Below are 57,671 nucleotides of genomic sequence, written 5' to 3' on the forward strand. Positions count from 1 at the left end.
GGGTCAGTGCCCCTTTCCGCCCGCCGCCGACGGCCGGTGGTCCTTGGCCGTCAGGGCGAACCCGACCGTGTACATCCGGGTGACCGAGCCGTTCGCCGACGTCACCGTGATCGTCCGCGTGGTGAGCTTGGACCCGGTCGAACTGAGCACCTGGCTCCCGTCGGTGACCTTCACCCGCTCGCCGGCCTCCGCGGGCACCGCGGTGACGGTCGGGATCTTGGCGTTCTTCGGCCAGTCGACGACGTAGGTCGCGGTGTCCTTGTCGAACCCGTCGATCGCGGTGCCGCCGACCTTGATGCCGGTGGCGTCCGCGACGCTCGCCTTGGTGGCGTCCGCGACGTTCGTCACGGTGACCGACCCGTCGGCGTTGACCACGACGTCCGCCGTCATCGCCGCCGCCAGGTTGATCCGCTCCCAGCTCGCCTGGCCGTCCGCGGTGAGGTCCAGCGGGTAGCCGGAGTCCGTCGCGGTCTGCTCCAGGACCTGCGTGCGCTGTTCGGTGGTGAGGTTCGGGAACGCCGTGACCAGCAGCGCCGCCGCGTCGGACGGCACCTGCAGGGTCTGGCCGGCCTTGCCGGTGCGGGAGAACCCGTAGCTGAGCCGCTGCGTGTACAGGTCGACGTCCTGCGCGGTGGTCAGCCCGTCGTAGGTGTCGCCCTCGCAGGCTGCGAGCGTGTCGTACCCCTCCTTCTGGCACTGCGCGAGCAGCACGTTCTCGATCTCGGTGTGGGCCTGCGTCAGCAGGGCCGCGAAGTCGGGGTCCGCCCACCGGTGCGCCACGGTGGCCTGGCCGGTGATGCGGCCGCCCATCACGTCGAGCGGGTAGTGGAACCCGAGCACGATGCGGTTGTTGCCGTACTCCGAGGTCCGCGCCAGGATCGACGGCGCCAGCTCCGGCAGCAGCGTGGCGAGGATGGTGCCCGCCTCGTAGCCGCCGTAGGTGTGGCCGCTGGGGTACGAGCCGCTGGTGGCGAGGCTGCTGTACGAGCCGTCCTGCGACTCGTAGATGTCGCCGCCGTCACCGACGAACCCGAGCCGCACGTACGGGCGCAGGTAGTCGTAGTAGTTCTTCGCCGCGTCGTGGGTGTCGATGTCCTGGGTGACCCGGCCGAACAGGGCGTTGGTCTTCGGCAGGTCGCCGCTGCTCAGGGCGTCGCTGTAGATCTTGCCGAGCCTGGAGCCGAGTCCGTCGGCCATCGTGACGGTGGCGCTGTTGTTCGCGTCGATCTCGGCCCGGTCCACCTGGGCCTGCGTGGCGGCGTTGTTGATGCCGACCGCGATCTTGTCGTTCTCCGCGGTCAGCGTGGTGCCGTTCGCCACGGTGGAGTTGGCGCCGAGGGTGCCGGTGCCCAGGTCCTTGATGCCGCTGAGCAGGTCGTTGAAGTAGTCGCTCCCGTCGTCGGTCTTGGGCCACGCGTCGGACGCGTAGTCGGCGTTCAGGGTGTCGGAGGGGAAGGGCGAGGGCGTGTACGACGACGGGTCGGAGCCGTCGTCGTCCGTGGTCGCGGCGTCCGCGGCCGAGGAGGCAGCCGGCGTCGCGGTGGCGGAGGTGGACGTGGCCGAGGTGGCCGCGCTGTCCGCGGAGGTCCCGGCCAGGGTGACCGCGGTCACCGTCGCCGTGTGGGCCTTGGCCGCCTTCTTGGTGGTCAGCAGCGCCGTCGTCGCCGTGCCGGGCACGTGCGCCGTGGTGCCGTCGTCCAGGGTCACGACGTAGCCGAGGACGGGGAACCCGCCGTCGCCGGCCGGCAGCCAGCTCACGCGGACCTGCTTGCCGTGGGTGACGACGCTCGTGACGGTCGGCTGCTGCGGCTTGGCGGTGCCGGTGACCACCGGCGCTGTGGCGGCGCTCTTGGCCGAGGCGCCGACCGCGTTCACCGCCTGGACCTGCGCCCGGTACGACCGGTCGGCCGTCAGCCAGGTGAAGGTGGTGCTGCGGCTGTCCGCGTCCTTGACGGTGGCCTCGTGGCCGTCGTCGAGGCTGATCCGGTACCCGGTGACCGGCGAACCGCCGTCGTCCTCGGGTGCGGACCACACGACGGTCACGCTCGTGCCGGACGCCGTCGCCGACACCGCGCCGGGCACCGCCGGCACCGTCTTCGGCTTGGTGACGAGCGCGGCCTGAGCCTTTTGCAGTGCCGTGTAGCGGGCGGTGAGCGTCGCGTCGGTGGCCTGGCCGTCCGCGACCGCGGTCTTGGCCGCGGTCAGGGCCGTGGTGAACGCCTGCCACGACGCGTCGGTGTAGCGCGCGTCGGTGAGCGCCGACGCGGTCGTGACCAGGGCCTCCAGCTTCAGCCGCGGCAGCGGCACCAGCTGGTCGGCGGCGAGCGTCAACGTACGCGTCTGCGTGTCGACTTCGAGCTGGGTCGCGCCGTCGGCGGCCAGCAGGGCCCGGGCGGCGGCCAGTTCACGCTGGTACACGGCGAAGTCGATCGCGTCGTAGCGCGACGTGTCGTCCGCCAGCCCGGCGTACTGGTCGACCGCCTTGCTCAGCGCGGAGGTGTCCGTCGCCGCCGGGGTGTCCGTATGGCTGAAGGTGACCCGGCCCAGGTTCGCGACGTAGGGGTGCGAGGAGTCCGGGGTCGTGGTCAGCCGCAGGTACACCGCGTGCTTGCCGGTGAGGGACTTCGGCAGCGTGACGCTGGTGGTGCCGCCCGAGGACCACGCGCTTCCGGTGACCGGCAGCGCGATGGTCGCGTACGGCGTGCCCGGGTCGGCGGAGTCGAAGGAGTCGAGGTAGAGCTCGACGGCCGAACCGGTGCCGCAGCGCGCGGAGTTGTTGACGTAGGTGAGGGTGACGGTGTTCTTCTCGGAGGTACCGAAGTCGATGTCCCCGTACGCGAGCCAGGCGCCGTCGTAGGTGCCGCCGAGGTCGGTGGCCGAACCCGCGTCGCTCCAGCCGGCCGCCTCGCTCTTGAGGGTGCCGCCGCTGCTGGTGGTGAACGCGGTCGCGTCGAAGCCCACCGGGGTGTCGGCGCTGCGGGTCAGGGTCAGCCCGTAGACGTTGGCGACGTACGGCTGGTCGGAGGTCTGGGTGCTGGAGACGAAGTCCGCGTACACGTCCTGGACGCCGGTGAAGACGCTCGGGTCGAGCTGCACGGACGTGGTGGCCACGGTGCCCCAGCCCGAACCGGTGTAGGCCAGCGGGATGTCGACCTTCTTCTCGCCGTCCTTCGCGGCGAGGTGCAGTTCGATGTGGGAGTCCGACGCGGCCCGCGACTGGGGCTTGTCGTAGCTGACGGTCACGGTGTCGGCGCCGTCGCCGAGGTCCGTGCCCTTCCACTCCGCCCACGCGCCGTTCGACACGTTCTCGAAGATGCCGTCCGACAGCTTCAGCGCGAGCGAGCCGTCACCGGTGGCGGTGGCGGTCGGCGCGGTCAGCGAGGCGACCGTGGTGGTGGGCGAGGAGGTGACCGGGTTCGGCGAGAACTGGTACCAGTCGAAGTTCGACACCCAGTCCTGGCCGGCCGGGGCGTGGAAGACGAACGTCGCCTTCGCCGCGCTGAGCAGCACGTCGGGGGCGGTGATCGTGGCCTGGACGGTGGAGTAGTACTGCCAGCCGCCGGTACCCGGCAGCGAGACGGTGCCGACGACCGGCCCGTCGGCGTCGCCGGCGTGGATGTCGACGCTGCTCGGCGCGGCGTCGGTGGCCTGCGAGTTGGCGTACCGGACCGAGATGCTCTGCGGCGCGACGCCGCCGAAGTCCAGCTTGCCGTACTGCTCCCAGGCGCCGTCGGTGACACCGCCGAGGTCGCCGTCGGAGTAGTACGCCTCGGCCTTGAGGCTGGGCCCGTCCTTGCTGTCGGGGCTCTCGGCCTGGAGGACGGCGTAGCCGCCCTCGTCGATGGTGAGCGAGGAGGCCGCGGAGTTCAGGGCGTCCTGCGCGGCCATCAGCGTGCCGGTGCCCGAGGAGGTGTCCGCCAGCACCGAGCGGGCGTGCTCCAGCGCGGTCTGGAACTGGTTCCAGGCGCCCTCCGCGTAGTTGCCGGTGCGGACCAGGGACGCCTGGTCGATGAGCGCGGCGAGCGAGGTGCGGTACACCGCGGCGGCGGAGATGATCAGCGGGTCGGTCGGGGAGACCCCGGTGCCGGTGACCGTCGAGGCCGAGGTGCCGTGGGCGAAGGCCGCGTCGGCGAAGGAGATGCTGTAGCGGGCGTCGACGGTCGCGGTGCCGTTCAGCGTCACCGTCGCCGTCCGGTTGCCGCTGACGGTCAGGTCGGCGGTGACGCCCTTGGGCAGCCCGGTGACGGTGGCCGCGCCGGACTTCGTCAGGCTGGTCCCCTTGCGGGCGGCGAAGACCGCCGGCCCGGACAGGGTCAACTGCACGCTGCCCTTGACGCTGCCGTCCGCGGCGGTGGCCACGGTCGCCGGCTTCGCCGAGACGGTGGTGCCGCCCAGCTGGGTGCCGGTGCTGCCGGTGTCGGTGTCCAGCGAGTACGCGGGCTTGGTGTCGGTGCCCCACTTGGACGGCTTGGCGCCCATCGTGAAGTCCAGCGTGCCGCCCGCGATGATCTGCGAGTAGTCCAGCCACGTGTTGTCGAACTTCGCGCCGTTGAGCTTGGCGGACTGCACGTAGTAGTTGCTCGACGAGACGCCGTCGGCCTTCACGGTGAACTTGCTGCCGTTGGCGTAGGTGATCGTGGTGGAGTCGAAGAACGGGCTGCCGATCTGGAACTGGCTGGAGCCCGCGGTCACCGGGAACAGGCCGAGCGCGGCGGCCACGAACATCGTCGACATGGTGCCGGCGTCGTTGTCCATGGTCGGCAGGAAGCCGTTCGGGGACAGCTTGTACACCTGCGTGTCGATCGGCGGGGTGAACTCACCGCCCGCGCTGGGCGCTTCGTTGGTGGAGCCCGTCGCGATGTACCGGTTCCAGGTGGTGCCGGTGTAGATCGCGCGCACCCACTTCTGCGTCAGGCTCGGCTCGCCGACGTAGTTGAACAGGTACGGGGCCTGGAGGTCGATCTCGTTGGCGTTGGAGTGCAGCATCGTGGAGCCGTCGTCGGCGCTGGAGTCCTCGCCGAACATGTGCTCCACCGCGGCCTTGCCGGCCTTGCTGCCGCCCATCGCCTTGATCAGGCCGCCCATGTCGTAGGCGTCGTACCAGTTGTACTGCCACAGCGTGCCCTGGTAGAGCCCGGCGTCCTCGAACTTCTCGTAGTCCGTGCTCTGCCAGTCGCCGCCGGTGGCACGCGGGGTGAGCAGGCCCACCTTCGTGCCGTCGGAGGCGGTCCAGGCGTCGGACTTCATGAGGTTGTCGATCGCCATCGTGGACTGGGTCCGCAGCTTCTTCGCGTCCGCGTCCTTGCCGAGCGCGGTGGCGATGATGGACAGCGCCCACTGGTCGTAGCCGCGCTGCACAGTGCTGCCGGGGTCACCGCTGATGTACCCCTGGCGCAGCTGCGCGCCGGTGTAGTAGCCGGCGAGCGACTCCAGCGCGGGGTACGCCTCGTCGAGCCGGTCGAAGTTCTTGTAGCCCTTCGACAGCGCGTCGGCGATCACCACCTCCGAGCGCTCCCAGCGCACCGACGGCACCGACTGGGTGAGGCTGCTCAGGCTCTTGCCGGAGGTGTGCGCGTCGGCGAACAGCTCGATCAGCGACTGCACCATGTCCCGGTAGGTGGCCGGGTCGACGTACGCCTCCACGGAGTACTTCCGGAAGTCGTCCCAGGTGGACCAGCCGTCGTAGTACGTGAAGCCGTTCGTCTTGTGCACCGCGCCGTCCACGCCGCGGTAGGTGCCGCTGGTGCTGGTGGCGTTCACCGGCAGCCCGTACATCCGGTACAGGTGCGTGTAGAACTCCTTCGTCAGCGTCGACTTGGGGTCCGACGCCGCCGAGGCGTGCACGTCGACCGCGCCGAGGGTGCTGTTCCAGTCCGCCTTGGTCTGCGCGCGGGCCTGGTCGAAGGTGAGGCCGCCGACCTCGTTCTGCTGGTCGGTGACGGCCTGGTCGGTGCTGATCGGCGAGAGCGTGATGCGCAGTTCGACGTCGCCGCCCGCGGACGGGTCGAAGCCGAGCACGGCGCCGGTGTCGGTGCCGTCCTGCGTCGTCGCGTCGCCCAGCGTGCCGTCGCCACCCCAGCTCTTCAGCGAGGTGACGGGCACGTTCGTGGTGGCCGCGTAGTACATCTGGTAGGCGGCGCCGTTGAAGGAGCCGGCGATCAGCCCGGTGATGCGGGTGGTGCCGTCGGCGAGGGTGGTCGCCTTCATCGTCGCGCGGGTGCGGCTGGTGTAGTTGTTCGCCAGGTCCAGGACGAGTTCGGGCTTCGACCCGGCCGGGAAGCTGTAGCGCTCCAGCGCGGTGCGCGTCGTCGCGGTCATCTCCGCGTCGATCGTCCCGCTGTCCTGCGTCACCGAGGAGTCGGTGCCCGACACCGAGCCCAGCCCGACCTGGTAGTAGCCGGGCGTCGCGGTCTCGTCGTCATGGCTGAACGGGTGCGCGTACGTGCTGGTCGCCGGGCGCTTGCTGTACTGCACGGACGTGGGGACGACCAGCAGGTCGCCGCCGCCGCCCGAGCCGCCGACGCCGTCGAGGTCCGTCGCGGTGAACCCGGCGATGTGGCTCTGGTTGTAGTCGTAGCCGGAGTGGTTGCGGTCCGGCGTGGTCATCGGGTTGACCTTGGCGAGGCTGTGCGGCGCCTCCGCGCCCGGCAGGTCGTTGCCGTCGTCGCCGGCGGTCGACACGAACGGGTCGACGAGCTTGGTGTAGTCCGTGCCGGACGAGCCGGTCGACGTGGTGGAGGCCGCGGGGGACGCCGCGGCGGTGCCGGCGCCCGCGAGGGCGGCGACGCCGAGCGTGCCGGCGACCAGCGCGGCGAGGGCCGCGCGTATCGGCCGTCTGCCGCGGCGGTCGCTTCTCGCGAACGCCACCGCGGGCAAGGGTGGTTGGGATCTGGCGTGCATGTCGCCTCTCCGGAGTGCGGCCCGTCCGCATGCCCCGGCGACGGCGGGGACAGCAGACATCGTTGTCAGCCACCAACTCCGGGGCGTGCGGAACGAGACGGATAGGGACGTGCGGGAGCGCCCCGCACGGTTGTGGACGTGTGTCATCACACACCCGGCAGGAGTACAGCGTCTAAACGGAATCCGCACAAGCGGTTTCGCACAACGCTGTGACCTCATCTTTTGCTGTCGGGGCGGTGAGGGGGTGGGCCCGGTGGGTTTGCTGGGCCGGGTGCGGTGGACGGTGCGCGGGGGTGCGGTCCCCGGGGGCGGGGCGGGGGTGCCGTGCCCGGGGGCGGGGCGGGGCGGGGGTGCCGTGCCCGGGGGCGGGGCGGGGGCCGCCGCCCACGTCAGGGAAGGGCCCGCACCATGGCGGTCAGGACCGGCGAGTCGGGCGATGGCCGGCTCACCCCGAGGTCCTGGTACCCCCAGGAGACGTACAGGTCGTGGACCTTGCCGTCCCCCGCCTCGGGGTTGACCATCAAGGTCGCCTGCGGCTCACCGCGTGCGGACAGGAGGCTGTCGTGAATCGCCTTGGACACCCCGGTCTTGCGCCAGGGGACGCGTACGCCTAGTTCCTTGAGGGCCAGCGTCGGAACGGAGGTGACCGACTCGGCGAGGGGCGAGGTGATCCTCTTCCAGTACCGGTCGTCCTGCTCGACGGTGTTGGCGTACGCGTATCCGACGGCTTCGTCCCCGTCGTATCCGATGACGGCCTCCCAGCCCGGCTCGTGCGCGTGACGGGCAAGGCGTTCGGCGTAGCGCTCCACCGAGTAGTGCGGGTCGTGCAACCGGTCCGCCCGCACGTCGGCGTAGAGCTCGATCAATGTGTCCCAGGCCGGTTCGATGTCGTGGAAGTGGCGCAGTTCAAAAGTCCTTGCCGTCACGAGGTGTCCCTTCGCGTCGAGGTGCGGTCGTTCCAGTCCTTCGCCGCCCGGCTGTGCGGTGCCTGGACGGACAACTTGTTGCCGAACTCTTGGAGCATGCGCGCGACGCGCGGGTGTGTGCTCGGTGTGCTGACGGCAGTGGCAACGGCTGCGTCGATGTCGCCCTGGCCCAGTTGGGCGTGCGCGAGGCGGGCGGTCGCAATGGCACGGCTGCGTCTCATGTGCGGGCGGAGACGGGCGATCCCGCGGTGGGCGTGGGCCTCGGCTTGCTCGAAGTCGCCGAGTGCCAGGCACGCGGTGAGAGCGAGGCTTTCGATCTCCGCCTGGTCGTAGAACGCTGTGATCCACGTCGGCCGCTGGGCCTCCGGGTCGGCGCGGCTGTACGCACTCTGCGCACAGCCAATGGCGCGCTCGACGGCCACCGCGTCCTTCGTGAGTCCGAGGATCGCCGCGTGCCGCGCATGCCCGAGGGAGGTGAACATCGGGTCGCGGCGCGCGATGGGCAGTCCCCTGGCCACATCGTTCGCCGCCAATGCATCGACGGGGCGTCCGAGGTGGCGGTAGAGGGTCCCGGCGTGGGACCAGATCCGGAACGTGATCGTCGTGTCCCCGGACATCGCGGCCAAAGTGGAGGCGCGGTCCAGGTAGCGCTGCGCCTCATTGAAGCGGCGGCCGTCGATCGCCGCCCACATCGCACTGGACATGAAGCCCGCCGCGGAGGCATAGAGGTTGTTGCGGACCCGCTGGCCGGCCGAGCCGCGTTGGAGGAGCGACAGGGCTTCACCAGCCAGCGCGCAAGCGCGCGTTTCGGTGCTCACCAGGCCGCCGTACTTGTGGTCTTCGGCAATGATCGACGCGAACTTCGCTTCCAGCCGGGCGACATCGCCGGCACCGACCCTCTTGGGGGCGCCGAGCGAAGGAGCGAGCCCGGCGGTTGCCGTACCGGCGGCCGAGGCGATGAACGTGCGACGCCTCACAGGGTCCTCCTGCCGTGCTGCGGAGCGTGGTGGCTCGAACCCTAAGTCCTCGACGGGGCAACCGAAAACCGCCTCCAGCGCTGCGCATGTGCGGGCGATCGGGCGCACCGTACTGCCGCTCAACAGGTTGCGGATCGTACGGTCGGACACCTCTCCCGGACGCCCTGTGATCTTCAGGATGGCGTCGTTCATCCGGTTCGCGAGCTCTTCCTGCGTCAGGCCCAGATCGGCCATGCGCTTCTTCAGGGTGGCGTTCGCTGCCATGCGCCGAAAGTAACGACACCATTGCGTTCCGCACCAGCGCACGGGTAACGGGACCGCAAAGTTTTCCGGCAGGGCGCACTCAAGGTCAGCGCGTCCTTCCTGCCGCCCGTGCGTCAGCCCCCCGTTCACTGGACACAGCCGTCGTCTGTGGCGATCACAGCGCCCGGAAGGAACGAACGATGAACACCAGCACGGCCACCGAGCCGCCCGAGGCAACGCGTCTGCGTGACAACTGCGTGGACCAGTTAATGGCTGACGGGGTGATCGTGTCGCCTGGCGTCGAGAAAGTAATGCGACGTGTGCCCCGGCACGTGTTCGCGCCGCACGCCTCGCTGGACGACGCGTACTCCCCCTACGCCGCCGTGATCACCAAAGTCGGTGAAAACGGCGTGCAGCTCAGTTCGGTCTCCGCGCCGCAGATCCAGGCCATGATGCTGGAGCAGGCCCGGATCGAGGTCGGCGACCGGGTCCTGGAGATCGGTTCCGGAGGCCTGAACTCCGCCTACCTGGCCGAACTTGTGGGCGAGGAAGGGAATGTCACCAGCGTCGACATCGACCCTGATGTCACCAGCCGCGCCCGCCGGCTCCTCGACGCCCACGGCTACGCCCGGGTCCGCGTGGTCACCGCCGACGCCGCCGAGCCCATCCCCGGCCTCGGCGAGGTCGACGTCATCATGGTGACCGTCGGCGCCTGGGACATCCCGCCCGCGTGGATCGACCGACTCACACCCGATGGCCGACTGGTAGTGCCGCTCCGCCTGCGCGGCCTGACCCGCTCCGTCGCGTTCCGGCGGGTCCCCGACTCCCACGGGGGCCACCTCGAAAGCACCTCCGCACTGGTCTGCGGCTTCGTTGCCATGCAGGGCTCGGACCAGCACGACGAGACACAGATCCTCGTCAACGGCACCCCCGAGATCGCCCTCCGCTTCGACGACGGAGCCCCCGCCGACCCGCATCTGCTCGACAACGCCGTGCGGACGCCGCGCGTCGAGCAGTGGACCGGTGTCACCGTCGCGCTCGGCGAGCCGTTCTCCGGCCTCCAGATGCATCTGGCCATCGACCTGCCCGGGTTCTGCGTCATGTCCGTCGATCCGCAGCTCGACACCGGGACCGTCTCCCCCCGCCACAAGGGCTTCTCGGCCGCCGCCGTAAGCGGCGGCACCTTCGCCTACGTCACCACGCGCCGCACCCCCGACGGTGAACGCTTCGAGTTCGGCGTACACGCCCTCGGTCCGGACGCCCCTACCTTCGCGGACACCGTCGCCGGCAGCGTCCGCGCGTGGGACCGCGAGCACCGTTGCGGCCCCGACCCCCTCATCAGGGTCTACCCGGCCGACACGCCCGACGAGGCGGTTCCGGGTGACCGCGTCATCGGGAAGCGGCACAGCCGGATCTCCCTCTCCTGGCCCCCGGCGTAGTCAGCGGGCGCTCTGCGCGCACTGCCGGAGTTCCGCCGCGATGCCTCAACGGCCAGGTCGTCACAGCACCCACCGACAAGGAAGGACAACAACCATGCCCCCTGCCACCCTGCTGCCGATGGCCCCACCACTGCTGGACGAGGATGACGACTTCGCGCCCCTGGACATCACGGTCGTCGTCAGCACGAAGCTCAACGGCGCGCTGATGTGCGACACCGGCGACGGCTGCGGCAGCACCTGCGCGGACGGCGCGTCCGCATGCGACTCCGCCGTGGGCGACCCCGCCTGATCCGGGCGCTCAGCCGGTGGGCCGCTCGTGCCGTCGGCCCGGCCCACCGGCACCGCCGCCGTTCACCGAAGGAGCCGCCCATGAGATCCCGAGCGAGCGCATACACCTGGCAAGGTCTCGCTCTCCTGCGTGCAAGCACCATGCCGGGCGTGGCTGACGTGCCCCGATCTCTGGACCTCGACGACCCGACGGGCACCCGCCGCTGGTTGGAGCGTATCTGGGGGAATCCCGGGTTCCGCCGCGCGCTGGGCCTCGCATCCCCTGGGCTGAGCACCGCCGTCCGCGAGCTGCTCGGTGATCCGACCCGCAGTGCGAGGGAGGTCCGGCGGGCCGCCTTGTCCACGACCGCATACCTCCTGCGCTGGCACCACCGGTCCACACCGCTCGGTCTCTTCTCCGGTGTGGCCCCGGCGGCTGTCGGGCCGCAACCCGGCGCGCGGTGGCGGGACCAGCACTCCGTGACTGTCCGGGCCGACGGCGAGTGGACCGCCGCGGTGATCAAGCGCCTTCACCGCAGCCCGGAACTTCTGCGACGCCTCCCGCTGTACGCCAACGACGCGGCCCGTCTGCGAGGGGACCGTCTCATCGCCCCGGGGCAGCCTTCCCTTGCATTCGACCGCGTGCTCGGCCCAATCGAGGTGTCGACCCGGAACAGGCCGCCGGTGGCGACTGCGATGGAAGCCGCCCGCACCCCGATCTTCTATGCCGCTCTGCACGCCCATCTGCGAGCCCGGTTCCCGATGGCGCAGAGCGAGCAGATCCACGCCCTGCTCGCCGACCTGGTCGAGCAGCAGTTCCTGCTGACCTCGCTGCCGGCACCGATGACCACGACCGACGCCCTCGGTCATCTGTGCCGGGCGCTGGACACCGTGCACGCCGACGAAGTGGCCGATGTCCAGGAGACCGTCCGAGCCCTGCACGCGATCCGCGAGGACCTGTCTGGGTGCCGGTCGACCCTCGTGACGGAAGGGCTGGCCTCCATCGCCTCCCGCATGACGGCGGTCACCGACGTCACCAACCGGCCTCTGTACGTAAACACGGCCCTGGACTGCGACGTGCAGATCCCACCCGCCGTGATCGAGGATGTCACGGCTGCCGTCACCGCCGTCTACCGGACCACCCCACAGCCGTACGGCCGCTGGGCCTGGCTCGACTACCACAACCGCTTCCGCGAGCGCTACGGCCCCGGCGCCGTCGTGCCGGTGGAAGACCTGGTCGCCGACAGCGGGCTCGGCTTACCGACCGGATACGACGGTGTGGCGCGCGGGAACGTCCCGAAGGCGCGCACAGCACGCGACGACGTCCTACTCGCCCTGGTACAGCGGACTCTCATGGAAGCCCGGGGCGAACTGCTGCTCACCAAGGAGACGGTCGCCGCACTGGAGACCGCAGCCGGTCATGACGAGCGGATACCGGTTCCCCGCGTGGAAGTCGGCTTCGAAGTCCACGCCCCCAGCACCGCTGCCCTTGCACACGGCGACTTCCGAGCGGTGCTTACCGCAATGCCACGGCCGGCCAGCAGTCTGGCAGGGCGATTCGCCCACGCCCTGCCCCCGGACGTGCGCGAGGCACTCTCCACCACATACCCGAGCGCCCCGGAAGGGCTCGACGCACAACTGGCGTTCACCCCTCGGCGAGCCCGCAGCACCAACGTGGCCCGCACCCCGCGCCTGCTGCCCCACGTACTGGAGGTCTCCGGATGGAAGCACGCAGACGACAGCTCCGAGGGGCCCTGCGGGTCGGCTCTTCCCCTTGCGGAGATCGGTGTGACAGCCGATGCCCGCGCACTCCGGCTGGTCCACCTCCCCACCGGCCGGACGATCCACCTTCACGTGATGCACGCCCTCGAAGCCGGTCTCCAGACCCCCGTACTGGCCCGCTTTCTCGCCGAAGTCGGCACGGCCCGCAGCGCCGTCTACGGTCCCTTCGACTTCGGCGCCGCCTCGCGGTTGCCCTACCTGCCACGCGTCCGCCACGGCCGCACCGTCCTCAGACCGGCCCGCTGGCTCCTCACGACTACAGACCTCGCCGGCCGCCGTCAGGCCACCGGAGCGCAGTGGGACACGGCCTTCGACTCGTGGCGGGCACGCATGGCTGTCCCGGACCAGGTAGCCGTCGTCAAGCACGACCAGGTCCTTCCCGTCGACCTGACCCACCCCGTGCACCGCCAACTGGTCCGCGCCCAACTCGGCGGCGCTCACGAGCTGGAGCTGCGGGAGACCCCCGACGGCGATGCCGCCCACGGATGGACAGGCCGTGCCACCGAGTTCTGGATCTCCCTCGCGCTGCCTCATACCCCGCCACCCCGCCTGCCCGTCCCCGTGCGCACGGTCGTCCCCAGCGACCGCCGACTACCGGGCGGGGAAGTGCTCCACGCCCGTGTTCACGCTGACCCGCTGCGTTTCGCAGACATCCTCACCCGCTACGTTCCGCGCCTTCTCACCGCGCTCGACGGCCGCGCCCCGACGTGGTGGTTCAGCCGCCACCGCGACCTCTCCCGTGCCGACGCCGACCAACATCTGGCCTTCACCCTGCATGCCCGACCCGGTGCTCACCGCGAGGTCACAGAAGCCTTCAGCGCCTGGGCCGCAGAGCTGTACGACTTCGGCCTGTCGTCGGGATTCGTCCTGCTCCCCTACCAGCCCCAGACGGGACGGTGGGGCCACGGCGAGGCCATGGATGCCGCGCACCGGCTGTTCGCCAAGGACTCCACCGCCGCGCTCGCGCAACTCGCCGTCGCCGATCGCAATCACCTCCTGCCTCAGGCCCTCGCCGCCGTGAGCGCTCTCCATCTCGCCAGTCGACTTGCTCCCGCCCCGGAGGACGGCTTCCCGCGCCTCGTCGCCGCCCTGCCCCGCGCCACCGGCCCTCTCGACCGGAAGCTGCGCGACCAGACCATGCGCCTGGCCGGTTCCACCACCACAGGCAATCTCACTGAACTCTCCGGCGGGGCACAGCTGGTCGCAGTCTGGCGGTCGCGCGCCGACGCCGCCGACGCCTACCGCCAGGCCCTGGCCAGACAACGGGACCCGTTCACCACCGCCCGGTCCCTGATCCACCAGCACCACCTGCGGGCCTTGAACACCGACCCCGCGAGCGAGGCGGTCACGGTCCGACTGGTGCGATCGGCGGCCCTGCACAATTGGAAGACGACACCATGACGCTTCCTGCGTCCTCCCCCTCCGCCACTGCACTGTTCAGGCAGTTCACCGCCCTGGCACAGGAGAGCGGATCGCACCCGCCAAGCCCCTCCGATGCGGGACAGTCCCTCGCCGCTGGCGCCGCCGGAAGGGCCCTGTTGTTCGTCGAAAGGGCCTGGCACGACCGATCCTGGTGCCGCGCCCATCAGTTGATCGGTGAAGCCGCCGCCGGAGAGATCAACGCAGGCGACACCGGCGGCCTGTTCCTCGGGGCCACCGCCGTCGCGTTTCTCCTGAGCACGACCCCACCCGGCAGGGACCACCTCTACGCCGACGCCCGCACCGCCCTCCACCACCGGGTCACCGCACTCGCCCATCGCCGCGCCGATGCGGCCCACCAACGACTTCGGTGCGGCCTCCCCTTGGCCTTCGCCGACTACGACCTCTTCTACGGCCTCACCGGCATCGGCGCCTATCTCCTGCGCACCGACCCGGGCAGCAGCGCGCTGGGCCACGTCCTGGAATATCTGGTCGCCCTCACGCAGCCTCACACCCTCCACGGGTCCGACCGGCCCGGCTGGTGGGTCCGCCACGATCCCCTCCGCACCCACAGCGACCGCTTCCCCGGGGGGCACGCCAATCTCGGAACCGCCCACGGAATCGCCGGTCCGCTCCTCCTCCTGGCGAAAGCCCTCCGCGCCGGGAACGAGGTCGCAGGCCACCGCACCGCGAACGCGTCATCTGCGACTTCTTGGGCACCTGGCGCCAGGAAGCCCCCGAAGGCCCCTGGTGGCCCACCTACCTGTCTGATGACGACCTTCGGACATGCCGCACTGGGCAGGAAGGTCCCGGCAGGCCGAGCTGGTGCTACGGCACCACCGGCATCGCCCGTGCCGGACAACTCGCTGGAATCGCCCTCCATGACACCGGCCTCCAAGCCTTCTACGAGGACACCCTGTACCGGGCACTGACCGACCAGCACCAGCTCCGCGCCGTGACCGACGCGGGAATCTGCCACGGATGGGCCGGGATCTACCAAACCGCCGTCCGCGCCGCACAGGACGCCAATGACCCCCGCCTGCCGCGCCTGTGCCACCAAGTCGCCGCCTCCCTCGTGACCCACGCCCGCCCCCACAGCAGCAACGGCACCGGGCTCCTGGACGGAGCTACCGGCACGGCTCTCGCCCTGTCGACCCTCGTCGACGGCGAACCCCCAGCCAACGGATGGGACGCATGCCTGCTGATCGACTGAACACCGCACCCGCAAGCATGACCGAACGTGCCGTCCTCGACGTCCTTGCCGGAAACCCGGTGGACGAGGCCGCCGGGTGCCACGGCCTCGCCCCCGACCGTCTCTCCCAGGCCGTGTCCCTCTTCATGGCTGCCGGCCGAGAAGCCCTGGTGCAGCATGCTTCCGCCGACAACTGGTGGCAGATCAACCTCGCCTTCACGGACTCGGCTGCCGGCGACGGTGACTTCGCCACCTATCTCCTCCCCCTCTTGCACGCCACAGCCCCCGCTGACTGGTGGTTCATGCGCAAGCACCCTGGCTACCGGGTGCGTCTCCTGGCCGGACCGTCAGCGAAATCGAGGACGAAGGCGGCCTTGGACCAACTCGTCACCGACGGACGCGTCCGGGAGTGGCGTACCGTCGTGTACGAGCCCGAAACCGTTGCTTTCGGCGGCGAGACGAGCATGCGGATCGCCCACGCTCTCTTCGCGGCCGACAGCCGCCAGATCCAGTTGCTCTCCGGCCAAGGCAGCCGCCCTTCCATCGGCCTCCGTGAGCTGTCCGTCCTCCTGTGCACCGCTTTGATGCGCAGCGCCGGCCTGGAGTGGTACGAGACCGGCGACGTCTGGAACCGCGTCATCACGGTCGAACACCGCACCGCCCGCCCTGACCTGGACCCGACGGTCCTGACCGATCGAGCTCAGCAGATCCGCACACTGCTCCTGGCCGACACCGAGGCGCTCTTCGGACGCGGCGGCCCACTGGGCCGGTTCGAAGACTGGGTGGCAGCCTTCAAAAGCGCTGGGCGTCGCCTGCGCCAGGCCGCCGACCACGGAACACTCGGCCGCGGCCTCCGAAGCATCCTCAGCCTCCATGTGATCTTCCACTGGAACCGTCTCGGCTTCTCCCTCGCTACACAGAGCCACCTCGCCTCCGCGGCTCGAAGCGTGATCTTTGCAGGGTCCGTGCCAGGACCGGGGTGACCCAGTGGGCTCGAACGTGCCGCCGCTCACCCGATTGTGACGACCCGGGCCCACTCCGGAGGCGCCGGAACGTACCCGGGGTCCTCCTCGTCGTCGGCCCGCGGCGGCCGCGGGAAAAGGCCCACCACGGTGCGGCAGGACGGCGCTTCGGCCGGCCACGGCGTCTGCGCGTCGGTGAAGACGACGATCGCGTCCGGCCGCGGCGCCGTCCGCAGCGCCCGCGCGAACCCCGCCCGCAGGTCGGTCCCGCCACCGCCGACCAGCTCGATGCCCTCCGCCCGGCAGATCGGTACCGCGACCCGCGCCGCGGCGTCACAGGAGATCACCGACACCAGGTCCCGCAGCCCGCCCACCGCCCGCACGATCGCCGCCACCTCCAGCAGCGCGCTGCCCAGTTCGGCGTCGCTGACCGAAGCGGAGGTGTCGATGACGACGCAGACCCGCGGCGGCGTACGGCGCAGGCTCGGCAGCAGCACCCCCGGCAGGCTCGCCGAACGCCGCGACGGACGGCGGTAGGTGTGGTCGCCACCGGTGCCGGGGACGCTGACGGCCGAGCGGACCGCCGCCCCCAGCAACTGCCGCCAGGGCTGCGGCGGGTGGAACGCCTGCTCCGCCCAGCGCCGCCACCCCTGCGGCGCGCTGCCCGGCCGGCCCCTGATCGCCTCGGCGACCCGGAAGCGGACCGCGTCCCGCTGCTGCCGGCTCAGACCGTCCGCCCCGCCGGACCCGAGCTCCCACGGCCGCGCGTACCCGTCGGCGCCGCTGCCGCAGTCCAGCCAGGACAGGTCGGCGGCGCCCGACAACGACGCCAGGCCGAGGTACTCCTCCATGAGCAGGCCGTCCCTCAGCCCCAGCATCGCGGGCACCGCGGCGCCCGCGGGCCGCGGCAGGCCGTCGCCGTAGATGTCGTCGTTGATCTCGAAGTCGGCGGCGATGTTCTGCCGCAGCCGCTCCCCCGGGCCGTACGCCTCGTGCTCGTGCGCGTACCGCTCGCCGCGCCCGTGGTGGTCGCGCAGCAGGTGCGCGACCTCGTGCACCCACACGCCCGCCAACTCCTCCACCGGCATGCGCGCGACGAAGCCGGGCGAGACGTAGCAGCGCCAGTGCGCGTCCACCGCCATCGTGGGCACCGACCGGTCCTCGACGATGTGCAGCGCGAACAGCGCGTCGGCCAGATACGGGCGGACCCGCACCGCGTGCAGCCGCGCGGCGAGCAACTTCTCCCGGTCCAGGGGCAGTACGGGCCCGGGCGCGGGCCGCGAACGCGTCGCCGGGCCGGCATGCGGGCGCGGCCCCGGCTTGGGCGTCGGCTTGGGCCCCGGCCCCGGCCCCGTACGCTTCCCGGCCCCCGTCACCACCCCACCCCCGCCGGTCCGGCGTCCCGCTTCGCCTCTTCCGCCCGCTGCCGCCGCACCGACCGGTCCGCCCGGCGGGCGAGGCCGACCACCCCGGCCAGCCGCTCCACCCCTTCGGGCACCTCCCAGTCGTCGTGGCGCAGCGCGGCCAGCGCCGTCGCCGGGCCGACCAGCAGGTCGGGCGCGCCCGTCTCCAGGGCCCGGGCCAGCACCGCCCAACCCGCCTCCCACCGCGCCCGCTCCGGCCGCGCGCCGACCGCGGCCACCACCGACTCCAGGGCCGCCTGCCGCAGGTCACCCCGCTCGGGCAGGTCGGCGCCCGGCGGGTCGGCCAGCAGCAGTTCGGGGTCCGGCAGTTCCATCCGGTCCAGGTGGGCGAGGAGTTCGAGGCCGGGACCGTCGCCGACCGCGCCGCGCACCAGCAGCGCCAGCACGTCCCGGGAGACCCCGGCGGCGGTGCCGAAGGCGAGCAGCGTCAGCGCGGCCTCCCAACTGCGGGGCGACGGCCAGGCGCCGCCGCGCCGTGTCTCGGTGCTCGGCAGGCGGTGGATCAGCGTCGGCCGGGCCTGGAGGAAGCCGCAGACCGCGCGGCGGGCGAACTCCGCCGCTTCCGGCAGCCGTTCGGGCGCCAGCCGGGGCAACTCGGCCCGGGGCCACACGCCGCCGAGGCCGCGCACCACCACCTCGCGGTCGTGCACCCAGTACAGGTGCACGAACCGGTTGGCCAGCGGCGGGCTCAACTCCCAGCCGTCGGCGGCGGACGCGCGCGGGTTGGCGGCGGCCACGATCCGCACTCCCGGAGGCAGCCGGAGGGCGCCGACCCGGCGTTCCAGGACGACCCGCAGCAGGGCGGCCTGGACGGCCGGGGTGGCGGTGGACAGTTCGTCGAGGAAGAGCAGGCCCCGGCCGGCCCGCACCAGGTCGACCGCCCAGCGCGGCGGCGCCATCGGGACCCCGCGCGCCTCGGGGTCCTCTCCCACGATGGGCAGCCCCGCGAAGTCGGACGGCTCGTGGACACTCGCGATCACCGTCGTCAGCGGCAGGTCGAGGCACTCCGCGAGCTGCGTCAGCGCCGCGGTCTTCCCGATGCCGGGCTCGCCCCACAGCAGTACCGGCAGGTCGGCCGCGACCGCCAGCATCAGCGCTTCCAGCTGCTCGTCGGGCCGCGGCTCGGTGGTGGTCGTGCGCAGGAGTCCCAACAACTGCTCGGCAACGTCGAGTTGGGCGTCGGTGTGGCCAGCCGCGCCGGGTACGGACGCGGGTACGGGTACGGACGCGGGTACGGGTACGGGTACGGGTACGGGTACGGGCATGAGGGTGCTGGACGTCATGGGCATCACCTGAGGTCGTGTACGGGGACGGGTCGGCCCGTCCCGGCGGTCGTGGACGTGAGCAGGGCGGCGCACAACGCGCGCCGGAAAACGTGTGATTGGGCGTACGAGGCGGTCGCGGCAGCCCGAATCAGCCGAACTGGCCGATCCGGGGCCGGTCGCGCCGCATCCGCTTGCTGCGCAGGAGGGGAGGAGCCGTACGGTCGAGCCGGAACCGCCGGTCGCCCTCGGCTCCGGGATGCCCGGCCACCAGGCCCGCGCGGAAGAGCCCGTGGTCGACCCGGCGGGCCGCGGCCCGCGCCAACTCCGCCCGTAGCGGCCCGTCCCGCAGCACCGCACCGGGCCCGAGCAGCCCCTCGACCACGGCCAGCGCACCGGCGACGTCGCCGTGGCCGAGCCGCTCGCGGACGGCTGGCAGCGCCTCCGGGTCGCGGTGCGCCGCGTCGATCGCGCGGAGGCACGGCAGGGCGGGCCCGCCGAGCGCCACCAGCAGTTCCTCCCGGCGTACTTCGCCCGGGTCGTGGTCGACGGCCGTCAGCACACCGTCGCGCAGCGCGATCCGGTGCACCTCGCCCCGGCATTCCACCCGGTGCGGATCACCGGGTGACGCGACGGGTGGGGCGTCGCCGGCGACCGCCGGGTGCGGGACGTACGGTGCCAGCGCCGCGCCGACCAGCGGATGCAGTGCGCCGGCTGGCACCAACTCCGCCCGCAGCAGCTCCAGATCGGGCAGCACCCGCGCCGCCGCTTCCGGCAGCACCGGCAGTGCGGCGATCTCGTGGGCGGCCAACTCAGCGGGCAACACACGGAATTGGGGTGCATGGCTGTCGTCGGGGCCGAAGAGTTCCAGCACCGCCCGGCGGCGGGCGCCGAGCCGTACCGTGAAGGGCCCGCGCGGGCGGCCCGCGGCGCGCAGCAGCAGTTCCGCCTCATCGGCCCAGGTCGGTACCGCCCAGGGCGAGTCGGGGTCGTACGGCCGGTCGGCACCGCTGCGCCGGGCGAGTTCGCCGCTGCGGGTGGCGTCCCACAGGTGCCGGTGCAGGTCGAGCCGGAACCGGCGGTCCGGGTGCGGATGCGGGTACGGGTACGGGTGCCCGTAGCGGTACCGGCTGGGGTGCCGCCGCAGTGCGGGCCGTACGGCGGCGCCGCTCGGGCCCTCCCACAGCGCCAGCGACACCCGCTGGCCGGCGTCGGCCCACGCCGGAGGGGTGCGGACCACCAGGTCCAGGGGCACGCCCGAACTGCCGTAGCGGGCAAGGAGAATGGTCAGGTCCGGCCGCAGCCGGCCGTCGGGGGCGGTCCTGGGCAGGTGCCAGCGCAGCAGGTCCGGCGCGAGGCGGCGCAGGTCGGCCCGGAGCCGGGCGAGGACATCGGTGCCGTGGCGGTGGCGCACGGCGCACAGATCGAGGTCGACATCGACGCGGGCGGCGGCGCAGGCCCCGGCCCAGTCACCGGCCGCACGCCGTGCGGTCGCGGTCTCGATCATGGACGGCGGCACGGCGTACTCGCGTACGCGCTGCCACATCAGCAGGCGGGGCGGAATCCCGTTCGCGAAGTGAGCTGTCATCAGCAGTCACCTTGAGCGAGCGAGTCCCCCAATCCGTACGAGGAAGTGTTCATCCCGCGCATCATAGGCACAGCCGCGCGCATCTGTCAGGCCTCTCCGGCCCGCCGTGTCGAGGCGGCGGCGCCCGGCCGGAGCGGGCCGGGCGCCGCCGCCCGCGTCAGGCCGTCACGGCAGCCGCCGCGCCGACGGGCTCGCCGAGGTGCCGGGCGAGGAACCGCACCGCGCTGTCGATCTCGAACCGGGGCAGTTCGAGGTGCCGACCCGCGTTGACGTGCAGCGACTTCTCCTTCGAGGCGAAGGCGTCGAACAGCGCGAGGCTGCCCGCGCGCGAGATGCGCTCGTTGTCCCACTGCATGCCGAACTCGACGGGGACGGTGATCCGCCGCGCGTGCTCGATCAGGGCGTCCGGCCAGTGCGGGCTGAAGACCGCGGCGGCGATGCGGGGTTCGGCCGCCACCAGCGGCATCCCGATCGCGGTGCCGAGGCCGATGCCGACGTACCCGACCGGCCCGCCGGGGCCGATCTCCGGGAGTTCCTGGAGGGCGTCCAGGGTCGCCTGCCACTCGGGTACGGCCTGCACCGCCAGGCGGGCGTTGTACGGGACGACGACCGGGGCCTCCGGCGCGCCCGCCGCCTGTGCCCGGCGCAGCGCGGCGACGGATTCCTGGTCCTGCGCGCTGCGCGGCCGGTCGCCGTGGCCGGGCGCGTCGATGACGGCGACGTGGTAGCCGCAGCCGGTGACGAGGAGCCGGGCCCGGCCCAGCATCGCCGGGTGCTTCTTGTGGGCGCCGCCGCCGTGGCCGATCAGCACCAGCGGGGCGGGGCGGCCGGTGGCAGGGGCCGGCGACCACAGGACGCCGGGGATGCCGGAGGTACCGGACTCGTCGGGAGTACCGGGGCCGGCGGGGACGCCGGTCAGGACGAAGTCCCGCTGGGTGACGCCGTCTTCGGACGTCTCTGCGGTGAAGTGCAACGTATGCATGGTGGTGCCTTTCCGGGAGTGCCTTGGTGGGGAGGCGCTCCCGGCGGCGCCTGTGTCAGCCGCCGGCCGTGACGGGAAGGGGGAGCACCCACGTCGCTACAGCGTTCACGGGTCTCACCTCCTCCGGGCGGTGTCACGGTCGGCCACAAGCTAACAGCGCCTGCTGGTGCGGCTCCACCGGTTTTCCCGGCCAGGGCCTCCGCGACCGCCAAGCGGTAGGCGAGTAGGCGAGTAGGCGAGTAGGCGAGTAGGCGAGTAGGCGAGTAGGCGAGTAGGCGGCGAACAGCCGTGCAACCGGAGGGGAACCGTCCGCGAAGTGGGACATGTCTCAGATCGTGCACAACTTCTCCATAGAACCGTCCCAGAATCGTCATACCTGCCAGAATCCGACCGCCACCGCCCCATCCACGGAAGGACTTTCGCCCACATGGGCATACACAGACTGCTCTGGCCCGCGGCGGCCGCCACCGCCGCGCTGCTGGCCGTCACCCTCCAGGGTGCGCCGTCTCCCACCGCCGTGCCGGTCGCCTCGGTGACCTGCGCCTCGGGGGTCTGGAAGGGCGACTACTACGCCAACCTGAAGTTCAGCGGCACGCCGAAGAAGTCGCTCTGCGAGACCTCGATCAACAAGAACTGGGGCAGCGGCCACCCCGCCGGCATCTCGCTGCCGAACAACAACTTCTCCGTCCGCTGGACCATGAAGCGCGCCTTCGGCGGCGGCGGCCCGTTCAACCTCTCCATCGCGGGCCAGGACGGGATGCGGGTCTGGATCGACAGCAAGGAGTACATCAACCTCTGGCACGACTACTCCTCGACCCACTCGAAGACCGTCCGGGTCACCGTCCCCGCCGGCACCCACACCGTCCGGGTCGACTACGGCGCCGCCACCGGCAAGGCCAACGTGAAGGTCGGGCTCACCCCGGCCACCAGCGGCGACCGGACCGCACCCGCCGCGCCGACCTCCGTCAAGGCCACCCGCGGTGACAGCAAGGCGACGCTGAGCTGGGCCCGCAACGTCGAGGCCGACCTCGCCGGCTACCGCGTCTACCGCAACACCTCCCTGCCGGTCCCGCTGGACACCGCCCACCGGATCAGCGGCAGCACGCTGCGCACCACCACCTCCTACACGGCAAGCGGGCTGCACAACGGCACCAAGTACTACTTCGAGGTCACCGGCGTCGACCGCAGCGGCAACCAGTCGCACGCCTCGTCCGCGGTCAGCGTCATCCCCGCCGACACCACGCCGCCGCGGCCGGCGACCGACCTGGGCGTGGACGCCTACGCGGACGAGAACGTCCTGACCTGGGCGCCCAGCCTGGACGATCTCGGCTTCGGCGACGTCGTCGGGTACCACGTCTACCGGGCGACGGCCTCCGCCGGCCCCTGGACCCGGCTCACCACCACGCCGGTGACCACCAACGTGTACCACGACCCGAAGGCGCCGATCGGCATCCGGGCGTACTACCGGGTGATCGCCCTGGACGAGGCCGGCAACCAGTCCACGCCCGCCTCCGCCAGCGCCGTCCGCCCCGACGACGGCAGCGTCACACCGCCGGTGCCCACCGGGCTGAAGGCCACCGCGAGCACCGACGGCATCAGCCTCGACTGGGCCGACAACCCCGACGGCAGCGGCACCCACGGCTACAACGTCTACCGCGCCGGCGCGGCCGGGACGTACACCAAGCTCACCGCGGCGCCGATCACCGGCTCGCAGTACCAGGACAGCCAGGCACCCGTCGGCAGCGCCTCCTCCTACCGCGTCACCGCGGTGAGCAAGGCGGACATCTACGGCGACGTCCACGAGTCGGCGCCCGCGCAGACCTCGGCCACCCGCCCGGTGCCGCCGGACACCACGCCGCCGCCGGCGCCCAGCGGCGCCAAGGCCACCCTCGACTACGCCAAGACGCAGATCCTGGTGTACTGGAACGCGCCCACCGACACGGACACCGCGCGGTTCGAGCTGCGCCGCTACCTCGACGACGGCACGTCCCAGCAGATCCCGCTCGACCCGCCGCTGTACCCGCACTACCTGGACACCACCGCGCAGGCCGCCTCCGTCAACGCCTACGTGATCAGCGCGTTCGACGCGGCGGGCAACCGCAGTGACACCACGGTGTTCGTCCAGTGGGACTCCGACGCCCCGCCGGCCGCCCCCGCCGGGCTGACCGCGACACCCACCACGTCGGGCGTCGCCCTCACCTGGTCGGCCAACACCGAGTCCGACCTGAAGGACTACCGGGTGCTGCGCCGCAACGCCGCGGACCAGGGGTTCGCCCAGATCGCCACGCTGCCGGCCGGCACCACCTCCTGGCTGGACCCGTCGCCGCCGCTCCACGTCGAGCTCGGCTACGAGGTGCAGGCCGAGGACGAGGGCGGGCACCTCAGCACGCCCTCCGCGCCGGTCCTCACCACCGCGCTGGACACGGTGCCGCCGGCCGTCCCCACCGCCGCCCGGGCGACCGTCCAGGGCCAGGACGTCTCCGTCACCTGGACCGCCTCGCCGACCGTCGACGTGGCCGGCTACCGGGTCTACCGGTCGGTGGACAGCAGCGACGGCTACGCGCTGGTGGCCGAGGTGGGCAAGGACCAGCAGAGCTGGACCGACGACGGCGCCACGCCCGGCCTGACCGCCCTGTACGCGGTCACCGCCGTGGACTACTCGGGCAACGAGTCCGCGCGCTCCGCCCCCGCCGAGGCGATCCCCCCCTACCCGGACGGCGTGACCGCGCCCGCCCCCGCCACCGCGGTGGCCTCCGCCCTGGCCGACGCGGGCGTCCGGCTGGACTGGACCGCGAGCACGTCCTCCGACGTGGCCGGATACCTCGTCTACCGCTCGCGCGGCGCGGTCGGTGTCGCGGTCGCCGACGACCTGCTCACCCCGCAGCCGGTGACCGCGACCACCTTCACCGACCCGACCGGCCGCACCGCTCCGAGCTGGTACTACGCGGTCGTGGCGGTGGACGCGGACGGCACCCGGTCGCTCCCGGCCACCGTCCGGCAGAGCGTCGACGAGCAGCCCCCGCCGGCGCCGGCCCACCTGTCGGCGGTCACCTACTCGCCCGGCGGCTACGTCGTGTTGACGTGGGACAACGCCATCGCCCCCGGCTCGGACACCGTCGGCTACATCGTCACCCGGTCCACGACCCTCACCGGCCCCTACGTCCCGCTCACCACGGACCCGCTGGTGCCCACCGGCACCTCCGGTTCCTTCCGGATCGACACGCCGCCGACCGGCGCGTCCTACTACCGCGTCTACGCCGTGGACGCGGTCGGCAACCAGTCCCCCTTCGCGACCGCCCAGTCCTTCAAGTAGCCCCACCCATCGAGGGCGCCGCACCCACCCTGGTCGCGGCGCCGTCGGCCGCTGCCGGCCGCCGCCGGCCGACGGACCGGTCAGGCGGCCGCCGAGCGGTAGGGGCGGAAGAAGGCGCGCAGCTCCGCCGCGTAGATCTCGGGTTCCTCGAAGGCGGCGAAGTGGCCGCCGCGGGCCGGCTCGTTGACGTACGCGACGTTCGCGGTGCGCTCGAGCCAGGCGCGCGGCGGGCGGACGATGTCGCCGGGGAAGAGGGAGAAGCCGGAGGGGACCTCGACGCGGCGGGCCAACTGGGCGGGCGGGATCGCGCCGTTGGCGGCGTACATGCGCATCGAGGAGCCGATGGTGCCGGTGAGCCAGTAGAGCGTGACGTTGGTGAGGATCTCGTCCTTGGTGTAGCTGCGCTCGATGTCGCCGCCGCAGTCGCTCCACGCGCGGAGCTTCTCGACGATCCAGGCGGCCAGCCCCGCGGGCGAGTCGTTGAGGCCGAACGCGGCGGTCTGCGGCTTCGTACGGTGCATGGCGGCGTAGCCGCCCTCGGCCGCGCCCCAGGCGGCGACGCGGTCGAACCAGGCGCGTTCCTCGGGGGCGAGTTGCGCGGGGTCGGCGGGCGGCACCGGCACGCCGGCGTCGGTGCGGTGGACGGCGACGACCCGGTCCGGGTGGTCGAGCGCGAGGTAGCGGCTGACGTGGCTGCCGATGTCGCCGCCCGCGGCGCCGTACGCGCGGTAGCCGAGCCGCTCCATGAGTTCGGCCCACAGCGCGGCGACGGCGATGGAGTTCAGCGGCGGGCCGGCGGGGCGGTCGGAGTAGCCGTAGCCGGGCATGTCGGGAACGACGACGTCGAAGGCGTCGGCCGGGTCGGCGCCGTGCGCACCGGGGTCGGTGAGCAGCGGGATGACCTTGGCGTAGCGCCAGAAGGAGTCCGGCCAGCCGTGGCTGAGCACCAGCGGCAGCACGCGGGTGCCGGCGGGCGCGACGGCCCGCGCGTGGACGAAGTGCACGCCGAGGCCGCGGGGCCCGCCGGGGGTGCCGGGTCCGCCCGGGGTGCCGGGTCCACCGGGTCCACCGAGCGTGGTCCGGAAGTGCGGGAAGCGGCCGAGCGCGGCCTCCTGCGCACTCCAGTCGAAGCCGTCGGCCCAGTAGGTGACGAGTTCGCGCAGGTAGTCCAGGTCCGTGCCGAGCGCCCAGCCCGCGTCGGCGGGCGCGTCCGGCCAGCGCGTCGCCCGCAGGCGGGCCCGCAGGTCCGCCAGGACCGCGGGGTCGGTCGACAGCGTGAACGGCTCGGGCTCGGGCGCGGCATCGGGCATACCCGGCACCCTACCGACCGCCCCGCCCGGACCCGGGGACCACCGGGTCGGGCCCCGGGCGCATCAGGTCGGACGGCGAAATTCCGGTGCGCCGCGGCACCGGCCGTGGCAGGCTCCCGCCATGCCGATCGCCGATGTGTCCGCGGATGTCCGTCTCGCCTACGAGACCTTCGGCGACCCCGCCGACCCCCCGGTGCTGCTCGTGATGGGTTTCGGGGCGCAACTGCTCGGCTGGCACGAGGACTTCTGCCGGTCGCTGGCCGACCGCGGCCGCTACGTGATCCGGTACGACAACCGCGACTGCGGGCTGTCCACCAGGTTCGACGACCACCCGGTGGACATGGCGGAGTTCATCGCAGCCGTCAGCTCCGGCGACATCCCCGCCGCCCTGGCGATGGTGCCCTACCGGCTCCCCGACATGGCCGGGGACGGCTTCGGGCTGCTCACCGCGCTGGGCATCGAACGCGCCCATGTCGTCGGCGCCTCGATGGGCGGCATGATCGCCCAGACGATGGCCCTGTCCCGCCCGGAACGGGTGCTGACCCTGACGTCGATGATGTCCTCCACCGGCGAGCAGGAGTACGGGCGGTCCAGCCCGCAGGCGCAGGCGGTGCTCTTCGGCCCCCGGCCCGCGGACCGCGCGGGGTACGTCGCGGCGGCGGACCGCGAGCTGGTGTGGGCCTCCCGGCGCTACGGCGACGCCGCGGTGCTGCGCGAGCTGGCCGCCGCGAGCTACGACCGCGCCTACTACCCCGCCGGTGTCGCCCGGCAGCTCGGCGCGATGGTCCTCGGCGGCTCGCGCGCGGACGCACTGCGCGACCTGCGGGTGCCGACGCTGGTGATCCACGGGCTGGACGACACGCTGATCGACCCCAGCGGCGGCCGGCGCACCGCGGAGCTGGTGCCCGGTGCCGAACTCCTCCTGGTGCCCGACATGGGCCACGACCGCCCGCGCGCCCTGTGGCCCCTGCTCATCGACGCCTTGGCGGCCCACACCGCCTGAGAGGACGTCCGGGACGGGTCACCTGCACACCTCGCGCGCCGCCTTCCGCGGAGCCGGCGGTCACGCCTTCCCGTCGTCGGGGGAACCGCAGCGCGCGGAGGGCGGGTTTCCCTCCGTGTGCGGTTGGTGGCACGCTGTCGTCATGACGGGCAACGTTCCTGCGGAGACATCGAGCTTCGTCGGCCGGGACACTGAACTCGGTTGGCTGCTGGGGGCGTTGGCCCGATGCCGGCTGGTGACGCTGACCGGTCCCGGCGGCATCGGGAAGACCCGGCTGGCGCAGCGCGCCGCCGGCGACGTGCTCGCGGCGGTCGCGGCAGGTCGCGCCGCGGGACCGGACAGTGCCGCGGAACCGGACGGCGCCGCGGGACCGGACAGCGCCGCGGGACCGGACGGCGCCGACGGCGCCGGGGCCGCGCACGCGGCCGCCGCGCGCTTCCCCGACGGCGTGTGGTGGGCGGACCTCAGCACGCTGACCGGCCCCGAGCTGCTGCTGACGACGGTCAGCGACGCGGTGGACCTCGCGGACCACTCGCTGCGGATGCCGCTGGACGCGCTCAGCGAGTGGCTCGCCGGCCGGCGGACGCTGCTGGTGCTGGACTCCTGCGAGCACCTGGTCGACGCGTGCGCCCACCTCGTCGGGGAGTTGCTGACCGCGGCGCCCGGCCTCGCGGTGCTGGCGACCAGCCGCAGCCCGCTCGGCTCGGTGGTGGAGGAGCTGGTGGAGGTGCTGCCGCTGCCGGCCGACGGGCCGGACGCACTCGCGCTGTTCACCGACCGGGTCACCGACCGGCTCGGCCGCGCCCCGCTCGCCGAGCCGGGCGCGGCCGAAGCCGCCGCGGCGATCTGCCACCGCCTGGAGGGCATCCCGCTGGCGATCGAACTGGCCGCCGCGCGGGTGGCGTCGGTCGGCCCGGGCGCCGTCGCCGACGTGGCCGAGCGGCTCGGCTCGCGCTTCGACACGCTCGCCGCGGTCGGCGCGGTGTGGCCGCGGCGGCACCAGACGCTGCGCACCACCATCGGCTGGAGCCACGAGCTGTGCGCGCCGCTGGAGCGGCTGCTGTGGGCGCGGCTGAGCGTCTTCCGCGGCACGTTCGACCTCGCCGCGGCCCAGGCGGTCGCCACCGGGGGGCCGTTGGAGGCGGCGGCGGTGGCGCCGATGCTGGAGCGGCTGGTCGCGCAGTCCGTGCTGCGCGGGATCGGCGCGGACCCCGAGCCCGCCCCGGCCCCCGTGCCCGTACCGGCGCCCGCGGAATCCGGCGGCGGCGACGCCGCGGCCGCACCCGCGACTCCGCCGGTGACCGCAGCGCGGGGCTGTGCCGGGGCCCGCTACCGCATGCTCGACACCATCCGGGAGTACGGCCACGCCTGGCTGGAGGAGTTGGGCGAGGTCGCCGTCACCGAGCAGCAGCACGCCGAGTACTTCACCGGGCTGGCCCGCTGGGCGGACGCCGCCTGGTCCGGGCACGACCAACTGCTCGGCTACCGGCGGATCGAGGACGCCCACCCGGACCTGCGCGCCGCCCTCGACCACTGGCTCGACCACGATGACCCGCGGGCCGCCGAACTCGCCGGCCTGCTGGTCTACTTCTGGAGCTGCTGCGGCCACCTCAAGGAGGCCCGGTCCTACCTGGAGCGCGCCCTCGACCAGCACACCGCCCCCGGCCCGGCCCGCACCCGGGCCCTGATCGGCCTCGGCGCGGCGCTCACCCTCCAGGGCGAGTACGAGCGCGCCGCCGCCCTGGACGCGCAGGTGCGCGCGGTCACCGTGCGCGGCGACAGCGCCGACCGGATGGCCGCGGCCTGCCTGACCGGCCTGCTGGGGATGCTCACCGGGCAGTCCCGCACCGCCCTGGACGCCGTTCGGGACGCGCTCGGCGCCACCTCGGGCCTGCCGGCCGCCGGGGCCGGGTTCGGCACGCCCGACCGGCTGCGCTGCCACCTGCTGGAGGTGCTGTCGCTCACCGCGCTCGGCGAGCTCGCCGAAGGGCGGTCGCGGGCACTGGAGTTGCGCCGGTACTGCGTGGAGACCGGCGAGGTGTGGACCCGCTCCTACCTGGACTACCAGCTGTCGGTGGTGGCCCTGTTCTCCGCCGAGCCCAGGGACGCGGTCGCCTACGCGCGGACGATGCTGGAGAGCAAGCACCTGCTGGGCGACGCCTTCGGGATAGCGCTCGGCCTGGACCTGTTGGCCGCCGCGCTCGCCGCCGACGGCCGCCCCGAGCAGGCCGCGTCGGTCTACGGCACCGGCGGGGCGTACTGGCGCAGCGTGGGCCACCCCCAGCGCGGGGCACCGGAGTTGCAGCCGGTGCGGGACCGCTGCGAGCAGACCGCCCGCGCGGCGCTCGGCGACGAGGGTTACGCGGCCGCGTTCGCCCGCGGCGCCGCCGCCCACGGCCCGACCGCCCTGTCCGCCGCCCTGCGCCCCGACCCCGCCCCGCACGAGTAGCCGCACCGTACGAGCGGCCGGGACGCGTGGTACCCAGAGCCCGCTTGTTCGCGTACCGTCAAGTCGACCGGGTCGCGCCCCTGCTCGGTCCGCACCGCCGAACCGACGGACGGGAGAAGGACATTGCGTATCGCGCGACGGATCGGCCGGTGGGCCGGCGGCATCGCGGGCGCCGCGGCGCTGGTGCTGCTGGGGACCGGGCCCGCCGCGGCCGACGTGCCGATCGGCCAGCCGATGAGCGGCGAGATGACGTACTACAACGACGTCGGCTACGGCGCCTGCGGCACCTCGATCGACGCCTCGACGCAGTACCTGGTCGCCGTGTCGTACCAGTGGTGGACCGCGGCCAACCCGAACAACGACCCGCTGTGCAGCGGGATCTCGGTACAGGTCAGCTACGGCGGCAAGACGATCACCGTGCCGGTCGCCGACAAGTGCCCGACCTGCGACGCGAGCCACATCGACCTGAGCGAGCCGGCGTTCACCGAGTTCGCGCCGACCGGGACCGGGGTCGTCACCGGCATCACCTGGCAGTTCGTGTCCTCCGGCGGCACCACCACCCCGCCGCCGCTCGCGGCGCCGACCGGGCTGACGGTGACCGGCACCACCGGCACCACGGTGTCGCTGGCGTGGACCGGCGTCAGCGGCGCCGCGTCGTACACCGTGCGGCGCGACGGCGCCGCGGCGGGGACCGCCACCGGCACCACCTTCACCGACACCGGGCTGGCCGAGGGCAGCACCCACACCTACACCGTGACCGCCACCGGCTCCTCGGGCACCGTCTCCGCGACCTCCGCGGCAGTGACGGCGACCACCACCGCCGGCAGCGGAGGCGGGGGCGGGGGCTGCACGGCCACCGCCTGGAGCGCGGCCACCTCCTACGCGCCCGGCGACACCGTCTCCTACGCCGGCCACTCCTACACCGCCACCGCCTACTCCACCGGCGCCGCCCCGAACGACCCGGCTTCCTGGGCCGCGTGGAAGGACGACGGGGCGTGCTGACGCCGCGCGGGGAAGAATGGCGGCATGACGTCACGCTGGTCGATCGGTTCGCACAACTCCCTGCTGTCCATCGCCTCCACCGAGTCGGTGCTCTCCATCGGGTCCGCCGGGTCGGCGCTGTCCGTCGGGTCGGTGGCGTCGTTCGCGGCGTTCGGCTCGCTCGGGTCGGCGATGTCGGCGCTGTCGCTCGGGTCGTTCCAGTCGTTCGGGTCCTGGCTGTCGGGGCAGTCGAACGGCTCGGCGCTGAGCTGGCAGTCGAGCGGGGCGGTGCTGGCGCGCCGCACGGACGGCCCCGACGGCCGGATCGGGCCGCGCGCCGCGGTCGCCGTGGCCGCCACGGCCGCCGCCGGCCTGGCCTGGTGGCAGATCCGCCGCGCCGCGCGGTCCTAGCCCCGGGCATCCGAAGACCCGCTCGGCCCGCGAGCCGGGCCGGCGGGCTCACGCGCCGCACGTTCATAAGTGTCGCTTTGTGATCATCATGGTCCGACTTTGACAATTCGTGGTGCTCCAGCGCACTCTTCTGTCATGTGCCTGTGCCCCATCCGCCCCGTGGTCCGCGCCAGCATCGAGCTGGCGCTGATCGGCGTGACCGCGCACAGCGTCGCCGACGTGCACTGTCGCTGACACCCGCACCGGTCCCGCCTGGCCGTGCCACCCCCGACCGCGTCGGGGGCGCCGCCGCGCCCGGGGCCCACCCCGCACGTCCCCTCTCCCCCGTTTGTCCGCGCGCCCCGGGCGCGCGCCTCCCCTCGCCCGGTGCCGGTACGCCCCGGGGAAAGGCCCTGCCATGTCTCGCTTGTCCCTGTCGCCAAGGCAGTTGGGCGCCGTAGCCGCTGTCCTCGCCATCGCCGGGGGGGCCGTCGCCTGCGGCCCCAAGAGCGCCGACTCGGCCGCGAAGGGCTCCGACGCCTCCCCGCACCGCGGCGGCACCCTGTACGTGCTGAACAACCAGCCGCAGAACAACTTCGACCCCGCCCGGCTCTACACCTCCGGCGGCGGCAACATCCCCTCGCTGGTCTACCGCACGCTCACCACCCGCGCCCGGGAGAACGGCGCCGCCGGCAACAAGGTCGTCCCCGACCTCGCCACGACCACCGGCGAGCCGAGCAAGGACGCCACCGTGTGGACGTACCACCTCAAGGACGGCCTGAAGTACCAGGACGGCACGGCCATCACCACCGCCGACATCAAGTACGACATCGAGCGGTCGTTCGCCGCCGAGCTGTCCGGCGGCGCCCCCTACCTGCGGGACTGGCTGGTCGGCGCGCAGGACTACCAGGGCCCGTACAAGGACCCGAAGGGCCTGGCCTCGATCGAGACGCCCGACGCGAAGACGATCGTCTTCCACCTGCGCAAGTCCGAGGGCGACTTCCCGCTGCTCGCCACGCAGACGTCGTTCGCCCCGGTGCCCAAGGCCAAGGACACCGGCACCAAGTACGCCGACCACCCGGTCTCCTCCGGCCCGTACGAGGTGGTCAGCAACCAGAACAACGGCGAGCACATCGTGCTGCGGCGCAACCCGAACTGGTCGCAGGCCACCGACGACCAGCGGCGCGCCTACCCCGACACGATCGACGTACAGTCCGGGCTGGACCAGGCCGTGATCAACCAGCGGCTGTCCGCGGGCGTCGGCAAGGACGCGAACGCGGTGACCACCGACACCAACCTCGGCCCGGCCGAACTCGCCAAGACCACCGGCGACAAGGAGCTGTCCTCCCGGGTCGGCACCGGCCACTTCGGGTACACCGACTACATCGCCTTCAACCCGAAGGTGAAGCCGTTCGACAACATCAAGGTGCGCGAGGCCGTCGCGTACGCCGTGGACCGCACCACCGTGGTCGACGCGGACGGCGGCTCCTCGCTCGCCGAGCCCGCCACCACCTTCCTGCCGAACCAGACCGCCTTCAACGGCGGCACCACCTCCGACCCGTTCCCGGCGGGCAAGAGCGGCGACCCGGCGAAGGCGCGCGAGCTGCTGAAGGAGGCCGGCTACCCCAACGGGCTGACCGTCACCCTCACGCACGACACCAACAAGGGCGGCGAGGAAGGCCCCGAGGTCGCCACCGCGGTCCAGGAGGCGCTGAAGAAGGCGGGCATCACCGTCAAGCTGGAGGGCCTGGAGCACAACGCGTTCGACGACAAGGTCTACAGCGTCAAGACCGAGCCGGGCATGTTCCTGGCCGGCTGGGGCGCCGACTGGCCGTCCGGCGGGCCGTTCCTCGGCCCGATCTTCGACGGCCGGCAGATCGTCAAGGACGGCTACAACTTCAACAGCTCGCAGCTGAACGACCCCGCGGTCAACAACGAGATCGACGCGATCGACAAGATCACCGACCTGAGCGCCGCGGCGAAGCGCTGGGGCGCGCTGGACACGAAGATCGGCGCGCAGGCGCTGACCGTGCCGCTGGTCCACCCCGTCTACAAGCGGCTGTACGGCAAGAACATCCGCAACGTGGTGATCAGCGACTGGACCGGTGTGCTGGACGTCTCCCAGGCCGCGGTGAAGTGACCGCGTGAGCACCGAACACCCTGCCGCCGTCGGCGGCGGTACGGCGAAGGCCGTGCCGCCGCTGCTCGGCGAGGCGTTGCCGGACGGCCCGGTGGGCGGCGGGCCGGCGCCCGGCGGACGGCAGTTCTGGCACCGGCTGCGCACCGAGCGCGCCGCCCTGGCCGGCGGCGCCGTCGTGGTGCTGCTGATCGTGGTGGCCATCGCCGCCCCGCTGCTGGCCGCGGCCGAGGGCCAGGACACCACCAGCTACCACGCGGCGCTGCTGGACTCCCGGGCCGGCGCGGTCCCGCTCGGCCACTTCGGCGGCGTCAGCGGCACCCACTGGCTCGGCGTCGAACCCGGCACCGGCCGCGACCTGTTCGCCCGGCTCGTCTACGGCGCCCGCACCTCGCTGGCGGTGGCGTTCGGCGCCACGCTGCTCCAGGTCGTCCTCGGCACCGCCTTCGGACTGGCCGCGGGCCTGGGCAGCCGGGCCGTCGACGGGCTGCTGAGCCGGATCACCGACATCTTCGTCACGATGCCCGCGCTGGTCTTCTCCATCGCACTGCTCGCGGTGGTCCCCGGCAGCTTCCCGCGGCCGGTGCTGCTGGCCCTGGTGCTCGGCCTGCTCGCCTGGGGCGGGGTGGCCAAGATCGTCCGCGCGCAGGTGCTCACCCAGAAGTCCCTGGACTACGTCGCCGCGTCCCGGCTGGCCGGCTCCAGCGGCTGGCGCACCGCCCGCCGCGAGCTGCTGCCCGCGCTGGTCGCGCCGGTGCTCACCTACGCGGCGATCCTGCTGCCGAGCAACATCGTCTCCGAGGCGGGGCTGTCCTTCCTCGGCATCGGCGTCAACCCGCCCACCGCGTCCTGGGGCCAGATGCTCTCCTCCGCCGCGACCTGGTACCAGGCCGACTCCGCGTACGTCCTGCTGCCCGCGCTGCTGCTGCTCGTCACGGTGCTCGCCTTCACGGTGTTCGCCGAGGGCATCCGGGTGGCGCTCGACCCGCGCTCGCGCAGCCGGCTGCGGATCGGCACCCGCAAGGGGGCCGCGTCGTGATCCGCTTCGCCGGGCGGCGCCTGCTCCAGGCGGCCGCCGTGCTGCTGGTGCTGGCCGCCGTGCTCTACGCCGTCTTCTACCTCGCCCCGGGCGACGCCGCCCAACTCGCCTGCGGGCCGCGCTGCTCCACCGCGCAGGTCGCCCAGGTCCGCGACCAGATGGGCCTGAACGACGCGGTGTACGTGCAGTTCTGGCACTTCCTGCAAGGCGTCTTCGCCGGGCACGACTACAGCTCCGGCAACGGTACGGTGCACTGCCCGGCGCCCTGCCTGGGCCAGTCCTACCGCACCGGCGACCTCGTCACCCATGTCATCGCCGAGAAGCTGCCCGCGACCGCGTCGCTGGCGCTCGGCGCCATGGTGATGTGGCTGGTGATCGGGGTCGGCACCGGCCTGGTCTCGGCGCTGCGCCGCGGCACCCTCGTCGAGCGGCTGCTGACCGGCTTCACGCTGGTCGGCACCGCCACCCCGGTGTTCATCACCGGCATCCTGCTGCTCCTGGTCTGCTGCTCGTGGCTGCGCTGGCTGCCGTACCCGACGTATGTGCCGCTCACCTCCGACCCCGAGCAGTGGGCGTGGAACCTGCTGCTGCCGTGGCTGGCGCTCGCCCTGGTGGAGGCCGCCAAGTACGCCCGGCTGACCCGCAGTTCGCTGCTGGAGACGCTGGCGGAGGACCACATCAGGACCTTCCGCGCGTACGGCGTTTCCGAGGGCGCGCTCGTCCGGCGGCACGCGCTGCGCGGGGCGCTCGCCTCGGTGATCGCGCTGTCCGCGCTGGACCTGGGCACGATGTTCGGCGGCGCGCTGCTCACCGAGACGCTCTTCGGCATCCCCGGGATCGGCCAGCAGCTGGTGCAGTCCGTGCAGTTGAAGGACCTGCCCGTGGTGGTGGGGATCGTCCTGGTGATGGGCCTGGCGGTGGTGGTCGCGAACGCGGTCGCCGACGTGCTGTACGCCCTCGCCGACCGAAGGGTGGTGCTGGCGTGACCGCCGACACTCCGCTGTCCGTCACCAAGTCCGCGGCCGCGCCCGGCGCCGCCGCGGCCGGACCGGCCGGCGAGCCGCTGGTCGAGGTCGCGGACCTGCGCATCGACTTCCCCACCGAGACCGGCACGGTACGGGCCGTCGACGGGATCGGCTTCACGCTGCGGCCCGGCGAGGCGCTGGGCCTGGTCGGCGAGTCCGGCTCGGGCAAGTCCGCCACCGCGTACGCGCTGCTGGGGCTGCACCGCGGCACCGGCGCCGAGGTGAGCGGCACGGTACGGGTGGCCGGCACCGATGTGCTCACCGCGCCCGAGGCCGAGCTGCGGCGACTGCGCGGCGGCGTCGCGGCGGTCGTCTTCCAGGACCCGCTGAGCGCGCTCGACCCCTACCTCGCGGTCGGCGACCAGATCGCCGAGGTCTACCGGGTGCACCGCCGGGTCTCCCGCGCCGCGGCCCGGGCCCGGGCGGTCGAGGTGCTGGACCGGGTCGGCATCCCCACCGCGGCCCGCCGGGCCCGGTCCCGGCCGCACGAGTTCAGCGGCGGCATGCGGCAGCGGACCCTGATCGCCATGGCGCTGGCCTGCGAACCGCGGCTGATCGTCGCCGACGAGCCGACCACCGCGCTCGACGTCACCGTGCAGGCGCAGGTGCTCGACCTGCTGCACGAACTGCGGACCGAGTCGGGCCTGGCGCTGCTGATGGTCACCCACGACCTCGGGGTGGCCGCGGGCACGGTGGACCGGCTGCTGGTCCTCCAGCACGGCGCCGCCGTGGAGTCCGGTGCGATCGCCGAGGTGCTGGCGCGGCCGGAACACGCCTACACCCGGGCGCTGCTGGCCGCGGTGCCCCGGATCGAGCCGGCGGCGGCTCCGCCGGAGGAGGAGACGGCGGAGGAAGCGGGAGAGCCCGAGCCCGAGTCCGAGCCCGCGCCCCGGTCCGATCCCGCACCCGCACCCGCGTCCGCCCCGGCGGCCGGCGGCGGCTCGTCCGGCGAGGTGCTGCTCGAAGCGGTCGGGCTGCGCAAGGAGTTCGGGCGCGGCCAGGGCCGGTTCGCGGCGGTGGACGGCGTGGACCTGGTGGTGCACGCCGGTGAGACGCTGGGCGTCGTCGGGGAGAGCGGCAGCGGCAAGACCACGCTCGGCCGGATGCTGGTGCGGCTGCTCGACCCCACCGAGGGCGAGGTCCGCTACCGCGGCAAGGACATCGCCCGGCTCGGCGACCGCCAACTGCGGCCGTTGCGCCGTGAGTTGCAGATGGTCTTCCAGGACCCGGTCTCCTCGCTGAACCCGCGGCGCAGCATCGGCGAGTCCATCGCCGACCCGCTGCGGGCGGCCGGCGACCTGACCGATCGCCAGATCGCCTCCCGGGTGGGCGAGTTGCTGGAGCGGGTCGGCCTCGAAGCGTCCTGGTACCACCGCTACCCGCACGAGTTCAGCGGTGGCCAGCGCCAACGCGTCGGTATCGCCCGCGCGTTGGCACCCCAGCCGCGGCTGGTCGTCTGCGACGAGCCCGTCTCCGCCCTGGACGTCAGCACCCAGGCCCAGGTCGTCGCCCTGCTCGGCGAGCTCCAGCGGGACCTGGGGCTTGCGCTGGTCTTCGTCGCCCACGACCTCGCGGTGGTCCGCCAGGTCAGCGACCGGGTCGCCGTCATGCAGTCGGGCCGGGTCGTCGAGGAGGGCTCGGCCGACGAGGTCTACGCCAGTCCGCGCGACCCGTACACAAGGCGCCTGCTGGCCGCCGTCCCCGTCCTCGACCCCGCCGAGTCCCACGCCCGCCGCACCGCGCGCCGCCGCGCGGAGCCGTCCCACCCGTAGTCCCCGTCACCGGGGCACCACGCGTGCCCTGGTCACGGCGGGCCCCGGGCGACCAGGGGGTATCCACTCGCCCCACGCCCACCAATTGGTCTGGACCTATTGATAACAGCGGGGGGCGCCCGGCAGGCTTGGTTCCGCGCGCGCCGCACCCCCGCACCACACCTCTGGCCCCATGGCAGGCGATTCCGCCTGCCCGCGAAGGAGTTGTGATCCCCATGCGCTCGAAGGTCCTGGCCCGCGCGGCCACCGTCGCGGCCACCGCGATCCTCGGTCTCGGCATCGCCACCACGGCGGCGCAGGCGTCCCCGCCGCCCGGCAGCGGCTTCATGTTCCTCGGCTACTTCCCGACGTACGACAGCTGCGTCGCGCAGGCCCAGGCCGACGCACCCGTCCACGGCCCGGTCTACATCTGCGAGTACGGCACCAACGGCCTCTACCTGCTCTGGATGCACTGACCCCTGAGCTGATCCGGCACTGAACCGGCACCCAACCCGCGCCGGCGGGGTGCGGGCCCCATCGCCCGCACCCCGGAACGTCAGCCGTAGCGTGCGGCGTTCGCGCGGAGGCGGGCCGCCTCCGCGCGGACCCAGGGCAGGGCGTCGTAGAGGGCCTGGCCCGGGCAGTCGGTCTGGTAGACGTCGCGGTGCCCGGAGATCGTGTTCACCTCGGCGGCGGTGCCCTTCGGGTACCGGCTCGCGTTGTTGCTGGAGACCAGCCGCACCTTGCCCAGCGGGCTGATCCCCGGGTCGAGCTTCCAGGCGGCTATCTCGGCTATCGCCTCCAGCATCGGGCGCGGCACCTGCTGCCCGGCGCCGAAGTTGCCCAGGGCCGCTATCCCGACGGTGTCGTTGTTGAAGCCCTCGGTGTGCGAGCCGCGCACGTCGCGGTCCACGCTCCCGGCCCGGCCCTCGTAGATGCCGCCGCACCGGTCGACGACGAAGTTGTAGCCCAGGTCGTTCCAGCCCAGCGCGATGTGCCGCTGCTCCAGGGCGAGCAGCATCCCCGGCACGTCCTTCTTGCAGTCGTACGTGTTGGGGTTGTCCGTGTGGTGCACGAAGACCGCCTTCACCGCCTTGTCGTAGACCAGCCCGGGCCGTACGTCCTTCTCGTCCGCGTGCCAGGCCGCCCGCAGCACCACGTCCGGCCGCAGCGACGCCGGGCGGATCGCGGCAGCGCCCTGCCGGGGTCCGTTCGCCCGGTGCTGCGGCGCCGAGCAGGTCATGAGGAGGGCCAGGGCCGGCAGGTACCACGCCAGCTTGGGCCGGTGCAGCCGCATGACGTCCAGCCTCGGCCGAACCGGCCGCACCGGACATCCGAGGAGGTCGTTCGGGTGAACGCCGGGCCCGAAGGCGCCGCCCGCCCGGCGCGCCTCACCGCGGCCGCGCCCGTACGGGGTAGGGGCTCAGCGGCGCGGCGCGTCCTGCGGGGCGTCCCCCGCCCCGGCCGGCCGGGCCCGCGCGCCCGCCACCGCGGTGCTCGCCCGCCGCGCCCCGGTCGTGGCGAACGCCGAGTACCGCGGCACCCACCGCAGCAGCGCCCCCGCCGCCGCGACGCCCACCGCGCCCATCACCGAGATCCCGGCCGCCAGGCTGCCGAGCGAGGCGGCCGCCGACACGACCAGCGGCCCGCCCGCGCTGCCGGAGTCCGCGCACAGCCGCCACACCCCGAGGAACTGCGAGCGGGTGGCCGCGGGCGCCACGTCGGCGCCGAGCGTCATCAGCACACCGCTGCCGATGCCGTTGCCGAAGCCGATCAGCATCGCCGCCACCGTCAGCTCGGTGAGCGTGTGGGTCAGCGGCAGCACCGCCTGCGAGGCGCCGAGCACCAGCATGGAGGGCACCGCGATCCACAGCCGGCCGGCGCGGTCCATCACCTGGCCGGAGGGGTAGAAGGTCAGCGTGTCGACCAGCCCGGCGATGCCGAACACGACGCTGGTCGACGACGCGCTCAGCCCCAGGTGCTCCGACCACAGCGGCAGCACCGTCTGCCGGGTGGCCCGGACCGAGCCGACCAGCAGCACCGCGAGGCCCAGGGTGAGGAAGACCTTCCGGTGCTCGCGCAGCACCGCCCGGACCGGTACGGGCTTCGCGCCGCCGCGCACCACGGGCTCGGCGACGTCGGGCACCGCGACCAGGACGACGACGGTGATCGCGGTGCACACCAGCGCCAGCCAGTACACGTCGTGCACCGGGCGGCCGCCGCTGAGCACGGCCGCGCCCAGGAACGGCCCGGCGAAGGCGCCCACCCGCGACATCCCGCCGAGCGTCGACAGCGCGCGGGCCCGCAGGTGCTCGGGCACCGCCTCGGTCAGGTAGGACTGCCGGGCGAGCATGACCACGGCGTTGGACGCGCCGGTCACGGTGACCGCGAGCGCGAGCTCCCAGACGGTGCGGGCCAGCGCGCACCCGCACAGGGTGACCGAGGTGACGGCCGAGGCGACCAGCATCGCTTTGCGGTCGCCCAGCCGCGCGGCCAGCGCCCCGGCCGGCACGTCGCCGAGGATCTGCCCGACGCCCAGCAGCGCCAGCACCAGCCCGGCGGCGCCGACGCCCGCGCCGAGTGCGCGGCCGCTGAGCGCCAGGACGGGGGCGAGCGCGCCCATGCCGGTCTCGAAGACCAGCACCGGCAGGAACACCGCGGGGATCAGGCGGCCCAGCGACACCGGCTGCGCGCTCACCTGCTGATCCCCACCCTCGTGCCGACGTACGTCCGAAAAGCCGGGGCGTGGCCCGAGGTGCGGGCGCGGCCCGTACCTCATTCAACAACAGCACCTTCCGGCGCGGCCAGGGGGGCCTGGCCGCGCCGGGCGGGAACCGGCGGGCGGGAACCGGCAGGCAGGGGTCAGCGGGCGGGCATCGACCCCGCGGGGCTCAGTCGTCCATCCACGGCCCGAGCTTGTGCGGGTTGCGCACCGCCCACACATGGGTGACCCGGTCCTCGGCGATGTCGAACGCCAGCACCGCCAGGGCCGCGCCGTCCTGGCGCAGCACCAGCCCGGGCCGGCCGTTGACGGTCTCCTCCAGGATCTGCACGCCCGCGCCGCCGCGGCGCGCGATGGCGACGAAGTAGCGGGCGATCGGGGTGCTGCCGTGCAGCGGGTGGGGCAGGGCCGAGACGATGCCGCCGCCGTCGCCGACCGCGGTGGCGTCCGGGTCGAGCAGGCCGATCATGGCGTTGACGTCGAGGTCCTCCCACGCCTGCTTGAACTCCCGGACGATCCGGGTGTGCCGGTCGGTCGGCGGCTGGGCGCCGCGCTCCGCGCGGACCCGGCGGCGGGCGGACGTGGCGAGCTGGCGGCAGGCGGCGGGGGTGCGCCCGACGATCTCGGCGACCTCGGGGAAGGGGTAGCGGAACACGTCGTGCAGGATGAACGCCACCCGCTCGGCCGGGGTCATCGCCTCCAGCAGCACCAGGAACGCCATGGACAGCGACTCGTCGAGGGTGACGCGGTCGGCCGGGTCGACCTCGGCGCCGCCGGACCAGCCGCTGATCAGCTCCGCGCTGCCGGGCACCGGCTCGGGAATCCACTCGCCGACGTAGCGCTCGCGCCGGGCCCGCGCCGAGCGGAGCTGGTCCAGGCAGATCCGGCCGGCGACCTTCGTCAGCCAGGCGCCGACGTTCTCGATCGCGTCCTGCTGCCGCGGCGGCAGCGCGTACCAGCGGGCGTACGTCTCCTGGACGACGTCCTCGGCGTCCGCGAGTGAGCCCAGCAGCCGGTAGGCGACGCCGATGAGCCGCCGCCGCTCGCGCATGGCCTCGTCGAGCGCCGCGTCGCCGCCGCCCTGTCCGGGTTCGGTGCTCATGCTTCCCCGACCTTTCTGTCCGTGTCCGCCGCCGCCCGCGTCGTCCGCGCGCACCCGTACGACGCGGCAGCGGCCCGGAGTGTGAGGTCCGGGGCGGCGGCTCACAGGCGGCGGGGCCGCGCCGTCGGGTGGGCGGAAGCACACCGAATCACACCGGGAGCCTTTGATGAGCGTGTTGTTGTGGGTGGTGCAGGCGGTGCTCGCCGCCGCGTTCGCCGCGTCCGGGCCGGCGAAGACGACGCAGTCTCGGGAGTGGCTGGTCGCCCCGGGAGCCGGCCGCGGTGGCCGTGAACGCCGTCGTCCTGCTGCTGGGCGGGCTCGTCGCCTGGGGGCGGTGCGGTCCCTACGGCTGGTGACCGGCCGCCGACGAGGCCCTCACCTCGTACGACAGGCCGTCCGCACCCTCACTGGGGAACGCGGGGGCAATCGGCAGTGGAATAACGGGCAACTTCCAGGTGGACGATCGGACCATCGGACAGGCCGTCAGGAGCCCGCCGACCGGCGGGCTCCTGCGTGCGGAGCTGTTCGCGGTACGCGCGGGCGATGGCGATCAGCTCGTCCAGCGACTCCCGGGTGCGCACGAGTTCGTCGATGTGGGCCGAGAGCCGGTCGCGCTCCTGCGCCATCCGCTCCAAGGCGGCGTCGGAGTTCTCGGCGCTGGGCGCGTCGACGCAGGGCATCAGCTCCAGGATGGTGCGGCTGGACAGCCCGCCGGCGTACAGCCGCTGGATGAAGACGACCCGTTCGACGTCGGCGTCCGTGTAGTGCCGGTGGCCGCCTGAGCTGCGGGTACTGACCAGCAGTCCCTGCTCCTCGTAGTAGCGCACCGACCGGACGCTGACGCCCGCCTTGGCCGCGAGTTCCCCGATCCGCATCCGCCCGTCCTTCCCGCGTTCTCCATGGGCGTTCTCCATGGGCCCGGTGCGCGCCCGTGTGGGCTGCGCAACAACAACTTGCATCTGACGTCAGTGTCAGGTTCTAGCGTAGACCACGGGCCCGAGGGACGGGCCCGCGGACCGAAGGAGCCCGACGTGACGACCCTCTTCAGCAGCTATCGGCTCGGCGCGCTGACGCTGCCCAACCGCGTGGTGATGGCCCCGATGACCAGGGTGCGGGCCGGGGCGGGCGGGCTGGCCACCCCGTCGATGGCCGCCTACTACGCCCAGCGGGCCACGGCCGGCCTGATCGTGACCGAGGGCGTGCAGCCGAACGCCGTCGGGCAGTCCAACCCGGGCACGCCCGGCCTGCACACCGACGCGCAGACGGACTCCTGGCGGCAGGTGACCGACGCGGTGCACACCAACGGCGGCCGGATCTTCGCGCAGCTCATGCACGGCGGGCGCGTCTCGCACCCCGACACCATCGGCACGGTGCCGGTCGGCCCGTCGGCCGTCGCCGCGGCCGGCGACGTGTTCACCCCGACCGGCCCGCAGCCCGCGCCGGTGCCGCGGGCCCTGGAGACCGCCGAGGTGCCCGAACAGGCCCGTTCCTACGCCGAAGCGGCCCGCCGCGCGGTGGAAGCGGGCTTCGACGGGGTCGAACTCCATGGCGCGAACGGGTACTTGATCTCCCAGTTCCTCTCCTCCAACGCCAACCTGCGCACCGACCGGTACGGCGGCCCGGTCGCGCACCGCATCCGCTTCGCGGTGGAGGCCGCGGCCGCGACCGTCGACGCGGTCGGCGGCGACCGGACCGGTATCCGGCTCTCGCCCGGCGCCGACTTCTGGGGTGTGCACGACACCGACGTCACCGAGCTGTACACGCAGTTGCTCACCGAACTGGCCCGGGTCGGGGTGGGCTATGTGCACCTGGAGGCCACCTCCGACGACGAGGTGCTGCTCGCGCTGCGCCGGGCCTGGGCCGGGCCGCTCGTGATGAACCCGGTGCTGCCGATGGGCCCGCGGCAGACCGGCCGCAAGGACGCCGACCGCTGGCTGGACCTGGGCGCCGACCTGATCAGTTTCGGCCGGGCCTTCCTCACCAACCCCGATCTGGTCGAGCGGCTGCGCGCCCGGTTGCCGCTCACCGAGGTCGACGAGTCCGCCTACTACCAGGGCGGCGACGAGGGCTACCTCACCTACACCTCCCACCGGTACACCGCCTGACGCCCTCGAAGGGCAGCGCCGCAGGCCCGCCCGTCCCCGGCCCCCGTTCCCGCAGCCGTCCCCCGGCCGCCGCCCGCCGCCGTCCGCGGCCGCCCGCGGCGCCCGGGGGGCGGCTCCGGCGCGTCCGCGGCAACACCGCGCGCATCACCCGCACTTCACGCCACGGTGATTCTGCTCTCACTTCGACGTGGCCCCAGGGACCTACGATCACGAGCGCAAACCTCATCCGACCGATCGGATTCAGCCATTGTCGAACGGCCAACCGGGCACGCCGCCGGGCCGATCCGGGCAGCACGGCGCCCCTCCGCCGGGTCGGAGGATGACCCAACTGCCGCCCAGGACCGGCCGAGTGACGGGCCCGGAAGGTCCCCAGGGGCAACCCGCACCGGGTGGAACGGGCAACCGCGCGGCCCGGGCCGCCCGCGGAGCGGCTGGCCGGATACGGCATCGGGGCGGAACCCTGAAACGGTTCACCTCGATCATGTCGGATGTGTGCACGGGGCGGCCGAGGGCGAGCACGGGTTGGTAGGGGTTTACATGGCGGAGCATGATGGCGCAGGCAACAGCAAGCACAGGAGTGCGCAACTCCACCCTCCGCGCGGGCGAAAGGACTGAGTCCGTGGTTCTCACCACGCCCCCCGAACTGTCGGGCACCATCACCAGGATTCCCGTCACGGTCCACGCTCCCGACCCGATCTCGCTGGCCGGTGTCACCAGCCAGCTCAGCCAGCGGCCGGAGATCCGGCTGGTCGACGAGGAGAGCCGGCAGCCGGGCACCGTCGCGGTGCTGCTCGCCGTCGCCCTCGACGAGAGCACCCTGTCCCGGCTGCGCCAACTGGTGCGCACCGACGGCGTACGCGCGGTGCTGGTCGCCAACCTGATCCGCGAGGCCGAACTGCTCCAGGTGATCGACTGCGGGGTGGGCGCCATAGTCTGGCGGCATGAAGCCACCGGGCAGCGCATCCTCCAGGCCGTGCTGGCCGCCTCGCGCGGCGACGGCGACCTGCCCTCCGACCTGCTCGGCCGGCTGATGACGCAGGTCGGCATCATGCACCGCAACGCCAAGCACCTGCCCGGCGATCCGGCGTCGGGGCTCACCCCGCGCGAGGTCGACGTGCTGCGGCTGGTCGCCGAAGGCATGGAGACCGGGGAGATCGCGGGCAAGCTGTCGTACTCGGAGCGGACCGTCAAGAACGTGATGCACAGCCTCACCACCCGGCTGCGGCTGCGCAACCGCGCCCACGCCGTGGCGTACGCGCTGCGCGAGGGCTACATCTGACGGCCACCGGCCGGCCCGACCGGGCCGGCCGCACCGAGCGTTGACCAACCAGCGGGCACAGCGAAGGGCGCGACCGTGATACACGAGGTGGACGAAGTCCTCAAGGGGCTGCTGACCGGGGGCGCCCTGGCCGGCACCGGCGTCGACATCGCCTTCGAGGCGCCGACCAAGGACTGGGCCGCCCGGCGCAACGCGCCGACCATCGACGTCTACCTGTACGACATCCGCGAGGACATCCACCGGCGTGAGCGGGGCGCCATCGCCGTCCACGACGACCAGGGCATCGTGGTGCGCAGGCGCCAACCGCCGCGCTGGTACCGGCTGTCGTACCTGGTCACCGCCTGGACCAAGCAGCCGCAGGACGAACACCGCCTGCTGTCGGCCGTCCTGGCCACGCTGCTGCCCCGCGAGGTGCTGCCGCCCGAGGAGCTGACCGGCGCGCTGGCCGCGCTCGGCCTGACCATCCCGCTGACCGTCGCCGGCCAGCAGACCGACTCCCGCTCGTTCGCCGAGATCTGGTCGGCACTCGGCGGCGAGCTGAAGCCGTCCCTGGACGTCACCGTCACCGCCCCCTTCCCGGCCTTCCCCGAGTACGACGCCGGGCCGCCGGTCACCGAGGGCGCGGGCGTGCGGGTGCGCGGCACCGACGGAACCCTCGAGGGCTCCGCCGAGCGCTACCACCGGCCGCACCACGTCGCCGAGCGGAAGCAGGCGGCCCGCGACGCCGCCCGCGGGGTGCGGCGGGACAGCGCGGAATGACCACCGCGACGGCCGCCGGCGCGGCCACCGCCGCCACCGGGCCCGGCACCGAACCCGGCACCGCGCTCGGGCCCGACGACGCCCTCATCGGCCGGCTCGGCGCGCTGCGCGACCGGGTCGCGCTGCTCGTCGAGCACCGCAGCGCCACCGACCCGACCGCCGCCGATCCGCTGCGCGGGCTGTACCTCACCGACGAGGCGGTCCAGTACCTGCTGCGGCCGGCGGCCGAGGACGCCCGCCCCGGACCGGAGGCCGCGCCCGACGAGGCGGTCGGCGAGGCGCGCGGGGAGGACCGGCTGGTCCGGCTCGCCGCCCGGCTCGGCCTGTCCGGGCTGGACGCGCGCATCCTGCTCGCCGCGCTCGCCCCCGACCTCGACCGCGCCTTCGAACCGCTCTACGGCTACCTCAACGACGACGTCAGCCGCCGCCGGGCCACCGTCGGCCTCGTCCTCGACCTGTGCGGGGTGCCCGCGCACCACGCCGAGGGCCGCGCCCGCTTCCACCCGTCGGCGCCGCTGGCCGCGCTCGGGCTGGTGGTCGTCGAGGAGCCCGAACGCCCCTTCCTCAGCCGGTCGCTGCGGGTCCCGGACCGGGTCGCCGCCCACCTCGTCGGCGACGACACCCCGGACCCCGCGCTCGCCGGGCAGGTCACCGCGCTCGCCCCGGCCGCCGCCGCGTCCACCGCGCCGGACGACCCGCTGGTGGCCCGGCTCGCCGCCCGCCTGGCGGCCGGACCGGCCACCGTCTACCTGCGCGAGCACCGCGAGGGCGAGGGCGTCGCCTGCGCCGCGGCCGCGTTCGGCGCGGCCGGGCTGCCCGCCCTGCACTACACCCCGGCGGCCCTGCCCGGCGGCGGCGGAGCCGACGCCGACCCGACCGGAGACCAGGGCGGCGGGCCCGTCGCCGAGCGCGACCAGATCGCCGCGGCCACTGCCGCGCTCCCCCATCTCCTGCGCGAGGCGCGCCTGCGCGGACACGCGATCCTGGTGGCGCCGGTGCCCGTCCAGCCCGCGGCCGCCGCCGCACTCGTCCGCGCCCTGGCGGTCGGCGACGTCCATGTGGTCATGGCCGGCACCCGCCCGTACGATCCGCAATGGTCGGAACACGACCCGCTCGTCCTCGACGCGCCCCGGCAGCGGGCCGGCGACCTCGCCACCTGGACCGAGGCGCTCGGCGCGGCCGGCGGACCGGCCGACGAAGCCGAGGGGGGCGAAGGGGCCGAAGGCGGCCTCGGGTTCGACCTGGCACCGGTCGTCGCGCCCTACCGGCTCGGCCGCGACCGCATCCGCCGGGTCGCCCAGGTCGCCCAGGACCTGGCCGCCTTCGACGGCACCCCGCTGACCCCCGCGCACCTGCGGCTCGCCGCGCGGCAGCAGTCCGCGTCCGGGCTGGAGCGGCACGCCCGCCGGATCAGGCCCGCCGTCGACTGGGACGACCTGGTGCTCCCCGAAGGCCCGCTCGCGCAGCTGCACGAGCTCGCGCTGCGGGCCCGCCACCGCGACCGGGTGCTCGGCGACTGGCGGCTGAGCGCCGGCGGCGGCCGGGGCCGCGGGGTGCTGGCGCTCTTCGCGGGCGACTCCGGCACCGGCAAGACGCTGTCGGCCGAGGTGGTCTCCGCCGACCTCGGCCTGGACCTCTACGTGGTGCAGCTCTCCTCGATCGTCGACAAGTACGTCGGCGAGACCGAGAAGAACCTGGAGCGCATCTTCACCGAGGCCGACCGGACCGACGCGGTGCTCCTCTTCGACGAGGCCGACTCCATCTTCGGCAAGCGCTCGGAGGTGAAGGACGCGCACGACCGCTACGCCAACATGGAGAGCGCCTACCTGCTCCAGCGGCTGGAGTCCTTCGACGGCATCGCGCTGCTGACCACCAACCTGCGGGCCAACGTCGACGACGCCTTCACCCGGCGGCTCGACCTGGTGGTCGACTTCCCCTTCCCCGACCCCGCGCAGCGCCTGGCGCTGTGGCGGCACAGCCTCTCCCACGTGCCCTGCGCCGACGACATCGAACCGGCCGGTGTGGCCAAGGAGTTCGAGCTGGCGGGCGGCTCGATCCGCAGTGCCGTGGTCACCGCCGCGTACGCGGCGGCCGGCCGCGGCGAACCCGTCGGCACCGACGACCTCATCGCGGGCGCCCAGCGCGAGTACCGCAAGGCCGGCCGGCTGGTCCTGACCGACGACACCACCTGGTAGCCGAACGGCCCGCCCCGGGCGGGGCGGGCCGGCTCAGCGCGCGTGCGATCAGACGGTCAGGCGGATGGCCATGACCATCCCCGACGCGTCGGTGGTGCCGCCGAAGATCCAGTCCTGGTTGGTCTTCGTCGGGTCGTTGCAGGACTTGCCGCCCCAACCGCCGACGTGCAGGTAGGTGTTCTGGCAGATGTCGCCGGTGGAGGCGCCGACCGCGTAGCCGGACAGCAGCAACCCCTTGCCGGTGGTGCCGACGTAGACGTCGACCTTGTCGTCCCCGGACTTCCACGGCATGTTGTTCCAACCGCCGACCTGGCGGAAGGCGTTGGCCGAGCTGCCGCCGACCCCGGAGACGGAGACGTTGATCGCCTCGATGGCGTTGGCGTCTTCGTCGGTGGACCCGGCGGTGACGCCGTCGCAGGACGGCTTGGTCCAGCCCTTGTCGCTGACGTAGACGCGGTAGCAGATGTGCCGGCCGGTCGGGTCGTCCTCGGCGAGCTTCTTCACCGCGGTCGCCGCCGTGGCGGGCTTGGCCTTCTTCTTGGGGGTGCTGCCGCCGCCGCCCGAGGGCGCCGAGGTGGTCGGGGGCGGTGTCGTCGGGTCCGGGGTGACGACCGGTGGCGGCGTGGTCGTCGGCGGCGGGGTGGGCAGCGTGGAGGCGGCGGCCTGCTCCACCTTCGGCTGCGCGAGGCTGGCCACCGGCGGCTTGTAGGCGAACCACAGCGCGACCGCGGCGATGACCAGCCCGATCAGCAGGCCGAGGAAGGTCGCCAGGAACCGCGGCAGCACCCCGCGCTGGACGTAGGTGCCGTCGACCTCGAGCGGGTTGGCGCCGGAGCGCTGGACCGCCAGCCGGAAGGGGCGGTTCTCCTTGCGCCCGAACCAGGTGATCCGGCTCGGCCGCAGCGTGGCCTTCACGAACGCGGCCCGGCCCGGCTCGATCTGGACGTTCGCCGGGTGGATCTCGTACGTGATCTGGTCGCCGTTGTCGGTGCCGACGATCGAGGCGGTCAGCTTGGTGTTCCCGAGGTTGTCCACGGCGAGCTTCGGCCGGCCGCGGAACCGCCCCTTGACGGTGTGCGGCACCAGCTCCGCGCGCACCTCGGTGAAGGGCGTGATGGTGATGTTGCCCTCAGGCACCGAGGTCGCATCGGGGTGCTCGGTGGGCACGACCTGGACGCCGTACGGGTTCGGCCCGGCGATGGCGTCCGGTGTGCGCGGCGGCGCGACGGTGAGCTCGACCGTGTCCACGGTGCCCGGGTACAGCCGCAGCGTCGGCGGCTCGACCGTGATGTACGGGGCGAGGTTGCCGACCGGCAGGAACCGGTACTCGTCCACCACGTCGCCCGTGTTGCGCAACCGCAGCCGCACGATCGTGGAACTGCCGGCGTCGACCGTGGCGGACGGGGGTTCGAGGGAGGTCCAGATGCTCACACCGCGACGCTACGGGGTCCGCCCCCTGCCCGTCAGCAACCCGCGAGGCAGCGCGGTTGTCCGCGCGGGCGGCGCGGTTGCCCGAAGATACGGCCACCGGGCCCCCGTGGCACCCGAGTTGGGCCCCGCGTCGGCGCTCCCGACCGGGTCCGGCAACCCCGCGTCGAGGACGCGCTCGCCTGCCTACGACGAACTCACGGCCATGGCAAGGTCTTTGGGGGCAGACTTGAGGGCAGACCCCATGCGCCCCACGGGCGCCACCCGTCCCCGTGGCACGGCGCACCGGCCCGAGGGGCGCTCCGCGCGGCGCCGGACCCCGGCCCCGCACCTCCCATCAGCGGACACGGCATGACAAGTCGGGCACCACAGGGCGTGCCGAGAGCACCACGTGGCGGCACCGCCGCGTCGGCGCTGCCCTTCGGGGGCAGCGGAACTGCCCCCGGAAAGGCACCGCAGGACGTTTCGCCCGGCGCTCTGGCGAGCGAGGGTGAGAGTCGACCCTTTTCTCGTACCCCGAGGAGAACAGCGCATGCCGTCGTATCTGTCGCCGGGCGTCTACGTGGAGGAAGTGGCCAGCGGCTCCCGTCCGATCGAGGGGGTGGGCACATCGGTTGCCGCCTTCGTCGGCCTGGCGCCCACCGGTCCGCTCAACGAGCCGACCCTGGTGACCAACTGGACGCAGTACGTCGCGTCCTTCGGTGAGTTCACCGACGGCTACTTCCTGGCGCACTCGGTCTACGGCTTCTTCAACAACGGCGGCTCGGCCGCCTACGTCGTCCGTGTGGGCGGCCAGGCCGGCGGTGTGTCGGGTTCCGCCGTGGACGCCGACACCAAGCAGCCCGCGGCCGTCGGCGGCGGTACCGCCCCGGCCGCGCTGACCGCCGGCGAGGAGGCCGCCCTCGGCACCTTCAAGGTCGCCGCGGTCGCGCCCGGTGAGGGCGGCGCGCTCAGCGTCGAGGTCGCCGACGCCGACGGCGAGGGCCCGGCCGAACGCTTCAAGCTGCTGGTCAAGGACGGCGGCAAGACCGTCGAGACCTTCGACGTGACCGCCAAGCGCGGCGGCCGCAACTACGTGGTCACCCAGGTGAAGGAGCGCTCCAAGCTCATCATCGTCACGGAGGCCGCCGCGGCCGGGCAGCTGGCCCGCCCGGAGAACCAGACCGTGGCGCTCGCCGCCCCGGCCGCCGCCCCGGCGGCCCCGGTCGCCCCGGCCGAGGCGACCAACGTCAAGGAGTACCTCGGCGACAGCGCCGACCGCACCGGCTTCGGCGGCCTGGAGGCGGTGGACGAGATCTCGATGGTCGCCGTCCCCGACCTGATGGCGGCCTACCAGCGCGGCGCGATCGACCTGGAGTCCGTCAAGGCGGTCCAGCTCGGTCTGATCGCGCACTGCGAGCTGATGGGCGACCGGCTGGCGATCATCGACCCGCCGCCCGGGCTCAACGCGCGCGAGATCCGCGTCTGGCGCCAGGAGACGTCCAACTACGACTCCAAGTACGCGGCGCTGTACTACCCCTGGATCAAGGTCTTCGACCCGTCCGGTGGCCAGACCCGGCTGATCCCGCCGAGCGGCCACGTGGCCGGCATCTGGGCCCGCAACGACTCCGAGCGCGGTGTGCACAAGGCGCCCGCCAACGAGGTCGTGCGCGGCGCGGTCGACCTGGAGCTGCAGATCACCCGCGGCGAGCAGGACCTGCTCAACCCGCTGGGCATCAACTGCATCCGCTCCTTCCCCGGCCGCGGCATCAGGGTCTGGGGTGCGCGTACCCTGTCCTCCGACCCGGCCTGGCGCTACCTGAACATCCGCCGGTACTTCAACTACCTCGAGGAGTCGATCCTCAACGGCACGCAGTGGGTGGTGTTCGAGCCCAACGACCAGGCACTGTGGGCCCGTATCCGGCGCAACATCTCCGCCTTCCTGGTCACCGAGTGGCGTGGCGGCGCCCTGTTCGGCGGGCAGCCGGACGACGCGTACTACGTGAAGTGCGACGCCGAGACCAACCCGCCGGAGTCGGTCGACCTCGGCCGGGTGATCTGCGAGATCGGCGTCTCCCCGGTGAAGCCGGCCGAGTTCGTGATCTTCCGGCTGGCCCAGTTCTCCAGCGGCGCAGGCGAGTTGGAGGAGTGATCCGACGGCGGCCTGACCGCCCGGACCACCGCGAACAGCAGCAGGACCAGCACGGCATGACGTACGAGCAGCGCGAAGCGAAGGAACAGCGGCGATGAGTCTCCAGCCAGGTGATGCGCTCACCTCACACAACTTCGGCCTCCAGATCGACGGGGTGATGGTCGAGTACCTCCAGGAGGTCAACGGCCTGGACATGACCCAGGACGTCATCGAGTACCAGCAGGTGTCGGCGAACGGCCAGCCGGTCACCAAGAAGATGCCGGGCGTGAAGAAGGCGGGTGAGGCGACCGTCGTGCGCGGCATGACGCAGTCCACCGCGTTCAACGACTGGATCAACGCCTCGGTCCGCGGCGACATGGGCTCGGCCCGCAAGAACGCCAGCATCCTGGTGATGGACTACATGAACAACCCGGTGAAGCGGTACCACCTGCGGCAGGCGTGGTGCAGCAAGGTCTCGGCGAGCACCGTCAAGGCCGGTGAGGCGTCGGCGCTGACCGAGACCGTCACGATCACCTACGAAGAAATGATCATGGAGTAATGCGCCGAGGAACGGCTCCCCGGTCGGGGCCGATGCCCGCCGGCCGCCGAACCCGCGCCCGTACGGCGCCAGTTGCGCACCGAGTTCGCGTTCGAGCTGCCGCGCGGCTACGTGGACGAGGCGGGCACCGTGCACCGCGAGGGGACCATGCGCCTGGCCACCGCCAGGGACGAGCTGATCCCGCTGCGGGACCTGCGGGTGCAGGAGAACCCGGCGTATCTGTCCGTGGTCCTGCTGGGCCGGGTGATCACCCGGCTCGGTACGGTGCCGCACATGCACGACGGCGTGGTGGAGAACATGTTCGCCTCCGACCTCGCCTTCCTCCAGGACTTCTACCGCCAGATCAACGCCGAGGGCCACACCCGCGCCGGCGTGACCTGTCCGCACTGCGAGCAGCCGTTCGAGGTCGAGCTCGGCGGGAGCCGCCTGGGGGAATCGTGACGTACGCGACCGACCGGGTGCACGAGGAGATCGCGTACATCGCCTACCACTTCCACTGGAGCCTGGAGGACATCCTGGACCTCGAACACCGCGACCGCCGCAGGTACGCCGAGCAGATCGCCTCGCTCGTCACGCGTGCCACGGCCGAGCGGTGACCGGGGCGGGGTAACGGCCATGGGAATCCTTGACCGGTGGGCCGGACGGGCCCGCGCACGCGCAGGCACGCAGACGGGCGGCACGCGGCCGGCGGACGCCGCGACAGCCGGGGCCACGGCCGGCGGCACGCCGGCTGCCGCCCCGGGCCCCGGTGCCGGCACCGGTACGGCGGCTGCCGCCGCGGCACCGGCCGGGCCGCCCGGCTGGTCCGTGCTGCCGCCGATCCAGCGGGCGCTGGCCCGCCCGGCCGGGCCCTCGGTCGCGGCCGCGCACTTCGGCGGCACCCTTTCGGCGTGGCAGAACCCCTCGTTCACCGGGGAGTTGGCGCACGTCGTGCTCGACGACGCCCCGACCGGGGTGATCCGGGACGTGCTCACCCCGGCACCGGCCGCCGCGCCGGGCAGCGGCCATCCACCGATCTCGCTGCCGGTGGCCGTGGTCGGCGACCACGACCACGGTGGTGACGCCGGCGGCGGCTCGCCGCGGGCCACGCCCGGACCCGCCGTGCAGCGCACGGTGGCCGCGACGCGCGCCGCCGGGCCCCGCGTGGTGCCGTTGACGGCGCCGGCCGCGGCGCCCGCCGCACCCCCGGCGCTCACCCGGGCGCCCGCACCGCCGGTGGCGCGCCGCGCGCTGCCCGCGGTGGCGAAGGCCCCGGCAGCTCCGGCCGCCCCGACCACTTCGGCCACGCCTCCCGGCGGCGGTACGAGCGGTGGGACCAGCGGCGGGTCGGACGGCAACGGGCCCGGCGCACCGGGCGGTTCGCCGGGATCGGGCGGGTTCGGCGGTCCGGGTGGGAGCGCTCCGTCCGGGCCGGCACCCGCACCCGCACCGGCTGCCGCACCGGTCCAGCGGCAGGCCACCCGTACGGGCGGCACCGCGGCCCCGGCATCCGGCTCGTCCGCCGTACCCACGGCACCCTCGACACCCGCGGCACCCGCGGCACCCGCGCCTGCGAGCGCCCCGGCTGCCCTGCCGGTGGCGCCCGTTCAGCGGCAGGCCGCGCCTTCCACGGCGTCCGGCACCCGCCGGGCGGGACTCGGCGCGCCCGTCTCCGGTCCGGGGGCCGCGCCCGCGGCGCCCCAGGTTCAGCGACGCACGGCCGCCGCCACGTCCCCGGCGAAGCCGACGCCTCCGGCGTCCGCGCCCCAGCGCACGACGACGGCACCGTCGACCTCGGCGTCGACTCCCGCCGCCGGCCCGCCGGTTCAGCGCAGCGCCACCGCGCCTGCGGCACCCTCCGCGTCCGGCGCCGCGGCATCCGCTCCCCCTGCGGCCACGACGCCGACGACGCCCGGCCGACCGGCCGCCTCGGCTCCGGCCGGGACCGGACCGACTCCGGCCGTACCTCCGGCGGTCCAGCGCAGCACCACGGCGTCCGCAACCCCGGCGACCCCGGCGACCAGCCTCGACGCGCCCAAGTCCGCCGCAAACCAGCCGACTTCCGCACTCCCCGTCTCCCCGCCGCCCGGCACCCCGTCGGCTCCGGCGAGCCCGGCGGCTCCTCGGGCAGCAAGGGCACCCGGTCTCGGCGCGCCCACGTCGTCGTCCAGGCCCGGCCCGGCTCCCGCCGCGTCCCCGGCGGTCCAGCGCAGCACCGCCGCCGGGCCGACGTCCCCGCCGCCCCGGGCCACCGGCCTCGGCGCGCCCACGTCCGCCGCAGCCGCGCCTGCCGCACCCTCCTCGGCCGCGACCGGCTCGACTCCGGCCGCACCTCCGGCGGTCCAGCGCAGCACCACGGCGTCCGCAACCCCGGCGACCCCGGCGACCAGCCTCGACGCGCCCAAGTCCGCCGCAAACGGGCCGACTTCCGCGCTCCCCGTCTCCCCGCCGCCCGGTGCCCCTTCGAACCCTTCGACTTCTTCGACCTCTTCGACCTCGGCAGCAGCGCCAAGTTCCGCCGCCCCGCAGCCTGTTCAGCGGTCCGCCGCCGCGCCCGCCGCACCCAGCGGTGCCGCACCCCGGCAACGGCCGTTGCTGGGCGCCCCCCTGTCCTCGCCGCCGGCCGGTGCGAAGCCGCTCACCGGCCGTACGGTGCAGCGCTCCGCGACCACGGCCGCGCCCGCCGTCCGGCCGTCCGCGACGCCGCCGGCCGCCCCGAACGCGGCTGCCGCGCAGGTCCGTTCGCCGGGCGCGGCGACCACATCACCCACCGCGCCCGCTCCCGTGACCGCACCCGTCCAGCGCAGCGCCGCTCCACCCGCTCCCCCGGCCCCGGCCACCACAGCTGCACCGGCCGCCCCAGCCGAACCGGCCGCCCCCGCGACTGCGGTCAGCACCCCGGCAAGCCCGGCGCCGACCGCCCCGGTCGTCCAACGCGCCACCGTCGCACGCCCGTTGGCGTCCGCCCGGCCGGTGCGGACCACGCTCCGCCCGATCCAGCCCGCCGGACCAGGGCAGCCGACCGCGCCCGCGGCCGTGCCGCTGCGCCCCACCGGACCGGCCAGCACCCCCGCAGCAGCCCCCGCCCCTGCGGTCCAGCGCAGCACCACCGCACCCGCATCCGCACCCACCCCCGCGCCGGCCGTCGCGGCGCCCGCACCGGCCACCGGCCCGGCCGGGCCCCGCACGGTGGTCCAGCGCGCGGCGTCGGCCGCGGCGGCCGCCGCCGTGGCGCTCCGCGCGCCCGCCACCCCGGCCTCCGCGCCGAGCCCGAGCCCGGACCCGCGCCCCACCAGCACCGGCCCGGTGCGGCACGGCGCCGACGCGCTGCCCTTCACAGGCGTCGCCGAGGCGTTCCCGACCGCGGCCCCAGCGGCCCCCACGACACCCGCAACACCCGCAGCCCAGTCGCAGGCCCGGTTCCAGGTCCAGCGCACCCCGGCCGCCCCCGCGGCGTCCGGCGCCGCCGTACCGCCGGCCGTGCCGCTCGGGGCCGTACGCACCGCCGCCGCGGCCGCGCAGCCGTCGGTCCAACGCGTTGTCGCCGCCGTACCGTTGCGGTCCGCGCGCCCCGCACCGGCCGCCGTACCCGCGGCGGCGCCCGCGCCCGTACAAGCGCCCACCCAGCCCGGCCGACCCGGTCAGCCGGACCAGCCCCCGGTCCAGCCCCCCGTCCAGCGCGCGATGGCCCCCTCGGCGCCCGCGGCCCCGCCCGCCGACGCCCAGGCGGTGCGGTCCATCCAGGCGCTCCAGGCCGCGCAGGCCGCACAGACCGCGCACGCCGGCAGCGCCCCGCAGGCCACCGCGCCGCTCAGCCCCGTACGGACCGCGCCCACGGCCGAGTTGCCGGTGCAGCGGGTGCCCGCGACGCCGACCACCACGTCGCTGGCGAAGTTCGTCAGCCCCCAGCGCACCGCGGAGGCGCGGGTCACGGCCGTGACGGCCCACCGGGACGGCGGAGGCGGCGAGAACAAGAGCGGCGGAGGCGGGGGCGGTTCACACCCTCCGTCCGATCCGCCGCCCGCGTACAGCCCGTTCGACACCCGCACCTCCTCACCTGCGGGGGACGAGTCGGGCGCCGGCTTCGACGCCCGTACGCTGTCCGATGGCCAGGTCGACGAGTTGACGCACCGCCTGATCGGCCCGCTGTCCCGGCTGCTGCGCACCGAACTGCGCATGGACCGGGAGCGGATCGGCAGGTTGCGTGACTCCCGCCGCTGACCGCGCCGCGGCACCGCCACGTCCGCGGCGCACCCGCGCAGTGCCCGTACCCGCGGGCCCGTACCCGGGCCCACCCGACTCGTCCGCAGAAAGGCAGTGATCGATGGCCAGCGAGCTCGACCCCGGCTCAACCATCTTCTTCAACCTGACCATCGACGGCGAGAGCCTGGGCGTGTTCAACGGCTGCGAGGGGCTGGGCTCCTCCGTCGAGATCCACCAGCACCAGGAGGGCGGCAACAACGGCTTCGTGTGGAGCCTGCCGTCCCGGGTGACGTTCTCGAACATCACGCTCACCCGGCCGCTCACCCCGGACACCTCGAAGGTGGCGGCCTGGATCACGTCCATCACCACCGGCGTGACCCGGCCCACCGCGCAGATCGCGGCGCTGCGCGCGGACGGCTCGGTCGTCGCGCGCTGGGGGCTGATCGACGTGCTGCCGGTGAGCTGGCGCGGCCCGTCGCTCGACCCGAACAGCCCGTCGGTCGCCAACGAGGTGCTGGAGATCGCCCACCACGGCTTCACGGATGCGGGGGCGGCGTAATGAGCAGCGTCGGCGCGGGCAAGAGCCTGGTACGGGCCTCGCTCGCCATCCACCAGCCGCCGATCGGCTACAGCACCACGCCGGGCGGCCTGATCAAGAACTTCGACTTCGACTTCAACCCCTCGGAGCTGTCGCTCACCCGGCGGGCGCAGTGGAAGACCACGCCGACAGCGGCCGTCCGGGACGGCTCGCTGCCGGAGTTCATGGGGCCCGAGCCGCGGGAGATGTCGGTCGAGATCTTCCTCGACCGGTCCGACGACCCGAACAGCAACGACGTGCGCAAGAACGTGGAGGCGCTCTTCTCCTGCTGCGAGGTGACGTCGGCGAGCATCGAGGCGAAGCAGCCCTCGACGCCGTGGGTGGTCTTCCAGTGGGGCTCGTTCTCCACCGCCCGGTTCACCGCGTACGTCTCCTCGGTGGAGGCGTCCTACACCCTGTTCAGCACCACCGGTACGCCGATCCGGGCCACCTGCCGGGTGCAGCTCAACGAGATCCCGAGCAACACCCTCGGCCAGAACCCGACGTCGGGCGCGCTGACCGCCCGCCGGGTGCACCGGGTGGTGTCCGGCGACTCGCTCCAGCACCTGGCCTGGCGGGAGTACGGTGACGCCACCGTGTGGCGCACCATCGCCGAGAGCAACGGCATCGACGACCCGTCGCGGCTGGAGCCGGGCACCGAACTCATCCTGCCGGCCGCCGAGGAGGTCGGCCTGCGATGACCAAGATCGGCTACTCCAACGTCCTGCACGTCACGATCGGCGGCGCGCCGCTGACCCCGACCATGGCCACGCTGCTGGTCGGCGGCTGGGTGGACTTCGGGGCGGGCGTGCCGGGCGCGTTCCAGCTGACCTTCCGCGACCCGAAGCGGAAGGTGCTCGGCCAGGTCGGCGCCAAGCTCGGCGCGCCGGTGGTGCTGGCCCCGGTCGCCGACGGGCAGGGGGCGCAGTCGCCGCTGCTCACCGGTGAGATCACCGGGCTGGAGACGGACTACGACGGCACCGGCACGTTCAGCGTGATCCGCGGCTACGACCTCGGGCACCGGATGCTGCGGCAGCGCCGGGTGGTGGCCTACCGCAACATGACCGCCTCGGACATCGCCCGCAAGCTCGCCGCGCAGGACAAGGTCCCGATCGGCAAGATCGAGTCGACCAAGACGCTGTACGAGTTCATCACCCAGGCCAACGTCACCGACTGGGACTTCCTGAGCCGGCTCGCGGACGAGAACGGGATGGTGATGTCCCTGAGTTCCAAGGGCACCTTCCAGTTCGAGAAGCCGGACCCGGCCTCGGGTGCGCCGCCGGTGAGCACGCCGAGCGACAAGAGCCCGTACGTGCTGGAGGCGGGCGTCGACATCCTGCGCTGCCGGTCCGCGGTGACCTCCGCGGACCAGGTGAGCAAGGTGGAGGCGCGCGGCTGGGACGTGACGACCAAGCGGGACCTGGTGGGGCGGTCCACGGCCGCGGACAACCCCGGTATCAAGATCGGCACCAGCCCGGCGGCGGCGGTCACCGCGTTCGGGCCGGCGACGCTCGTCGAGACGGAGATCCCGTACGACAAGCAGGGCGAGGTGACGAACGCGGCCAAGTCGCTGTCGGACGACGTCACCAGCTCCTTCGCCGAGGTGGAGGTGACGGTGCACGGGAACCCGAAGCTGCGGCCCGGGGTCCCGGTGGCGCTGGCCGACGTCGGCGCGCCCTTCGAGGGCAAGTACACGGTGACCGCGGCCCGCCACACCTTCGGCGCGGGCCGGCACTACGAGACCTGGCTGACCGTCAGCGGCCGGCAGTGGCGGTCGCTGTACGGGCTGGCCTCCGGCGGCAGCGGCGCCGCCCCGGCGGGCGCCTCCCGGCTGCCGGGCGTGGCCAACGCGCTGGTCACCGACATCAAGGACCCGCTCAAGCAGGGCCGGG

At 73.5% G+C, this 57,671-nt stretch carries 41 protein-coding genes and 3 pseudogenes (1 of these 44 running past the window's edge); 29 read left to right on the top strand and 15 right to left on the bottom strand.

Annotation, left to right across the window (positions count from 1 at the left end; genetic code table 11):
- Window positions 1-3: 3 nt before the first annotated feature.
- The 3 genes from AC3EVP_RS28920 to AC3EVP_RS28930 form a co-directional block, all read right to left on the bottom strand.
- Window positions 4-6,900 carry a glycoside hydrolase domain-containing protein gene (locus AC3EVP_RS28920; protein WP_435134882.1) on the bottom strand — a complete coding sequence of 2,299 codons (6,897 nt, stop codon included), beginning with the start codon at window positions 6,898-6,900 and terminating at the stop codon, window positions 4-6.
- 389 nt (window positions 6,901-7,289) lie between these two features.
- A complete protein-coding gene (locus AC3EVP_RS28925) occupies window positions 7,290-7,826 on the bottom strand; it encodes a GNAT family N-acetyltransferase (RefSeq protein WP_435134885.1) in 537 nt (178 codons plus the stop codon).
- On the bottom strand, window positions 7,823-9,067 hold the full coding sequence (locus AC3EVP_RS28930) for a helix-turn-helix transcriptional regulator (RefSeq protein WP_435134887.1): 1,245 nt from the start codon (window positions 9,065-9,067) through the stop codon (window positions 7,823-7,825). The genes AC3EVP_RS28925 and AC3EVP_RS28930 overlap by 4 nt, the downstream gene beginning before the upstream one ends.
- Window positions 9,068-9,246: 179 nt before the next feature.
- Here AC3EVP_RS28930 and fxlM point away from each other — a divergent pair, with 179 nt between their 5' ends.
- The 6 genes and pseudogenes from fxlM to AC3EVP_RS28960 all read left to right on the top strand — a co-directional run bounded on the left by fxlM (window position 9,247) and on the right by AC3EVP_RS28960 (window position 16,128).
- Window positions 9,247-10,485, top strand: coding sequence for a methyltransferase, FxLD system (fxlM, locus tag AC3EVP_RS28935; RefSeq protein ID WP_435134890.1), 1,239 nt, complete (start codon window positions 9,247-9,249; stop codon window positions 10,483-10,485).
- Window positions 10,486-10,579: 94 nt separating this feature from the next.
- Window positions 10,580-10,774, top strand: a complete 195-nt coding sequence (locus tag AC3EVP_RS28940; protein ID WP_435134893.1) for an FxLD family lanthipeptide — start codon at window positions 10,580-10,582, stop codon at window positions 10,772-10,774.
- Between the two features lie 140 nt (window positions 10,775-10,914).
- Window positions 10,915-13,935, top strand: a complete 3,021-nt coding sequence (locus AC3EVP_RS28945) for a lantibiotic dehydratase (RefSeq protein WP_435135009.1) — start codon at window positions 10,915-10,917, stop codon at window positions 13,933-13,935.
- Window positions 13,932-14,579 (top strand): annotated as a pseudogene (locus AC3EVP_RS28950) (lanthionine synthetase LanC family protein); the annotation flags it as partial. The gene AC3EVP_RS28945 and the pseudogene AC3EVP_RS28950, both read left to right, overlap by 4 nt.
- Window positions 14,580-14,665: 86 nt before the next feature.
- The gene (locus tag AC3EVP_RS28955) at window positions 14,666-15,166 is read left to right on the top strand and encodes a lanthionine synthetase LanC family protein (RefSeq protein ID WP_435134896.1); all 501 of its coding nucleotides are present in this window, start codon (window positions 14,666-14,668) and stop codon (window positions 15,164-15,166) included.
- Window positions 15,148-16,128, top strand: coding sequence for a thiopeptide-type bacteriocin biosynthesis protein (locus tag AC3EVP_RS28960; protein WP_435134898.1), 981 nt, complete (start codon window positions 15,148-15,150; stop codon window positions 16,126-16,128). Before AC3EVP_RS28955 ends, AC3EVP_RS28960 begins: the two co-directional genes overlap by 19 nt.
- A gap of 26 nt (window positions 16,129-16,154) precedes the next feature.
- On the opposite strand, the gene AC3EVP_RS28965 is transcribed toward AC3EVP_RS28960, so the two are convergent.
- The 4 genes from AC3EVP_RS28965 to AC3EVP_RS28980 all read right to left on the bottom strand — a co-directional run bounded on the left by AC3EVP_RS28965 (window position 16,155) and on the right by AC3EVP_RS28980 (window position 21,363).
- Window positions 16,155-17,345, bottom strand: coding sequence for a vWA domain-containing protein (locus AC3EVP_RS28965; RefSeq protein WP_435134901.1), 1,191 nt, complete (start codon window positions 17,343-17,345; stop codon window positions 16,155-16,157).
- Between the two features lie 134 nt (window positions 17,346-17,479).
- On the bottom strand, window positions 17,480-18,814 hold the full coding sequence (locus AC3EVP_RS28970) for an AAA family ATPase (RefSeq protein ID WP_435134903.1): 1,335 nt from the start codon (window positions 18,812-18,814) through the stop codon (window positions 17,480-17,482).
- 130 nt (window positions 18,815-18,944) lie between these two features.
- Window positions 18,945-20,381 carry a hypothetical protein gene (locus AC3EVP_RS28975; RefSeq protein ID WP_435134906.1) on the bottom strand — a complete coding sequence of 479 codons (1,437 nt, stop codon included), beginning with the start codon at window positions 20,379-20,381 and terminating at the stop codon, window positions 18,945-18,947.
- Between the two features lie 157 nt (window positions 20,382-20,538).
- The gene (locus AC3EVP_RS28980) at window positions 20,539-21,363 is read right to left on the bottom strand and encodes an alpha/beta hydrolase (protein WP_435134909.1); all 825 of its coding nucleotides are present in this window, start codon (window positions 21,361-21,363) and stop codon (window positions 20,539-20,541) included.
- Window positions 21,364-21,790: 427 nt separating this feature from the next.
- On the opposite strand from AC3EVP_RS28980, the gene AC3EVP_RS28985 reads away from it, so the two are divergent.
- On the top strand, window positions 21,791-24,676 hold the full coding sequence (locus AC3EVP_RS28985; RefSeq protein ID WP_435134911.1) for a fibronectin type III domain-containing protein: 2,886 nt from the start codon (window positions 21,791-21,793) through the stop codon (window positions 24,674-24,676).
- An 80-nt stretch (window positions 24,677-24,756) separates the two neighbouring features.
- Here AC3EVP_RS28985 and AC3EVP_RS28990 read toward each other — a convergent pair whose 3' ends face one another.
- Window positions 24,757-25,986: an epoxide hydrolase family protein gene (locus AC3EVP_RS28990; RefSeq protein WP_435134914.1), complete on the bottom strand. Its 1,230-nt coding sequence runs from the start codon at window positions 25,984-25,986 to the stop codon at window positions 24,757-24,759.
- Window positions 25,987-26,107: 121 nt separating this feature from the next.
- Here AC3EVP_RS28990 and AC3EVP_RS28995 point away from each other — a divergent pair, with 121 nt between their 5' ends.
- The 10 genes from AC3EVP_RS28995 (at window position 26,108) to AC3EVP_RS29040 (ending at window position 37,237) form a co-directional block, all read left to right on the top strand.
- Entirely contained in the window at window positions 26,108-26,989 is an 882-nt protein-coding gene (locus AC3EVP_RS28995) for an alpha/beta fold hydrolase (protein WP_435134917.1), read from the top strand.
- 142 nt (window positions 26,990-27,131) lie between these two features.
- Complete coding sequence (locus AC3EVP_RS29000; protein WP_435134920.1) at window positions 27,132-29,438, top strand: ATP-binding protein; 2,307 nt, start codon at window positions 27,132-27,134, stop codon at window positions 29,436-29,438.
- Between the two features lie 123 nt (window positions 29,439-29,561).
- Window positions 29,562-30,440, top strand: a complete 879-nt coding sequence (locus tag AC3EVP_RS29005) for a cysteine/serine endopeptidase inhibitor (protein ID WP_435134922.1) — start codon at window positions 29,562-29,564, stop codon at window positions 30,438-30,440.
- 24 nt (window positions 30,441-30,464) lie between these two features.
- Window positions 30,465-30,830 carry a hypothetical protein gene (locus AC3EVP_RS29010; protein WP_335972186.1) on the top strand — a complete coding sequence of 122 codons (366 nt, stop codon included), beginning with the start codon at window positions 30,465-30,467 and terminating at the stop codon, window positions 30,828-30,830.
- Between the two features lie 135 nt (window positions 30,831-30,965).
- Window positions 30,966-31,064 (top strand): Ms4533A family Cys-rich leader peptide, encoded by a 99-nt coding sequence (locus AC3EVP_RS29015; protein ID WP_335972184.1) that lies wholly within the window; start codon window positions 30,966-30,968, stop codon window positions 31,062-31,064.
- A 163-nt stretch (window positions 31,065-31,227) separates the two neighbouring features.
- On the top strand, window positions 31,228-32,949 hold the full coding sequence (locus AC3EVP_RS29020; RefSeq protein ID WP_335972182.1) for an ABC transporter substrate-binding protein: 1,722 nt from the start codon (window positions 31,228-31,230) through the stop codon (window positions 32,947-32,949).
- A gap of 52 nt (window positions 32,950-33,001) precedes the next feature.
- On the top strand, window positions 33,002-33,985 hold the full coding sequence (locus AC3EVP_RS29025) for an ABC transporter permease (protein ID WP_435135012.1): 984 nt from the start codon (window positions 33,002-33,004) through the stop codon (window positions 33,983-33,985).
- Complete coding sequence (locus AC3EVP_RS29030; protein WP_435134926.1) at window positions 33,982-34,971, top strand: ABC transporter permease; 990 nt, start codon at window positions 33,982-33,984, stop codon at window positions 34,969-34,971. The genes AC3EVP_RS29025 and AC3EVP_RS29030 overlap by 4 nt, the downstream gene beginning before the upstream one ends.
- 14 nt (window positions 34,972-34,985) lie before the next feature.
- On the top strand, window positions 34,986-36,782 hold the full coding sequence (locus AC3EVP_RS29035; protein ID WP_435135015.1) for a dipeptide ABC transporter ATP-binding protein: 1,797 nt from the start codon (window positions 34,986-34,988) through the stop codon (window positions 36,780-36,782).
- 215 nt (window positions 36,783-36,997) lie between these two features.
- The gene (locus AC3EVP_RS29040) at window positions 36,998-37,237 is read left to right on the top strand and encodes a hypothetical protein (RefSeq protein ID WP_335972178.1); all 240 of its coding nucleotides are present in this window, start codon (window positions 36,998-37,000) and stop codon (window positions 37,235-37,237) included.
- An 80-nt stretch (window positions 37,238-37,317) separates the two neighbouring features.
- On the opposite strand, the gene AC3EVP_RS29045 is transcribed toward AC3EVP_RS29040, so the two are convergent.
- The 4 genes and pseudogenes from AC3EVP_RS29045 to AC3EVP_RS29060 form a co-directional block, all read right to left on the bottom strand.
- A complete protein-coding gene (locus tag AC3EVP_RS29045) occupies window positions 37,318-38,058 on the bottom strand; it encodes an N-acetylmuramoyl-L-alanine amidase (RefSeq protein WP_335972176.1) in 741 nt (246 codons plus the stop codon).
- A gap of 126 nt (window positions 38,059-38,184) precedes the next feature.
- A complete protein-coding gene (locus tag AC3EVP_RS29050; RefSeq protein ID WP_435134930.1) occupies window positions 38,185-39,459 on the bottom strand; it encodes an MFS transporter in 1,275 nt (424 codons plus the stop codon).
- A gap of 193 nt (window positions 39,460-39,652) precedes the next feature.
- Window positions 39,653-40,585: an RNA polymerase sigma factor SigJ gene (sigJ, locus tag AC3EVP_RS29055; RefSeq protein WP_435134933.1), complete on the bottom strand. Its 933-nt coding sequence runs from the start codon at window positions 40,583-40,585 to the stop codon at window positions 39,653-39,655.
- Window positions 40,586-41,097: 512 nt separating this feature from the next.
- A pseudogene (locus AC3EVP_RS29060) lies at window positions 41,098-41,460 on the bottom strand (MerR family transcriptional regulator); the annotation flags it as partial.
- Between the two features lie 156 nt (window positions 41,461-41,616).
- Here AC3EVP_RS29060 and AC3EVP_RS29065 point away from each other — a divergent pair.
- The 4 genes from AC3EVP_RS29065 (at window position 41,617) to AC3EVP_RS29080 (ending at window position 46,923) form a co-directional block, all read left to right on the top strand.
- Window positions 41,617-42,690, top strand: coding sequence for an alkene reductase (locus tag AC3EVP_RS29065; RefSeq protein ID WP_335972169.1), 1,074 nt, complete (start codon window positions 41,617-41,619; stop codon window positions 42,688-42,690).
- A 550-nt stretch (window positions 42,691-43,240) separates the two neighbouring features.
- Window positions 43,241-43,969, top strand: a complete 729-nt coding sequence (locus AC3EVP_RS29070; protein WP_435135018.1) for a helix-turn-helix transcriptional regulator — start codon at window positions 43,241-43,243, stop codon at window positions 43,967-43,969.
- A gap of 75 nt (window positions 43,970-44,044) precedes the next feature.
- The gene (locus AC3EVP_RS29075) at window positions 44,045-44,728 is read left to right on the top strand and encodes a Pvc16 family protein (RefSeq protein ID WP_335972164.1); all 684 of its coding nucleotides are present in this window, start codon (window positions 44,045-44,047) and stop codon (window positions 44,726-44,728) included.
- On the top strand, window positions 44,725-46,923 hold the full coding sequence (locus AC3EVP_RS29080; RefSeq protein WP_435134937.1) for an ATP-binding protein: 2,199 nt from the start codon (window positions 44,725-44,727) through the stop codon (window positions 46,921-46,923). The genes AC3EVP_RS29075 and AC3EVP_RS29080 overlap by 4 nt, the downstream gene beginning before the upstream one ends.
- Before the next feature lie 48 nt (window positions 46,924-46,971).
- On the opposite strand, the gene AC3EVP_RS29085 is transcribed toward AC3EVP_RS29080, so the two are convergent.
- The gene (locus AC3EVP_RS29085) at window positions 46,972-48,354 is read right to left on the bottom strand and encodes a COG1470 family protein (RefSeq protein ID WP_435134940.1); all 1,383 of its coding nucleotides are present in this window, start codon (window positions 48,352-48,354) and stop codon (window positions 46,972-46,974) included.
- Between the two features lie 529 nt (window positions 48,355-48,883).
- On the opposite strand from AC3EVP_RS29085, the gene AC3EVP_RS29090 reads away from it, so the two are divergent.
- From AC3EVP_RS29090 to AC3EVP_RS29105, 4 genes and pseudogenes are all read left to right on the top strand, one after another.
- The gene (locus tag AC3EVP_RS29090) at window positions 48,884-50,482 is read left to right on the top strand and encodes a phage tail sheath family protein (RefSeq protein ID WP_435134943.1); all 1,599 of its coding nucleotides are present in this window, start codon (window positions 48,884-48,886) and stop codon (window positions 50,480-50,482) included.
- 94 nt (window positions 50,483-50,576) lie between these two features.
- Window positions 50,577-51,020: a phage tail protein gene (locus tag AC3EVP_RS29095; protein WP_202234991.1), complete on the top strand. Its 444-nt coding sequence runs from the start codon at window positions 50,577-50,579 to the stop codon at window positions 51,018-51,020.
- 45 nt (window positions 51,021-51,065) lie between these two features.
- Window positions 51,066-51,461, top strand: a pseudogene (locus AC3EVP_RS29100) (hypothetical protein); the annotation flags it as partial.
- Complete coding sequence (locus tag AC3EVP_RS29105) at window positions 51,458-51,616, top strand: DUF6760 family protein (protein WP_202234989.1); 159 nt, start codon at window positions 51,458-51,460, stop codon at window positions 51,614-51,616. The pseudogene AC3EVP_RS29100 and the gene AC3EVP_RS29105, both read left to right, overlap by 4 nt.
- A gap of 1,209 nt (window positions 51,617-52,825) precedes the next feature.
- Here the strand turns inward: AC3EVP_RS29105 and AC3EVP_RS29110 are convergent.
- Window positions 52,826-53,404, bottom strand: a complete 579-nt coding sequence (locus AC3EVP_RS29110) for a hypothetical protein (protein ID WP_435134947.1) — start codon at window positions 53,402-53,404, stop codon at window positions 52,826-52,828.
- 129 nt (window positions 53,405-53,533) lie between these two features.
- Window positions 53,534-54,250, bottom strand: a complete 717-nt coding sequence (locus AC3EVP_RS29115) for a hypothetical protein (protein ID WP_435134950.1) — start codon at window positions 54,248-54,250, stop codon at window positions 53,534-53,536.
- Here AC3EVP_RS29115 and AC3EVP_RS29120 point away from each other — a divergent pair.
- The 4 genes from AC3EVP_RS29120 to AC3EVP_RS29135 all read left to right on the top strand — a co-directional run.
- Window positions 54,228-55,220 (top strand): hypothetical protein, encoded by a 993-nt coding sequence (locus tag AC3EVP_RS29120; RefSeq protein ID WP_435134953.1) that lies wholly within the window; start codon window positions 54,228-54,230, stop codon window positions 55,218-55,220. The two genes, AC3EVP_RS29115 and AC3EVP_RS29120, sit on opposite strands and share 23 nt — an antisense overlap.
- A gap of 103 nt (window positions 55,221-55,323) precedes the next feature.
- Complete coding sequence (locus AC3EVP_RS29125; protein ID WP_335972148.1) at window positions 55,324-55,761, top strand: phage tail protein; 438 nt, start codon at window positions 55,324-55,326, stop codon at window positions 55,759-55,761.
- Window positions 55,761-56,480 (top strand): CIS tube protein, encoded by a 720-nt coding sequence (locus AC3EVP_RS29130; RefSeq protein ID WP_435134956.1) that lies wholly within the window; start codon window positions 55,761-55,763, stop codon window positions 56,478-56,480. Before AC3EVP_RS29125 ends, AC3EVP_RS29130 begins: the two co-directional genes overlap by 1 nt.
- On the top strand, window positions 56,477-57,671 hold the 5' portion of the coding sequence (locus AC3EVP_RS29135) for a VgrG-related protein (RefSeq protein ID WP_435134958.1). It continues 701 nt past the right edge of the window; the window shows 1,195 of its 1,896 coding nt (coding positions 1-1,195); its start codon is at window positions 56,477-56,479; its stop codon lies off the right edge, out of view. Before AC3EVP_RS29130 ends, AC3EVP_RS29135 begins: the two co-directional genes overlap by 4 nt.

The sequence above is a fragment of the Actinacidiphila sp. bgisy144 genome (assembly GCF_057708105.1).

What these genes read in the sequence shown, in the direction of transcription:
- AC3EVP_RS28920 (WP_435134882.1), bottom strand. Translation starts at nt 6,900, where the DNA reads ATGCACGCCAGATCCCAACCACCCTTGCCCGCGGTGGCGTTCGCGAGA.
- AC3EVP_RS28930 (WP_435134887.1), bottom strand. Translation starts at nt 9,067, where the DNA reads ATGGCAGCGAACGCCACCCTGAAGAAGCGCATGGCCGATCTGGGCCTG.
- fxlM (WP_435134890.1), top strand. Translation starts at nt 9,247, where the DNA reads ATGAACACCAGCACGGCCACCGAGCCGCCCGAGGCAACGCGTCTGCGT.
- AC3EVP_RS28940 (WP_435134893.1), top strand. Translation starts at nt 10,580, where the DNA reads ATGCCCCCTGCCACCCTGCTGCCGATGGCCCCACCACTGCTGGACGAG.
- AC3EVP_RS28945 (WP_435135009.1), top strand. Translation starts at nt 10,915, where the DNA reads ATGCCGGGCGTGGCTGACGTGCCCCGATCTCTGGACCTCGACGACCCG.
- AC3EVP_RS28960 (WP_435134898.1), top strand. Translation starts at nt 15,148, where the DNA reads ATGCCTGCTGATCGACTGAACACCGCACCCGCAAGCATGACCGAACGT.
- AC3EVP_RS28970 (WP_435134903.1), bottom strand. Translation starts at nt 18,814, where the DNA reads ATGACGTCCAGCACCCTCATGCCCGTACCCGTACCCGTACCCGTACCC.
- AC3EVP_RS28975 (WP_435134906.1), bottom strand. Translation starts at nt 20,381, where the DNA reads ATGACAGCTCACTTCGCGAACGGGATTCCGCCCCGCCTGCTGATGTGG.
- AC3EVP_RS28980 (WP_435134909.1), bottom strand. Translation starts at nt 21,363, where the DNA reads ATGCATACGTTGCACTTCACCGCAGAGACGTCCGAAGACGGCGTCACC.
- AC3EVP_RS28985 (WP_435134911.1), top strand. Translation starts at nt 21,791, where the DNA reads ATGGGCATACACAGACTGCTCTGGCCCGCGGCGGCCGCCACCGCCGCG.
- AC3EVP_RS28990 (WP_435134914.1), bottom strand. Translation starts at nt 25,986, where the DNA reads ATGCCCGATGCCGCGCCCGAGCCCGAGCCGTTCACGCTGTCGACCGAC.
- AC3EVP_RS28995 (WP_435134917.1), top strand. Translation starts at nt 26,108, where the DNA reads ATGCCGATCGCCGATGTGTCCGCGGATGTCCGTCTCGCCTACGAGACC.
- AC3EVP_RS29000 (WP_435134920.1), top strand. Translation starts at nt 27,132, where the DNA reads ATGACGGGCAACGTTCCTGCGGAGACATCGAGCTTCGTCGGCCGGGAC.
- AC3EVP_RS29010 (WP_335972186.1), top strand. Translation starts at nt 30,465, where the DNA reads ATGACGTCACGCTGGTCGATCGGTTCGCACAACTCCCTGCTGTCCATC.
- AC3EVP_RS29015 (WP_335972184.1), top strand. Translation starts at nt 30,966, where the DNA reads ATGTGCCTGTGCCCCATCCGCCCCGTGGTCCGCGCCAGCATCGAGCTG.
- AC3EVP_RS29020 (WP_335972182.1), top strand. Translation starts at nt 31,228, where the DNA reads ATGTCTCGCTTGTCCCTGTCGCCAAGGCAGTTGGGCGCCGTAGCCGCT.
- AC3EVP_RS29040 (WP_335972178.1), top strand. Translation starts at nt 36,998, where the DNA reads ATGCGCTCGAAGGTCCTGGCCCGCGCGGCCACCGTCGCGGCCACCGCG.
- AC3EVP_RS29045 (WP_335972176.1), bottom strand. Translation starts at nt 38,058, where the DNA reads ATGCGGCTGCACCGGCCCAAGCTGGCGTGGTACCTGCCGGCCCTGGCC.
- sigJ (WP_435134933.1), bottom strand. Translation starts at nt 40,585, where the DNA reads ATGAGCACCGAACCCGGACAGGGCGGCGGCGACGCGGCGCTCGACGAG.
- AC3EVP_RS29070 (WP_435135018.1), top strand. Translation starts at nt 43,241, where the DNA reads ATGGCGCAGGCAACAGCAAGCACAGGAGTGCGCAACTCCACCCTCCGC.
- AC3EVP_RS29080 (WP_435134937.1), top strand. Translation starts at nt 44,725, where the DNA reads ATGACCACCGCGACGGCCGCCGGCGCGGCCACCGCCGCCACCGGGCCC.
- AC3EVP_RS29090 (WP_435134943.1), top strand. Translation starts at nt 48,884, where the DNA reads ATGCCGTCGTATCTGTCGCCGGGCGTCTACGTGGAGGAAGTGGCCAGC.
- AC3EVP_RS29095 (WP_202234991.1), top strand. Translation starts at nt 50,577, where the DNA reads ATGAGTCTCCAGCCAGGTGATGCGCTCACCTCACACAACTTCGGCCTC.
- AC3EVP_RS29125 (WP_335972148.1), top strand. Translation starts at nt 55,324, where the DNA reads ATGGCCAGCGAGCTCGACCCCGGCTCAACCATCTTCTTCAACCTGACC.
- AC3EVP_RS29130 (WP_435134956.1), top strand. Translation starts at nt 55,761, where the DNA reads ATGAGCAGCGTCGGCGCGGGCAAGAGCCTGGTACGGGCCTCGCTCGCC.